This is a genomic window from Massilia consociata (assembly GCF_042432755.1).
Lineage (GTDB): Bacteria > Pseudomonadota > Gammaproteobacteria > Burkholderiales > Burkholderiaceae_D > Telluria > Telluria consociata.
In genome coordinates this window covers 1-56,064 of sequence record NZ_JBHLWP010000010.1, presented here as the reverse complement: position 1 = coordinate 56,064, position 56,064 = coordinate 1, and the positions used below count along the sequence as shown (strand labels likewise).

Annotated in this window: 53 protein-coding genes and 1 pseudogene (1 of these 54 only partly in view); 17 read left to right on the top strand and 37 right to left on the bottom strand. The window is 64.1% G+C overall.

Annotated features, from left to right (window positions below):
• Positions 1-455, bottom strand: partial view of a hypothetical protein gene (locus ACFFJK_RS10395; protein WP_379679056.1) — the 5' portion only. 46 nt of this gene lie to the left of the window's left edge; only the first 455 of its 501 coding nucleotides appear in the window; the start codon lies at positions 453-455; its stop codon lies off the left edge, out of view.
• Positions 456-476: 21 nt separating this feature from the next.
• Positions 477-944 (bottom strand): hypothetical protein, encoded by a 468-nt coding sequence (locus ACFFJK_RS10390; RefSeq protein ID WP_379679055.1) that lies wholly within the window; start codon positions 942-944, stop codon positions 477-479.
• A gap of 48 nt (positions 945-992) precedes the next feature.
• Between ACFFJK_RS10390 and ACFFJK_RS10385 the strand changes: the two genes are divergently transcribed.
• From ACFFJK_RS10385 to ACFFJK_RS10375, 3 genes are read left to right on the top strand one after another with little or no spacing between them, the layout of a single operon-like run.
• Positions 993-2,282, top strand: a complete 1,290-nt coding sequence (locus ACFFJK_RS10385) for an SDR family oxidoreductase (RefSeq protein ID WP_379679054.1) — start codon at positions 993-995, stop codon at positions 2,280-2,282.
• Positions 2,283-2,747, top strand: a complete 465-nt coding sequence (locus ACFFJK_RS10380; protein WP_379679053.1) for a DUF2269 family protein — start codon at positions 2,283-2,285, stop codon at positions 2,745-2,747. It abuts the gene before it with no gap.
• A gap of 34 nt (positions 2,748-2,781) precedes the next feature.
• Positions 2,782-3,801, top strand: coding sequence for a zinc-dependent alcohol dehydrogenase family protein (locus ACFFJK_RS10375; RefSeq protein ID WP_379679052.1), 1,020 nt, complete (start codon positions 2,782-2,784; stop codon positions 3,799-3,801).
• A 14-nt stretch (positions 3,802-3,815) separates the two neighbouring features.
• Here ACFFJK_RS10375 and ACFFJK_RS10370 read toward each other — a convergent pair whose 3' ends face one another.
• From ACFFJK_RS10370 to ACFFJK_RS10350, 5 genes are all read right to left on the bottom strand, one after another.
• The gene (locus ACFFJK_RS10370; protein WP_379679051.1) at positions 3,816-4,586 is read right to left on the bottom strand and encodes a glutaminyl-peptide cyclotransferase; all 771 of its coding nucleotides are present in this window, start codon (positions 4,584-4,586) and stop codon (positions 3,816-3,818) included.
• Positions 4,587-4,702: 116 nt separating this feature from the next.
• The gene (locus tag ACFFJK_RS10365; RefSeq protein WP_379679050.1) at positions 4,703-5,386 is read right to left on the bottom strand and encodes an SOS response-associated peptidase; all 684 of its coding nucleotides are present in this window, start codon (positions 5,384-5,386) and stop codon (positions 4,703-4,705) included.
• An 80-nt stretch (positions 5,387-5,466) separates the two neighbouring features.
• On the bottom strand, positions 5,467-5,946 hold the full coding sequence (locus tag ACFFJK_RS10360) for a DUF6644 family protein (RefSeq protein WP_379679049.1): 480 nt from the start codon (positions 5,944-5,946) through the stop codon (positions 5,467-5,469).
• Positions 5,946-6,296: a DUF6152 family protein gene (locus ACFFJK_RS10355; RefSeq protein ID WP_379679048.1), complete on the bottom strand. Its 351-nt coding sequence runs from the start codon at positions 6,294-6,296 to the stop codon at positions 5,946-5,948. The genes ACFFJK_RS10360 and ACFFJK_RS10355 overlap by 1 nt, the downstream gene beginning before the upstream one ends.
• Positions 6,297-6,356: 60 nt before the next feature.
• The gene (locus tag ACFFJK_RS10350) at positions 6,357-6,935 is read right to left on the bottom strand and encodes a histidine phosphatase family protein (RefSeq protein ID WP_379679047.1); all 579 of its coding nucleotides are present in this window, start codon (positions 6,933-6,935) and stop codon (positions 6,357-6,359) included.
• Positions 6,936-7,047: 112 nt separating this feature from the next.
• On the opposite strand from ACFFJK_RS10350, the gene ACFFJK_RS10345 reads away from it, so the two are divergent.
• On the top strand, positions 7,048-7,536 hold the full coding sequence (locus ACFFJK_RS10345) for a GNAT family N-acetyltransferase (RefSeq protein ID WP_379679046.1): 489 nt from the start codon (positions 7,048-7,050) through the stop codon (positions 7,534-7,536).
• A gap of 78 nt (positions 7,537-7,614) precedes the next feature.
• Here ACFFJK_RS10345 and nfsB read toward each other — a convergent pair whose 3' ends face one another.
• Together nfsB and ACFFJK_RS10335 are read right to left on the bottom strand one after the other, a co-directional pair.
• Positions 7,615-8,268, bottom strand: coding sequence for an oxygen-insensitive NAD(P)H nitroreductase (gene nfsB, locus ACFFJK_RS10340; RefSeq protein ID WP_379679045.1), 654 nt, complete (start codon positions 8,266-8,268; stop codon positions 7,615-7,617).
• A 17-nt stretch (positions 8,269-8,285) separates the two neighbouring features.
• A complete protein-coding gene (locus ACFFJK_RS10335; protein ID WP_379679044.1) occupies positions 8,286-9,293 on the bottom strand; it encodes a zinc-binding alcohol dehydrogenase family protein in 1,008 nt (335 codons plus the stop codon).
• 100 nt (positions 9,294-9,393) lie between these two features.
• Here ACFFJK_RS10335 and ACFFJK_RS10330 point away from each other — a divergent pair, with 100 nt between their 5' ends.
• Positions 9,394-10,296 carry a LysR family transcriptional regulator gene (locus ACFFJK_RS10330; protein ID WP_379679043.1) on the top strand — a complete coding sequence of 301 codons (903 nt, stop codon included), beginning with the start codon at positions 9,394-9,396 and terminating at the stop codon, positions 10,294-10,296.
• Between the two features lie 10 nt (positions 10,297-10,306).
• On the opposite strand, the gene ACFFJK_RS10325 is transcribed toward ACFFJK_RS10330, so the two are convergent.
• Positions 10,307-11,365, bottom strand: coding sequence for an NAD(P)H-dependent flavin oxidoreductase (locus ACFFJK_RS10325; RefSeq protein ID WP_379679042.1), 1,059 nt, complete (start codon positions 11,363-11,365; stop codon positions 10,307-10,309).
• A gap of 51 nt (positions 11,366-11,416) precedes the next feature.
• Positions 11,417-12,034, bottom strand: a complete 618-nt coding sequence (locus ACFFJK_RS10320) for a LysE/ArgO family amino acid transporter (RefSeq protein WP_379679041.1) — start codon at positions 12,032-12,034, stop codon at positions 11,417-11,419.
• 105 nt (positions 12,035-12,139) lie between these two features.
• On the opposite strand from ACFFJK_RS10320, the gene ACFFJK_RS10315 reads away from it, so the two are divergent.
• Positions 12,140-13,033, top strand: a complete 894-nt coding sequence (locus ACFFJK_RS10315; protein WP_379679040.1) for a LysR family transcriptional regulator ArgP — start codon at positions 12,140-12,142, stop codon at positions 13,031-13,033.
• Here ACFFJK_RS10315 and ACFFJK_RS10310 read toward each other — a convergent pair.
• The gene (locus ACFFJK_RS10310; protein ID WP_379679039.1) at positions 13,025-13,480 is read right to left on the bottom strand and encodes a hypothetical protein; all 456 of its coding nucleotides are present in this window, start codon (positions 13,478-13,480) and stop codon (positions 13,025-13,027) included. The two genes, ACFFJK_RS10315 and ACFFJK_RS10310, sit on opposite strands and share 9 nt — an antisense overlap.
• Before the next feature lie 137 nt (positions 13,481-13,617).
• On the bottom strand, positions 13,618-15,891 hold the full coding sequence (locus ACFFJK_RS10305; RefSeq protein WP_379679038.1) for a PhoX family protein: 2,274 nt from the start codon (positions 15,889-15,891) through the stop codon (positions 13,618-13,620).
• Positions 15,892-16,049: 158 nt separating this feature from the next.
• Here ACFFJK_RS10305 and ACFFJK_RS10300 point away from each other — a divergent pair, with 158 nt between their 5' ends.
• Positions 16,050-18,770 (top strand): PAS domain-containing hybrid sensor histidine kinase/response regulator, encoded by a 2,721-nt coding sequence (locus ACFFJK_RS10300; RefSeq protein WP_379679037.1) that lies wholly within the window; start codon positions 16,050-16,052, stop codon positions 18,768-18,770.
• Between the two features lie 15 nt (positions 18,771-18,785).
• On the opposite strand, the gene ACFFJK_RS10295 is transcribed toward ACFFJK_RS10300, so the two are convergent.
• Positions 18,786-19,133: a YnfA family protein gene (locus ACFFJK_RS10295; RefSeq protein WP_379679036.1), complete on the bottom strand. Its 348-nt coding sequence runs from the start codon at positions 19,131-19,133 to the stop codon at positions 18,786-18,788.
• A 131-nt stretch (positions 19,134-19,264) separates the two neighbouring features.
• Between ACFFJK_RS10295 and ACFFJK_RS10290 the strand changes: the two genes are divergently transcribed.
• Entirely contained in the window at positions 19,265-19,741 is a 477-nt protein-coding gene (locus ACFFJK_RS10290) for a DUF2750 domain-containing protein (RefSeq protein WP_379679035.1), read from the top strand.
• 24 nt (positions 19,742-19,765) lie between these two features.
• Here the strand turns inward: ACFFJK_RS10290 and tssG are convergent, their stop codons facing one another.
• From tssG to tssE, 3 genes are read right to left on the bottom strand one after another with little or no spacing between them, the layout of a single operon-like run.
• Entirely contained in the window at positions 19,766-20,857 is a 1,092-nt protein-coding gene (gene tssG, locus ACFFJK_RS10285) for a type VI secretion system baseplate subunit TssG (RefSeq protein WP_379679034.1), read from the bottom strand.
• On the bottom strand, positions 20,821-22,665 hold the full coding sequence (tssF, locus tag ACFFJK_RS10280; protein ID WP_379679033.1) for a type VI secretion system baseplate subunit TssF: 1,845 nt from the start codon (positions 22,663-22,665) through the stop codon (positions 20,821-20,823). Before tssF ends, tssG begins: the two co-directional genes overlap by 37 nt.
• A 1-nt stretch (position 22,666) precedes the next feature.
• Positions 22,667-23,167 (bottom strand): type VI secretion system baseplate subunit TssE, encoded by a 501-nt coding sequence (tssE, locus tag ACFFJK_RS10275; RefSeq protein WP_379679032.1) that lies wholly within the window; start codon positions 23,165-23,167, stop codon positions 22,667-22,669.
• A 161-nt stretch (positions 23,168-23,328) separates the two neighbouring features.
• Here tssE and tssK point away from each other — a divergent pair, with 161 nt between their 5' ends.
• From tssK to ACFFJK_RS10245, 6 genes are read left to right on the top strand one after another with little or no spacing between them, the layout of a single operon-like run.
• Entirely contained in the window at positions 23,329-24,669 is a 1,341-nt protein-coding gene (tssK, locus tag ACFFJK_RS10270) for a type VI secretion system baseplate subunit TssK (protein WP_379679031.1), read from the top strand.
• On the top strand, positions 24,666-27,491 hold the full coding sequence (locus ACFFJK_RS10265) for a type VI secretion system Vgr family protein (RefSeq protein WP_379679030.1): 2,826 nt from the start codon (positions 24,666-24,668) through the stop codon (positions 27,489-27,491). Before tssK ends, ACFFJK_RS10265 begins: the two co-directional genes overlap by 4 nt.
• Before the next feature lie 31 nt (positions 27,492-27,522).
• Complete coding sequence (locus ACFFJK_RS10260) at positions 27,523-29,082, top strand: hypothetical protein (protein ID WP_379679029.1); 1,560 nt, start codon at positions 27,523-27,525, stop codon at positions 29,080-29,082.
• A gap of 28 nt (positions 29,083-29,110) precedes the next feature.
• On the top strand, positions 29,111-30,211 hold the full coding sequence (locus tag ACFFJK_RS10255) for a hypothetical protein (protein WP_379679028.1): 1,101 nt from the start codon (positions 29,111-29,113) through the stop codon (positions 30,209-30,211).
• 41 nt (positions 30,212-30,252) lie between these two features.
• Positions 30,253-30,516: a PAAR domain-containing protein gene (locus ACFFJK_RS10250; RefSeq protein WP_379679027.1), complete on the top strand. Its 264-nt coding sequence runs from the start codon at positions 30,253-30,255 to the stop codon at positions 30,514-30,516.
• Positions 30,517-30,525: 9 nt separating this feature from the next.
• Positions 30,526-31,914 carry a hypothetical protein gene (locus ACFFJK_RS10245; protein WP_379679026.1) on the top strand — a complete coding sequence of 463 codons (1,389 nt, stop codon included), beginning with the start codon at positions 30,526-30,528 and terminating at the stop codon, positions 31,912-31,914.
• A 12-nt stretch (positions 31,915-31,926) separates the two neighbouring features.
• Here the strand turns inward: ACFFJK_RS10245 and ACFFJK_RS10240 are convergent, their stop codons facing one another.
• Both ACFFJK_RS10240 and ACFFJK_RS10235 read right to left on the bottom strand, forming a co-directional pair.
• Entirely contained in the window at positions 31,927-33,234 is a 1,308-nt protein-coding gene (locus ACFFJK_RS10240) for a phenylacetate--CoA ligase family protein (RefSeq protein ID WP_379679025.1), read from the bottom strand.
• 4 nt (positions 33,235-33,238) lie between these two features.
• Positions 33,239-34,318 (bottom strand): NAD/NADP octopine/nopaline dehydrogenase family protein, encoded by a 1,080-nt coding sequence (locus ACFFJK_RS10235; RefSeq protein WP_379679182.1) that lies wholly within the window; start codon positions 34,316-34,318, stop codon positions 33,239-33,241.
• Positions 34,319-34,774: 456 nt separating this feature from the next.
• Here ACFFJK_RS10235 and ACFFJK_RS10230 point away from each other — a divergent pair, with 456 nt between their 5' ends.
• Positions 34,775-34,975 carry a hypothetical protein gene (locus ACFFJK_RS10230; protein ID WP_379679185.1) on the top strand — a complete coding sequence of 67 codons (201 nt, stop codon included), beginning with the start codon at positions 34,775-34,777 and terminating at the stop codon, positions 34,973-34,975.
• A gap of 149 nt (positions 34,976-35,124) precedes the next feature.
• On the opposite strand, the gene ACFFJK_RS10225 is transcribed toward ACFFJK_RS10230, so the two are convergent.
• From ACFFJK_RS10225 to ACFFJK_RS10185, 9 genes are all read right to left on the bottom strand, one after another.
• Complete coding sequence (locus ACFFJK_RS10225; protein ID WP_379679024.1) at positions 35,125-36,228, bottom strand: hypothetical protein; 1,104 nt, start codon at positions 36,226-36,228, stop codon at positions 35,125-35,127.
• Positions 36,194-37,141 carry a thiopeptide-type bacteriocin biosynthesis protein gene (locus tag ACFFJK_RS10220; protein WP_379679023.1) on the bottom strand — a complete coding sequence of 316 codons (948 nt, stop codon included), beginning with the start codon at positions 37,139-37,141 and terminating at the stop codon, positions 36,194-36,196. Before ACFFJK_RS10220 ends, ACFFJK_RS10225 begins: the two co-directional genes overlap by 35 nt.
• Before the next feature lie 3 nt (positions 37,142-37,144).
• Positions 37,145-39,550, bottom strand: a complete 2,406-nt coding sequence (locus tag ACFFJK_RS10215; RefSeq protein ID WP_379679022.1) for an ABC transporter permease — start codon at positions 39,548-39,550, stop codon at positions 37,145-37,147.
• Between the two features lie 25 nt (positions 39,551-39,575).
• Positions 39,576-40,271, bottom strand: a complete 696-nt coding sequence (locus tag ACFFJK_RS10210) for an ABC transporter ATP-binding protein (RefSeq protein WP_379679021.1) — start codon at positions 40,269-40,271, stop codon at positions 39,576-39,578.
• Positions 40,272-40,309: 38 nt separating this feature from the next.
• Positions 40,310-41,554, bottom strand: coding sequence for an efflux RND transporter periplasmic adaptor subunit (locus ACFFJK_RS10205; protein WP_379679020.1), 1,245 nt, complete (start codon positions 41,552-41,554; stop codon positions 40,310-40,312).
• A 77-nt stretch (positions 41,555-41,631) separates the two neighbouring features.
• Complete coding sequence (locus ACFFJK_RS10200) at positions 41,632-42,144, bottom strand: hypothetical protein (protein WP_379679019.1); 513 nt, start codon at positions 42,142-42,144, stop codon at positions 41,632-41,634.
• A 20-nt stretch (positions 42,145-42,164) separates the two neighbouring features.
• Positions 42,165-42,389, bottom strand: a complete 225-nt coding sequence (locus tag ACFFJK_RS10195; protein WP_379679018.1) for a response regulator transcription factor — start codon at positions 42,387-42,389, stop codon at positions 42,165-42,167.
• A gap of 45 nt (positions 42,390-42,434) precedes the next feature.
• Positions 42,435-43,001: an acyl-homoserine-lactone synthase gene (locus ACFFJK_RS10190; RefSeq protein WP_379679017.1), complete on the bottom strand. Its 567-nt coding sequence runs from the start codon at positions 42,999-43,001 to the stop codon at positions 42,435-42,437.
• A gap of 141 nt (positions 43,002-43,142) precedes the next feature.
• Positions 43,143-43,523, bottom strand: coding sequence for a DUF4902 domain-containing protein (locus tag ACFFJK_RS10185; RefSeq protein ID WP_379679016.1), 381 nt, complete (start codon positions 43,521-43,523; stop codon positions 43,143-43,145).
• A gap of 165 nt (positions 43,524-43,688) precedes the next feature.
• Between ACFFJK_RS10185 and ACFFJK_RS10180 the strand changes: the two genes are divergently transcribed.
• Entirely contained in the window at positions 43,689-44,414 is a 726-nt protein-coding gene (locus tag ACFFJK_RS10180) for a LuxR family transcriptional regulator (RefSeq protein ID WP_379679181.1), read from the top strand.
• Here ACFFJK_RS10180 and ACFFJK_RS10175 read toward each other — a convergent pair.
• The 8 genes from ACFFJK_RS10175 to ACFFJK_RS10140 form a co-directional block, all read right to left on the bottom strand.
• On the bottom strand, positions 44,386-45,546 hold the full coding sequence (locus ACFFJK_RS10175) for a quinone oxidoreductase family protein (protein ID WP_379679015.1): 1,161 nt from the start codon (positions 45,544-45,546) through the stop codon (positions 44,386-44,388). The genes ACFFJK_RS10180 and ACFFJK_RS10175 overlap by 29 nt on opposite strands.
• Positions 45,543-46,934, bottom strand: coding sequence for an MATE family efflux transporter (locus tag ACFFJK_RS10170; protein WP_379679014.1), 1,392 nt, complete (start codon positions 46,932-46,934; stop codon positions 45,543-45,545). The genes ACFFJK_RS10175 and ACFFJK_RS10170 overlap by 4 nt, the downstream gene beginning before the upstream one ends.
• A complete protein-coding gene (locus tag ACFFJK_RS10165; protein ID WP_379679013.1) occupies positions 46,931-49,411 on the bottom strand; it encodes a lantibiotic dehydratase in 2,481 nt (826 codons plus the stop codon). Before ACFFJK_RS10165 ends, ACFFJK_RS10170 begins: the two co-directional genes overlap by 4 nt.
• A complete protein-coding gene (locus tag ACFFJK_RS10160) occupies positions 49,408-50,649 on the bottom strand; it encodes a hypothetical protein (RefSeq protein WP_379679012.1) in 1,242 nt (413 codons plus the stop codon). The genes ACFFJK_RS10165 and ACFFJK_RS10160 overlap by 4 nt, the downstream gene beginning before the upstream one ends.
• A 2-nt stretch (positions 50,650-50,651) precedes the next feature.
• Positions 50,652-52,277, bottom strand: a complete 1,626-nt coding sequence (locus ACFFJK_RS10155; RefSeq protein ID WP_379679011.1) for a YcaO-like family protein — start codon at positions 52,275-52,277, stop codon at positions 50,652-50,654.
• A gap of 65 nt (positions 52,278-52,342) precedes the next feature.
• Positions 52,343-53,938 carry a hypothetical protein gene (locus tag ACFFJK_RS10150; protein WP_379679010.1) on the bottom strand — a complete coding sequence of 532 codons (1,596 nt, stop codon included), beginning with the start codon at positions 53,936-53,938 and terminating at the stop codon, positions 52,343-52,345.
• Positions 53,939-54,038: 100 nt separating this feature from the next.
• On the bottom strand, positions 54,039-54,200 hold the full coding sequence (locus tag ACFFJK_RS10145) for a thiopeptide-type bacteriocin (protein ID WP_379679009.1): 162 nt from the start codon (positions 54,198-54,200) through the stop codon (positions 54,039-54,041).
• Between the two features lie 287 nt (positions 54,201-54,487).
• Positions 54,488-54,652, bottom strand: coding sequence for a thiopeptide-type bacteriocin (locus ACFFJK_RS10140; RefSeq protein WP_379679008.1), 165 nt, complete (start codon positions 54,650-54,652; stop codon positions 54,488-54,490).
• A 495-nt stretch (positions 54,653-55,147) separates the two neighbouring features.
• Between ACFFJK_RS10140 and ACFFJK_RS10135 the strand changes: the two genes are divergently transcribed.
• Entirely contained in the window at positions 55,148-55,681 is a 534-nt protein-coding gene (locus tag ACFFJK_RS10135) for a hypothetical protein (RefSeq protein WP_379679007.1), read from the top strand.
• A 252-nt stretch (positions 55,682-55,933) separates the two neighbouring features.
• Here the strand turns inward: ACFFJK_RS10135 and ACFFJK_RS10130 are convergent.
• Positions 55,934-56,064: pseudogene (locus ACFFJK_RS10130) on the bottom strand (IS481 family transposase); the annotation flags it as partial.

Below are 56,064 nucleotides of genomic sequence, written 5' to 3'. Positions count from 1 at the left end.
GCCCATCCCAGTGCCCCCAGCGCCATCGCAGTCAAGACCCAGCTCGCCCAGCCGTGGTCGACCGGCGCCAGCCTGGTCGGCAAGTCGTGCCAGCCCAGCAGCGCCTGCCCACCCAGGGTAAACAGCACCCCCAGGTTCATGAACAGGAACAGGTGCAGCAGCCGCTCGCTGGCCGGCAACGCACGCACGTCGCCTTCGACCACGACGTCGCGCGCCGAGATCGCGGTCTCGGCAGCGAACAAGGCCACGATCCACCACGCGAAAGCGCCGTGCCACTCGAACCAGGCGAGCGAGGCGAACAGCGCGGCGAACACGAATTCGCGCGCGCTGTGCAGCCCCTCTTCGCCCGCGCAACCCGGCCGCGAAGGCAGTTTCGCCAGCCATTCGTGATTCACGAACACGTCCAGGGCGCCGATGATCCCGTGCGCAATCAGCGCATACACATAGGGCGGCACGTTTTTCCCTTCTGCTCTAGACTACCTGCGACGGATTAGCGCGGCGCCCGCTGCCAGTCCCAATGCGAAACCGGCGTACACGACCGCCAGCGACGGCTTGGACAGGTGTTTTTCGTAGCCGGGGTGGAAACGCTTGGGCGTGAGCTTGTAGTCGGCAAAGCAGGCAAAGGCCGCGGTCGCTGCCGAAGCGGTCAGGTAGCCCACCGGCGTCTTGCGGTCGAGATACTTGCCCATGAAGCGCTCGAACAGCACCGACCAGAAGGTGGCGCTGGCGTGGTGGATCAGGTAGCCCGGCACGGTGTAGCGCATCGAGGGGCCCGAATGACGGGCTGCCTTGTCGCCGTAGATCCAGTGGCTGATGGCATTGGTCGGTGCGTAGGCGCTGCCAACTTCTTTCTTGCCCAGGGCTGCGAGCGCTACCGTCGACAACAGGCTGGAAGCGGTGCCGGAGACGAGGCCGCGCTGTAGTGCCGTATTCCAGTTTTCCATAGGATCCTCTTCGGTTGGTGAGTCATACATGAGTGAAAGGAAGCATGGATGCGGATTTTGCTGACAGGCGCCAGCGGTTTCATCGGGCAACACCTGCTGCAGGCGCTGCTGGCCGAAGGCCACCACGTCGTGTGCGCGGTGCGCAAGGCCCGGACCAGTAACGATCCTCGCCTGAGCTACATCCATGCCGATTTTGCCAACGATACCGAACAATCCGTCTGGCTGGCGCGCCTTTCCGGCATCGACGTGGTGATCAACACGGTCGGCATTTTCCGCGAGTCGGGCAGCCAGACCTTCGAGCGCCTGCATACGCAGGCGCCGCGCGCCCTGTTCGCGGCCTGCGCCGAATCGCACGAGGTGCAAATGGTGGTCCAGCTCTCGGCGCTGGGGGCCGACCGCGATGCCGACACCCGCTACCACCTGTCGAAGAAGGCAGCCGACGACTTCCTGGCGTCGCTGCCGGTGCGCGCCTACATCGTGCAGCCTTCGCTCGTGTATGGCAGCGAGGGCGCCAGCGCGCGCGCGTTCCGCACGCTGGCCAGCATGCCGCTGACGGTGCGCTTCGGCAGCGCGCCGCAGCTGGTGCAGCCGATCCACGTCGACGACCTGGTGGCGGCGATCGTCGGCCTGCTCAAGCACCGCTTGCCCTTGATGCCGGGCGAAGGGACCGCGCTGCGCGTGCCGCTCGTGGGGCCGCAGGCGATGCCGTTCACGGACTACCTGCAAGCGCTGCGCACGGCGATGGGCATGGGACGCCAGCGCGTGCTGCCGCTGCCCGGGCTGCTGGCCCGGATGGCGGCCAAGGCCGGGCGCCTGCTGCCGGGCGGCCTGCTCGACGAGGACGCGCTGCGCATGCTGGACCGGGGCAATGCCGCCGACGTGGCGATGACCACGCAGCTGATCGGCCATCCGCCGCGGCCCGTGTCCGACTTCATCGGGCAGCCCGGCGCCGAGCGCACCCGCGCCAAGCTGGGCTGGCTGCTGCCGGTGCTGCGCTACAGCATCGCCGCCGTGTGGATCATCACCGCGATCGTCTCGTATGGCCTGTACCCGGTACAGGCGAGCTACGAGCTGCTGGCGCGCACCGGCATCCCGGAGAGCCTGCAGCCGCTCATGCTGTACGGCGCCGCGACCTTCGACCTGGTCCTTGGCCTGGGCATCCTGCTGCTGGCGCGGCGCCGCTGGCTGTGGCTGGCCCAGCTCGGCCTGATCGGCTTCTACACGGTGGTGATCGCAATCAAGCTGCCGGAATTCCTGCTGCACCCCTACGGTCCGCTGACCAAGAACCTGCCCATGCTCGCCGCCATCTGGCTGCTCTACGAACTGGAGGAAGATTGAATGGAATACGTCGTCGTCAAATGGCTGCACATCCTGTCGTCGACCTTGTTGTTCGGCACCGGCATCGGCTCGGCCTGGTACATGCTGTTCGCGAACTTGAGCAAGGATGTGCGCGCGATCGCGGTGGTGGCGAAAAACGTGGTCATCGCCGACTGGCTGTTCACCGCGACCACCGCCATCCTGCAGCCGGCCACGGGCTTCTACCTGATCCACCTGGCTGGCTATCCGATGCACAGCAAGTGGATCATGTGGTCGATCGCCCTGTACGTGCTGGCCGGCGCCTGCTGGCTGCCGGTGGTGTGGCTGCAGATCCGCATGCGCGACATCGCCCAGCAGGCGGCGCGCAACGGCACCGAACTCACGCCGCAATACTGGCGCTACTTCAAGATCTGGGTCGCGCTCGGCGTGCCGGCATTCATCGCCTTCGTGGCGATCTTCTGGCTGATGGTGGCCAAGCCGATGTGACCATTTACACGAACTCTCAACGAAGGAGAAACCCATGCGGGCTTACCAGATTCTTCCCGGCGCGAACATCGACGCCCTGCAGTGCATCGACTACCCGGACCGCGAACTCGCCCCGTTCGAGGTGCGCATCCGCGTGCACGCCGTCTCGCTCAACTACCGCGACCTGATGGTCGCCAGCGGCAACTACCTCGTCACCGTGGACGACCCGATCATCCCGTGCTCGGACGGCGCCGGCGAAGTGCTGGCCGTGGGGCCGGGCGTGACACGGGTGCAGGTGGGCGACCGCGTAGCCGGTTCGTTCTTCCCGCACTGGATCGACGGCATGACCTCGGCCGACAAGATCCGCCACGCGCTCGGCGGCGACATCGACGGCATGCTGGCCGAAGAGGTCGTGCTGCACGAGGAGGCGCTGGCGAAGATCCCGGCGTCCCTGAGCTTCGTGGAAGCATCGACCATGCCCTGCGCCGGCGTCACCGCGTGGAACGCGATTTTCGTGTCCAGCAACCAGGTCAAGCCGGGCGACACCGTGCTGCTGCTCGGGACCGGCGGCGTCTCGGTGCTCGGCATGCAGATCGCCAAGGCGGCTGGCCTGCGCACCATCATCACCTCGTCCAGCGACGACAAGCTGCAGCGCGCCCGCGACCTGGGCGCGCATCACACGATCAACTACCAGACGGTGCCCGAATGGCACGAGGAAGTGCTGGCCCTCACCCAGGGCAGGGGCGCGAACGTGGTGCTGGAAGTGGGCGGCAAGGGGACCGTGAACCGCTCGGTGTCGGCGGCGTCGATGGGCGGGACGATCGCCATCATCGGCGGCGTCAGCGGCTTCGGCGGCGAGGTGAACCCGGCCTCGCTGCTGGCCAGCGCCAAGCGCATGGTCGGCATCTTCGTCGGCAGCCGCGGCATGCTGGAAGACGTGATGCGCTTTGCCGAGGTGACGGGCCTGAAACCGGTGATCGACCGCGTGTTCCCGTTCGGCCAGGCGCAGGAAGCCTACCGCTACATGGAATCGGGTTCGCACTTCGGCAAGGTGGTCATCGACGTGACCAAATAGGAAGCGCGGCGCGCCTAGCGCTTGCGCGGCACCAGCTCGATCTCGAACACCTTCGGCCACAGCTTGCCGGTGACGAACAGGCGCCGGCGCTTGCTGTCCCAGGCGATGCCGTTCAACACGGCGTCCGGGTCGGCGGTGCCGCGTTGCGCCGGCGGCAGCAGGCCCTGCAAGTCGATCACGCCCTTGACCTTGCCGTCTTGCGGGTCGATGCGGACGATGACGTCGGTGCCCCAGACATTGGCGAACAGTTCGCCGTCGACCATCTCGAGTTCGTTCAGCTGCGGGACCGGCCTGCCTTCATGGGTGACCTGGACCCGTCGTACTTCCTTGTAGGTCTTGGGATCGAGGATGCGGATGAAGGCGCTGCCGTCGCTCATGTAAAGCTGCCTGGCGTCGCTCGCCAGGCCCCAGCCTTCGCCCTTGTAGGTGAACTTCTGCTTCAGTTTGAAAGTCTTCATGTCGAACACGTAGCCCACCTGCGAGGTCCAGGTGAGGGCCACGATGTCGTTCCCGACCGGGGTCGAGCCTTCGCCGAAGACCTCGGGCGGCAGGTCCGCCTTTTGCACCACCCGGCCGCTGCCGAGGTCCACCTTGCGCAGCGTCGACTCGCCGTTGCGGCCCGTGGTCTCGTACAGGTGACCATCGCGGAAGAACAGCCCCTGCGTAAAGGCCTTCGGGTCGTGCGGGTAGGTATTCTTGACCACGAAACCGTAGACCGGCACGGCCGCCTGGGCGGCGCCGGCAAAGGAGAAGGCAAGGACGAGGGGTGCAAAGGATTTCAGCATGATGCCGAAACTCTAGCACGATCCGTAGGGTGGGCAGGTTTCCTGCCCACCCGTCCAAATCACGGTGTCGCAGCCCGTACGTCTGTTCGCATCGCAGCGATTCCCGTCCACCTCTACTAGAACAGCGACAGGTTCGGCGACGGCTCCTGCTTCTTCGCCACCGTCTGCGGCGCCGCCCATGCTTTCATCCGTTCGGCCGGATAGTGCCTGAGAAAACTGCGCGCCACGTCCATGTCGCGGCAAGCCACCCAGTCGGCCACCTCCTCGTGCGGCAGGATCACCAATGAACGCTTTTCGTCGTCCGGCTTGTGCATGCGCCGCATCAGGGGGTGCGTGTCGGCGTTGATGGTGATCTGGGTGAACGCGGTCTGGATTGCACCATCGGCTTCCGTCCACTCGCGCCACAGGCCGGCGACAAAGAAGGGGCGGTCATCCATCATGCCGATCGCGTGGCGCACCGCGCGGCCGCTTTCGTAGCAGGGCTCATAGAACCAGGTCATCGGCACCGCGCACAGCTGCAGGCGGCGCCAGGCGGGCGCGAACGAGCGCCGCTCGCCGATCGACTCGGCGCGCGCATTCATGGTATCGAACACCTTGACGCCGGGCGGGATGTGCCGGCGCGGCACCATCCCATAGCTGGCCAGGCACACGTCCATGCCGCCGTCGCGGCCGGCGCGCACGATGGGGGCCGGATAATCCTTCCAGACTTCGTCCGGCCAGCGCCAGTCGGCGGGCAGCTCGCTGAAGGCGCCGAGCGTGCCGAATTGTTCACGGGTGGGGGTGTGGTAGTTGACGCACATGTTCGGACCGGTACGGATGGAAAAGGGACACCCCAGCATAGTGCGGCCTGCAGCCCCTGGCAACAAGGGCTGGATGTGCCTCAAAAATAGGCCAGCATGCGGCCGCAGGCAATCACGGCGATCCACAGGCCGAGCGAGAGCAGCGCATGCAGCCTGGCCAGCGCCGGTGCCTGCTGCGACCAGGCGGCGGCCGAGCGGTAGGGCCCGGCATGGAAGGCCAGCGCATTCAGGCCGGCCGCCAGGATCAGGCCGAGCTTGAGCAGGAATACCCGGTTGGCCAGCAGCGACTGCGGGTCGGCGATGAACAGCAGCAGCCCGGTCGGCACCACCAGCAGCATGCTGCCGGCCGACCACGGCAGCAGGTGGCGCGCCAGCGCCTGGACCGGCAGCTGGCGTCCGAAGCCGAGCACGCGCAGGTCGAACATCGCCACCGCACCCACCAGCACGGCGAAGCCGACGATGTGGACGGTCTCCACGACCGGGTACAGCCAGGCACCTTCGCGCAGCGCCTGCGCGAGCGGCAAGGACGCGGCCCATTCTGCCGCGTCGCGTACCTGCATCAGCGCAGCTCCGTGGTCTTGTCCTTGATCGTGATGCGTTCGGCGCGCAGCTCATCGTTCTTGCTGCGGTGTGGATAACCAAGCACGGTGGCTTGGCCGCCGACCGCGAGGTTTTCCTTCGGCAGGCCGCGGTTCTCCATGCGACCGGGCGGCGCCAGAACCACCAGCCAGGTCTTGTCGGTGGTCTTGAGCCGGATGTAGCCATGCGGCTGCATGTAGCCGGACTCCTCGATGGTGCCGGTCAGGTTGACGGGCTTGTCGGCGTCGTATTCGCTCCAGCCGTGGTGGGCGAAAGCGGTGGTGGCCACCAGGGCGGCCAGTACCGGGGCGAGCAAGAACGAGCGTTTCATGGGCACACTCCTTAGTGAAAACAACACAATCGATTGTACGTCGGGCCGGCAGCAGGCGGGTCAGTTTGGGCCGCCATGCGCGCGCAGGCGGCCCACCACTTCCAGCCCGGCATCGGTGCGGCGCGTCACCACGATCCCGCCCTGGTCCACGTATTCGTTCACCAGGGCCCGGATGTTGACGTCGTGCGTGACCAGCACGAGGTTATCCTGGCCGTTCCAGGCCGCGATGCGCGCCTGCGCCGCACGCCGCTTGGCTTTGGCCGCCGTGTCGCTGTCCCTGAACAGGGAATCGAGCGCCGGTTCTTCCTCGACCCGGCCAAAGGCGAGGCGGGCGGTGTCGACGCAGCGGCACCAGCGGCTCGACCATACCGGACCGATCGGAATACTGTGCTCGCGCAAGGCCGCGCCGATGGCGCGGGCGTCGCGCCTGCCCGCATCGGACAGGTTGCGCTGGGTGCTGCACACGCCGAGCTTGAAATGGGGCGGGTCGCCGATACCGGGATGGGTCGCGGCATGCCGGATCAGCAGCACGTATCCCCCCGCGCGCAGCCGTTCCCACAAGGCATCCTCCTGCTCGGCCGCGACAAGACCGCCGCTTGCGCAGGTGGCAATGACTGCCAGAAAGCGTCGTCGAAGCATGGCACCCGTCTCCAGGAATCGGTGTCCGATTATCCCGCCCCGTGCGTCGGATGAGCGCACGGCTGCCGGTTTTGCTAAGCTGGCAAGCAGCACCCGACCATCTGCCACCACCATGCCGAACCAGCGACGGGCCGAGCCGGCCGACCTTGCCGCATTATGGGACTTGCGCACGCGCGCCGTGCGCACGACCTGCGCTTCGCATTACGCGAAAGACATCATCGATGCCTGGTGCGCCGCCCCGCCGCCGGAAAAACTCCCCGGGCTGCTCGCAGCAGGCGGTGCCCTGGTGGCCGAAGAGGACGGGCGGATGCTCGGCTTTGCGATCCTGAAGCTGGATGCGGGCAAGGACGAGGGCGAGGTCGATGCCGTGTTCGTCGATCCATCGCACCAGGGGCGCGGCATCGCCATGCGGCTCTTGTCTGCGCTGGAAGCGATGGCGGTGGAGCAGGGCATGCGCCGCCTGTTCCTGTCGGCCTCGCTCAACGCGGTGCCGTTCTACCAGCGCGCGGGCTTCGTTGCCGTGCGCAAGGAGATGTACCCGCACCGCAGCGGCATCGGGCTGGAGTCGGTCTTCATGGAGAAGATGCTGGCAGGGGCCTGAGGTGCCCCGCACCGCCAGGCCCGGCGCACACGACAGGCCCCACCGTTGACGCAGCAAGCGCCAGGTGGGGCTGACGCATCAGACGAAAGTGAACGTGACCTCTTCCGGCAGGCGCGACTTCGGCAGGCCGGCATTGAAATCCGCACCCGAGCGGTAGCCGAAGCTGGCCAGCACCACGCTGGCCAGGCCTTGCTCGTGCAGGCCGAATTCCTCGTCGAGGATCTTCTGGTCGAAGCCTTCCATCGGAGTGGCGTCGATGCCGAGCGTGGCCGCGCCCAGCAGTGCGGTGCCGAGTGCCAGGTAGACCTGCTTTTCCAGCCATTGCGGCATGTCGCGGCTGCCGTAGCGGTGCTGGCGCACGTAGCCGCGGCGGCCCGCGTCCTGGCCGGCCCGGGCGGCATCGTCGCGGAAGCGCTCGTCGCGCGCTTCCTGCGCCAGCAGGCGCTCCAGGTGGGCATCGTCCATGTCGATGCGCGAGCAGAACACGATCACGTGCGAGGCGTCGACGATCTTCGACTGGTTGTACACATAGCCGCCCTGCGCCGCCTTGGCGATACGCGCCTTGCCCTCCGGCGTGCTGGCGACGATGAAGTGCCAGGGCTGCGAATTGACCGACGAGGGGCTGTGGCGCAGCAGGCTGTAGACCTGCTGCATCAAGGCTTCGGGAATGCGGCGTTCGCTGTCGTAGGCCTTGGCGGTATGGCGCTGGCGGGCGGCGGTAAGAATATCCATTGTTTTCCTATCCTTGTTTAAAAATCTTCGAGCACGATCTTGCCGACGGCGCGTCCGCTTTCGATGAAGGCGTGCGCGCGGCGCAGGTTCTCGGCACAGATGCGGCCATAGTGCTCGCCCAGCGTGGTACGCAAGCGGCCGTCGTCGACCATCGCGGCCACGCGGTTCAGCAGCTCGTGCTGCTTGATCATGTCCGGGGTGCCGAACATCGAGCGCGTAAACATCAGTTCCCAGTGCAGCGAGATCGACTTGCGCTTGAGCGGCATGGCGTCCAGCACGGCCGGATCGTCGATCAGGGCGAACTGGCCCTGCGGGGCCAGCACCTCGATGATGCCGGCGTAATGCTGGTCGGTGTGCGTGAGGCTGATCACGATGTCCACCTGCGTCATGCCGATCGCTGCCAGCCCATCCTGCAGCGGCTTGCCGTGGTCGATCACGTGGTGGGCGCCCAGCTCGCGCACCCAGTTGCGGGTTTGCTCGCGTGATGCGGTGCCGATCACGGTCAGCCCCGTCAACTGGCGCGCCAATTGGACCAGGATCGAGCCGACGCCGCCGGCCGCGCCGATCACCAGCACCGATTTGTTAGCGCCGCCGCCCTCGTGCACCTGCAGGCGGTCGAACAGCAGTTCCCAGGCGGTGATCGCGGTCAGGGGCAGGGCGGCGGACTGCGCGAAATCGAGCAGGGCCGGCTTGCGGCCGACGATGCGCTCGTCCACGACCTGGAATTCGCTGTTCGAGCCGGGCCGCACCAGCGAGCCGGCATAGAACACCTCGTCGCCGGGCGCGAACAGGGTCACGTCGGGGCCGACCGCACGCACGATGCCGCTGGCATCCCAACCCAGCACGCGCGGCCCATCTACCGGCGCGCCCTTGCGGATCTTGGTGTCGACCGGGTTCACCGACACGGCGCGCACCTCGACCAGCAGGTCGTGCGGGCCGGGCTGCGGCATCGGCAGGTCGATGTCCTGCAGGGCGGCGGGGTCGCTGATGGGCAGGCCGTGCTGGGTATACACTACTGCTTTCATGTTAAATCTCCGTTAAGTTTTAGCTTGGCAGGATTGTAAATAACACTCTGGCCATGAAAAACCGGGCCGGAGCGATTTCACTTTCACAGCCAGAGAGAAAATGATCCGCCTAGACGACCTGGCGCTGTTCGTCCGTTCCGCCGCCCTCGGCAGCTTTTCGAAAGCCGCGCGCGAGGTCAACCTGCTGCCGGGGCAGGCCAGCGCCGCTATTCAGCGCCTCGAGCGCGAGCTCGACATCCGCCTGTTCGCGCGCTCCACCCGCAGCCTGCGCCTGACCGACGAGGGCCGGCGCTACCTGCCGTTCGCGCAGGACGCGCTGCAGGCGCTGCGCGACGGCCAGGAGGGCATGCGCGGCGATGCTGCGAGCCTGAGCGGCACCTTGCAGATCGCGGCGCCTTCGGACTTCGGCCGCAACCTGCTGCTGCCGTGGATCGCGGACTTTCGCCGCGCCCACCCGAAGCTCGACATCCAGCTGCTGGTATCGGACCAGGTGGCGGACGTGTTCCGCGACCCGGTCGACATCGCGCTGCGCTACGGCCAGATCGACGACGCCAGCTTCATTGCGCTGCCGGTGGCGCCGGCCAACCGCCGCGTGCTGGTCGCTTCGCCCGATTACATCGCCCGCCATGGGCGGCCGGACTCGCTCGACGCGCTGGCACGCCACAACTGCCTGCAATACCGCCTGCGCGGCCGCACCTACGACCGCTGGGCCTTTCCGCTGGAAGGCGCTACCCGGCTGGTTCCGGTAGCGGGCTGCCTGGTGAGCGACGACGCCGACGTGGTGCGGCGCTGGGCGCTGGCGGGCGAAGGCATCGCCTATAAATCCTGGCTCGACGTCAGCGCGGACGTGGCGCACGGACGGCTGGACGTGCTGCTGCCGGAGGTGCCGGGAGAACTGACGCCCTTGCACCTGGTCTGCCCGCACCGCAAGCAGTTCTCGCCTGCGGTGAAGCTGCTGCATGCGCTGATCGAGGAACGCTGCCGCCCCTTGATGCGCCCTTGAGAGTGTCTAATCAAGCTTCCTCCATCTCGGCCGCCAGGGTGGCGACCAGTTCGGCGGCCGGCATGCTGCGCGCCTGGGCGAAATGCGTGCCGCCCCAGTTGACGGAATAGTCCTGGCTGCCCGCGGCGCAGGCTGCCGCGTGCAGCGCCTTGGCGGCGTCGTAGGCGATCGGGTAGTCGGGAATCGGCGGGTGGCCGTCGGCGCCGATCTCCGTGAACAGGCGGTTGACGATGCCGCGCGCCGGCCGGCCCGAGATCACCGGCGTCAGTTCGGTGCGCAGTCCGGCGCCTTGGGCGATCAGGGCGCGGTGGTGTGGCGGCGCCGACGACTCCGGACAGGCGATGAAGGCGCTGCCCATCTGGACCGCGCTGGCGCCATGATACAGCGCGGTGCGGATCATGCGGCCGTCCATGATGCCGCCGGCGGCGACCAGCGGCAGCTTGACCTTGCCGGCCAGCTGCTCCAGCAGCGCGAGCGTGGGCAGCGCCGGGTCGGGCCGGGTGGGATCGAACATGCCACGGTGTCCGCCCGCCTCGATGCCTTGCGCGACGATCACGTCGATGCCGGCAGCTTCGATCTGCAGCGCTTCCTCGAGCGAGGTGGCGGTGGTGAACAGGACGATGCCGGCCGACTTCAAGGCGTCGATGTGCACCTGTCCCGGCAGGCCGAAATGAAAACTGACGACGGCCGGGCGCTCTTCCAGCAGGAGGTCGAACATCGCGTCGTCGGCCAGGAAGCTGCGGTAGATCTCGTGCAGCGCGCTTGGGGGCTGGGCGCCGAACCGGGCGAAATGCGGGCGCAGCCAGTCGAGCCACGCCGCTTCGCGCGCCGGGTCGGATTGCGCCGCTGCATGGGTGAACACGTTGACGTTGAAGGGGCGGCTGGTTTGTTCGCGCACGGCGGCGATGGCGCTTCTCGCCTGCTGCGGCGTGCTGGTCCCGACCGCGATCGAGCCGAGCCCGCCCGCTTCGGAGACGGCGGCGGCCAGCGCCGGTGTCGACACACCCGCCATCGGGGCCTGGATGATGGGGTGGCGGATGTTCAGCATCGTCAGCAGGTCGTGTCGCATGGTCGGCTCCGGCAGTCAAGTCAGGATACGAGTATAGCCAGAGGCGGCCAGTTACGCGCTCCGCACCAGCAGCCAGGCCAGCACCAGCATCAAGGATCCGGTGAATGCCTCGATCGCGCGCCACACGGCCGGACGGCCGAGCACGGACGCGAAGCGCCGCGCACCGAGGCCGAGGGCCGAAAACCACAGCACCGAGGCCGTCATCGCCCCCAGCGCGAAGGACGGGCGCGCGTCGCCGCCCAGGCTGCTGCCGACGGCGCCGAGCAGCACCACGGTATCGAGGTAGACGTGCGGGTTGAGCAGCGACAGCGCCAGCACGGTGGCCAGGGCGCGCCCCAGTGTCTGTACCTGCTGGTCGCCGGACAGCTCGAGGGAAGCGCCGCCGCGCAGGCTGCTCTTCCAGCAGCGCCAGCCATACCAGACGAGGAAGGCGGCGCCGCCGTAGCGCGCCGCGGCCAGCAGCAGCGGCGAGGCTTCGACCAGCGCGCCCAGCCCGGACATGCCGAGCGCGATCAAGGCCACGTCCACCACGATGCAGGCGGCCACCGTGGCCAGCACGTGTTCGCCGCGCACGCCGGTGCGGATCACGTGCGCGTTCTGCGCGCCGATGGCCATGATCAGGCTGGCGCCCAGTCCGAGGCCCTGCAGGAAAACCTGTTGAGAAAACATAAAAAAATCCTGTGCGAAAGCCGACATGCTCGCCGCTGGCGGGCCATAATTCAAATATATTTATCTTTTCTAAATCCAGTTAAGCAAAACTGAATCAGGGGCAGCATGAAGATCGATCCGCGCCGCAGCGCCGCGTTTATTGCCGCCGTCGATACCGGCAGCCTGGAACTGGCGGCGGCGCAATTGGCCCTGTCGCCTTCCGCCGTCTCGCAGCGCATTGCGGCGCTGGAGCAGGATTTCGGCACCCCGCTGCTGGTGCGCAGCCGGCCCTGCCGCCCGACCGGGCCGGGCACGCGCCTGCTGCAGTACCTGCGCCGCTCGACCTTGCTGGAATCGGAATTCCTGGCCGAGATGGGGATGGATGCCGGTCCGGCGCGGGTGGCGCTGGCAGTCAACAACGACACCCTGGCCACCTGGCTGCTGCCGGTGCTGGCACCGATCCTGCAGGAGGAAGCGCTGCTGGTCGAATTCGTGCTCGACAACCAGGGCCACACTTTTTCTCTGCTGGAACAGGGCCGGGTGGTGGCCTGCATCTCGGGAGAAGCCACGCCCATGCACGGCTGCACAGCCAGCGCACTGGGCGCGATGCGCTACCGGATGGTGGCCGCGCAGGATTTTGCCAGGCAGTGGTTCGCCGACGGCTTCCACCGCGAGACGGCGCGGCGCGCGCCGGTGGTGGTGTTCGACCGCAAGGATTCGCTGCAGTCCGCCTTCCTGTTGAAACACTTCGGTTTGCCGGAAGGCGCCTATCCCTTCCACTACGTGCCGGCCAGCGATCCGTTCGCGCAGGCGATCCGCTTCGGCATGGGCTACGGCTTGCTGCCGCTGGAGCAGTGCGAAGCGATGCTGGCCGACGGCAGCATGGTGGACCTGGCGCCGCACCTGCACGTGGACGTGCCGCTGTACTGGCACGCGTGGCGCATCCAGCCGCCGCGCCTGGAGCGCATGGGCGCGGCGCTGCTGAAGGCCGCGCGTGCGGTACTGTTGCCGCTACCTTGAGACGCGCACCAGGGTCAGCGCGGGTTTCTGGACCGGCTGCGGCCGCGGCGCACCCTCCACCGGCAGCCATTGCGCCACGCCCCAGAACAGTTCCGGGATGAGGAATAGCCAGACCAGTGGCAGGCCGCCCTGCAGCAGCGCCCAGGTCATCCAGGCCGCAAACAGGAAGCGTCCGGCGCCGTCGTAGCGGCCCAGCGCCAGGGTCGGTTCGCCCAGGCGCGTAAACGACCACAGCATGACGAGGGTCCCCATCAGGCAGGTGATCAGGACGTGCACGAGCGCGAAGGGCGGCAGCGGCTCGCCTCCCATCCAGACGTTAATGTTCGATAACTGCTCATAGAACAGCGTGAAGGTCCACGGTGTCGCGAATGCCGCAGTGAAGAAGATGTCGAACAATGCGCTGGCGCGCGTGATGCGGTAATAGGTGCTCAATGAAAGCGTCGGCATGGCGTGCTCCTGGCGGCTGAATTGCCCATCGACAATGCTGACATGGCGCGCGCATCGACTCCTTGCGATGGACGAAAAAAAGGCCGGACGCCTGCGCGCCCGGCCGAAAGAGACGGAGAAACTGGTAAAGCCGAAGATCAGGTGCCGATACGCCCTCCATCATTCTTGGTGATGACGATGGTGGCCGAGCGCGGGCGCTTGCCGGCGCCGTAGCCGGCATTTGCCGGCCACTGGCTGGTGTACTTGGCCGGATCGGCGGCGTTGGCAGCCAGGGTGGTCTCGCCCGGGTGCTGGATGTTCACGAACAGCGCCTTGCCGTCCGGCGTCTCGGCGATGCCGGTGATCTCGCTGCCCACCGGGCCGACCAGGAAGCGCTTCAGGGTATCCGCGGTGGCGGCCTTGCCGACATAGGTGTCCACGCTCAGGGTGCTGCCGTTGGCGCGCGGGTAGGTCAAGGTGACCTTCTTGCCGTCGCCGACCTGGCCCGGCACGCCGGCCAGCATCATGCAGTTGGTGACGTCGGTATAGGCGCCGTCGTCGGTCTGGAACCAGCAGATGCCGGTGGCGGTGCTGAAGGCCAGGCCGTCCGGGCTCGAGAAGTCCTGGTCGACAGTGAGGCCCGACAGGTTGACCGTGCCCGGCGCGGCATCGGCCTCGGCGCCGAACAGGTAGATGTCCCAGGTGAAGCCGGTGGCGGCGGAACCCGCGGCGCCTTCCCTGACCCGGATGATGTGGCCGTTCACGTTGCCCTGCTGCGCGGCCGTGCCCTTCATGTCGGTGTAGGCGCGCGGATTGGCGGCGTCCGGCGCGGACTGGCTCGATCCGCTCGGCTCGGCGCGGCGGTTGCTGTTGTTGGTCAGCGTGAAGTAAATCTCGCCGGTGGTCGGGTGCACCGAGCACCATTCCGGGCGGTCCATCTTGGTCGCGCCGACGGCGTCGCCGGCCAGGCGCGCATTCACCAGCACGTCGGCCTGGTCGGCAAACTTGTAGCCGGCATAGCCTGCGATGGCAGGGTTCGAAATCGACAGCTCGATCCACTGGCCGCTGCCGTCGGCATTGAATCTGGCGACATACAGCTTGCCGTTGTCGAGGTACTTGTCGCCGGTGGCGATGCGGTCCGCGGCGGTCGCGTCGGCGGCGGCCCAGACCGCGTTCGACACGTACTTGAAAATGTACTCGTTGCGCGAGTCGTCGCCCATGTACACGGCCAGCGGCTGGCCCACGACCAGCTTGCCGAAAGAGGCGCTCTCGTGCGCGAAGCGGCCCAGCGCGGTGCGCTTCTTGATGGCGCGGGTCTTGTCGTAGGCATCCATCTCGACGATGTAGCCCATGCCGTTCAATTCGTTGCGGTAGTCGTCGCTGCCATCCTGCGACGCGCCGGTCTTGCTGATGTTCCAGCGCGCGTACTTGTCGTCCGTACCGCCGGTCTCCCAGCCATGGCGCGAGGCGGCGCCCTGGCTGCGGCCGTAGCGGTTGAGCGAGACCACGCTCTTGTCGTCGCGCGCCGCATTGTCCGTACCGGCGCGGGTGAAGTAGCCGGCCCAGTTCTCTTCGCCCGACAGGTAGGTGTTCCACGGGGTCTTGCCGGTGCCGCAGTTGTTCAGCGTGCCGCGGATTTTGGTGCCGTTGCTGGAGTATTTGGTGACGACCAGCGCGTTGCCGCGCACCGGGCCCGACAGTTCGATGTCGGTCTGCTGGTGCACGCGGCGGTTGAAGCCCGAATCCTTCAGGTATTCCCACTTGGCGCCATTCCTGCGCACCTCGGCCACGGACAGGCCGTGCAAGGCCATTTCCTTGTCCACCTCGGCGGCCGGGCGGGGCAGGCTCATGGTGCCGCCATTGGCGTGCAGGAAGAACGAGGACAGCTTCTCGTCGGTGGTGGCTTCGTGGTTCACCGCCAGCAGGCCGCGATCGACGGCCGTGGTGGACGCGGCGCCGGTACTGGATAACGGGAAGAATTCCATGCCGTCGTGGTGGTCGCCGGCGCGGTTTTCGAAATCGGTGTCGGTGCCGTCGTTCTTGAACGCGGGCGTATTGGCGGTGAGCGGGTCGCCCAGCGCGTACAGGACGCTGGCCGTATAGCCGGCCGGAACGACGACGGTGTCCGCCAGGCTCTTGGAGACGGCGGTAAAGCCCAGCAGTTTTTCCGGCGGCGGCGTGGTAGCGACCGGCGGGGTGGACGGGGTCGGGGCGACCGGAGCGGTGACGGTGTCGTTGCTCGAGCCGCCGCAAGCGCTCAGGCCCAGGGCGCCCAGCATGGCGCTGGCGGCCGATGCGGCGCCGCCGCGCAGCAGGCTGCGGCGGCTCAGGCGGGCTTCGAGGACAGTGCTGAAGTGTTCGTTCGACGAAACGTTCGTATCGATGTCGTCATGGTCGACAGGGATGCGGGCGAGGTCGGTCGGCTTGTTCACGGATAATCCTGATGGTTGTTAGGAAAGTCCGTGCATGGTAGGGAGCGAAGATGACGGCCCCGTGACGTTTCCATAACAATTTCGTGACAATTCGAGCTGGCTTGCGCCACCCGGCCCGACGGTGCATATATACTGCCGCGAACGAACAAGGACACCCCATGCAGGAGACCCGCAGCCCCGCTCCGGCGCTTGACCCGGCCACCTTCGGCCGCCAACTCTTCGAAGCCAGCCCCGACTGCGTCAAGCTGCTTGACGCGCAAGGACGCATCGTCGCCATGAACCTCAACGGCTTGTGCGCGATGGAGCTCGCCAGTTTCGATGCGGTACGCGGCAGCGTGTGGAAAACCCTGTGGCCCACGGACAGCCAGGCAGGCATCGACGCCGCCCTGGAGGCTGCCCGCGCCGGCGGCGTCGGGCGCTTCCGCGGGTTCTGCCCGACCGCGTGCGGCACGCCGAAATGGTGGGAAGTCACCATCACGTCCATCGGCGAGGCCGGCGCACCGGCCACCGGACTGCTGGCGGTGTCGCGTGACGTCACCGAGCAATTGCAGGCCGAGGCCGAGCGCGAGCGCCTGCTGCGCCAGCTCAGCGCTGCCAATCAGCGCATGGAAGACGTGTTCCGGCAGGCGCCGGCTTTCATGTGCGTGCTCAACGGACCGCAACATGTCTTCGAGATGGTCAACGACCGCTATTTGCAGCTCATAGGCAACCGAAATCCGGTCGGCCTTTCCGTGCTCGACGCCTTGCCCGAAGTCGACGGACAGGGATTCATTGAACTGCTCGACAAGGTGTACCAGACCGGCGAGCCGTTCGAAGGCACCGACCTGCCGGTCATGCTCCAGCGCCACCAGGACGCGCCGCTCGAGCAGCGGTTCGTCGATCTGGTTTTCCTGGTGCTGCGCGACGGCGAAGGCAGGAGCACCGGTGTCCTGGTGCACGGCGTCGACCAGACCGAGCGCAAGCTGGCCGAACGCAAGCTGTACGAAAGCCGCGAGCGTTTCGAGAAGATCGTCAGCCAGGCCGCCACCGGCGTGGTCCAGATGGACCCAGAAGGCCGGATCACCCTCGTCAACCAGAAGTACTGCGAGATGGTAGGACGGACCGAAGCGGAACTGCTGGGTGCCAGCGTGCTCGACGTCACCGCGCCCGATTCGCTCCCGGTGACGCTGGACGCGGTACAGCGCCTTGCCGCCGGCGAGAACAGCGTCATCGTGGACAAGCATTACCTGCGCCGCGACGGCACCCGCCTGCCGGCCACCAGCAGCGTCAATGCGCTGCGCGGCCCGGACGGCGAATTCCAGGGCCTGGTCGCGATCGTGGTCGACACTACCGACAGCAAGCGCGCGGCAGAGAAGCTGCGCGCCAGCGAGGAGCGCTACCGCACCCTGTTCGAGTCGGTGGACCAGGGTTTCTGCATCCTCGAGATGATCTTCGACGCGCAGGAGCGGCCGGTCGACTACCGCTTCCTCGAGATGAACCCGATGTTCGAGCAGCACACCGGCTTGCGCAACGCCGTGGGCCGCACCGCGAAGGAGCTGATCCCCACGCTCGACAGCTTCTGGTTCGAGACCTATGGCCGCGTGGCGCGCAGCGGCGAGCCGGTGCGCTTCGAGAACGAGGCGCCGGCGATGCAGCGCTGGTTCGACGTGTATGCCACCCGCCTCGGCGGGCCGGGCAGCCGGCGCGTGGCCCTGCTGTTCAGCGACATCACCCGGCGCAAGGAATCCGAAGCCACGCTGCGCAAGCTGGCCAGCGACCTGGCCGAGGCGGACCGGCGCAAGACCGAATTCCTGGCCACGCTGGCGCACGAGCTGCGCAACCCGCTGGCGCCGATCCGCAGCGGCCTGGGTGTCATGCGCCTGAAGGGCGACAGCCCCGCCGTGGTGGCGCGCGTGCGCGAGATGATGGAGCGCCAGGTGGGCCACATGGTGCACCTGATCGACGACCTGCTCGACATTGCCCGCATCAGCGGCGGCAAGCTCGAGCTCAAGAAGGAGCGCGCCGACCTGAAGGACGTGCTGGCCAACGCCGTCGAGACCAGCCTGCCGCTGATCGAGGCCGGGCGGCACGCGTTGACGGTAGACCTGCCGGACGGGCCGGTGCCGGCCGACATCGACGTGACCCGCATTGCCCAGGTCGTGGCCAACCTGCTCAACAACGCCGCCAAGTACACGCCGCCGGGCGGGCGTATCGGCCTGTCGCTGCGTGCCGAAGACCGCGAGGCGAGCATTGCCGTCTCCGACAACGGCATCGGCATCCCGCAGGAAGCCCTGGCGTCCGTGTTCGAGATGTTCAGCCAGGTCGGCCAGCACATCGACCGTGCCCAGGGCGGCCTCGGGATCGGCCTGTCGCTGGTGCGGCGCCTGGTGGAGATGCACGGCGGCGCCGTCGCGGCCGCCAGCAACGGGGCGGACACGGGCAGCACCTTCACGGTGCGCCTGCCGCTGGCAGCCACTGCGCACGATGCCGGTGCGCTCATGCTCGCCACCGCGTCCACGGTGGGCAGCGCTGCCGACGGCACCCGGATCCTGGTCGTGGACGACAACGTCGATGCCGCCGTGACGCTATCGATGATCCTGGAAGCGTCGGGCTATACGACCGAGGTGGCGCACGGCGGCCGCGAGGCGGTGGGGCGGGCCAGGGACTTCCGGCCGCGCGTGGCCTTCCTCGACATCGGCATGCCCGGCATGGACGGCTACGAGACCGCCAGGGCGATGCGCGCCGTGCCCGGCCTGGAAGACACCACCCTGGTCGCCCTGACCGGATGGGGCGCCGAGAGCGACCGCCGCAAGTCGACCGAGGCCGGCTTCGACCATCATCTGACGAAACCGGTGCAGCTGTCGGTGGTGCAGGACCTGCTGGCGAAGCTGGCCGCGTAGCGCAGGCCCGGCGATTCAAGCCTGGCGGTGGCCGAAGGCGATGCACGCGGCGCCGCCAAGGGCCAGCGCCACGCCCAGATAGTCGCTCCACACCGGCTTGATGCCGTCCACCACGTACAGCCAGGCCAGCGCGGTGGCGATGTACACCGCGCCGTAGCTCGCGTACACGCGGCCGCTGGCGGCCGGGTGCAGCGTGAGCAGCCAGACGAAGGCGGCCAGGCTCAGGACGGCCGGCACCAGCAGCCAGATCGGGCCTTTTCCGGTCAGCCACAGCAGCGGCAGGTAGCAGCCGAGCAACTCGGCGATGGCGGTAAGAAAGAACAGGCCGCCCATGCGGCTGAAGGAAAACAGGTCGAAGCTCATTGGCGGTAGCGCATGGCGTGTGGCGTGTGGCAAGTGGCGGGCCAGCTTGTGGAAAAGCGCTATCTTATCAACAGGACGTGCCGGCCTGCGCTGGGTCATCCGGCTTGACGGCTTTGCGCCACCGATTCGCGATGTGGCGTATCCTCGCAAGGACGGCACTGGCGCCGGACATGGACGCGGTTGACGCCGCGGTGGACACCTTGAGCGAGCAAACCCTTTCTGCAATCAAACTCGGCGCGCAGCAATTGGCGGACGTCGTCACCCTGAGTGCGCCGCAGCGCTACACGCATTTCGTGCGGCAGATCGCCGAGACCGGCGAAGTGTGGGGCCTGTACCGCGACGGCTGGGCGCTGGCGAAAACCGATGACGGCACCCTGGTCTTCGCCATGTGGCCGGCCAGCGAATTCGCCGACCTGTGCGCCGAGTACGAGTGGGACGGCTACGAGCCGCAAGCCTTCCCGCTGGACGACCTGATGAACGATCTGCTTCCCCAGCTGGAAGAAGACGGCGTGCTGCCGGGCATTTTTTATACGCCCGGTGACCGCGGACTGACACCGACGGTCTACATGCTGCGGGTCGATATCGAGCGCGAACTGCAGCGCCAGTAAGCGTCCCCGGCACGCACCAGGCGCCTACAAGCCATTCAGTTCATAGCGCACGTCGCGCCGGTCTTCCGTCTGCAAGCCTTCGACCAGGTAGGCATCCCATCCCAGCCGGCCTTCGTCGCCGCCCAGGCGGACGTTGTGCACACCCGCCGCCAGCAGCACCAGCTCCACTTCGTACTCGAGCGCGACCCCGGTGAACATCGACAGCATGCTCCTCAGTGCGCGCGCCGCCTGCCCGCCGGGCAGGAAGTCGTTAAAGCCGGCACGCTCGAGCGGCCCGACCACCAGCCGCAGCCGCAGGTCGCGCTGCCAGACGCGCTCGCCGGCAATCGCTCCACGGCCCAGTACGGCATTGTCGCTGCCGAGCACGGTCTGCTGCGCGGGCGGCACCGCGTACCAGCAGCCGATGAACTGCTCGGCAACGACCTTCTGGCCGAAGTACTCGGACAGCACGCGCGCCAGCTGCACGCTGGACGCCGGACGGTGCCGGATCGAGGAAGCGAAATAGGCGAGCGACTCGTCCAGCACCGCGCCGTTCGCGCTGCCGGCCAGGCGCCTGCGCAGCGACTTGTCGCCCAGGCCCGCCAGGCTCAGCAGCAGAGGAAGAAAACCGTCCTGGCCATCGAGTTGGTATTGCAGCGCCAGCCGGTACTTGCGCCAGGCTTCATAGAACAGGGCCAGCGAACGGTTCGAGAAGGCATCGAGGAAGGCGCGTGCGCCCTCGTCCTCGACGTCTCCCTTTTGCTGTGCCTGGTGCTCGGCGATGCGCTCGGTGTAGTGGAAAGGCAGCACGCCATGTCCGCCCAGCAGGCCCATGAAGGACGGGGTCAAGCGCACGTATTTCAGGGTATTGTCGCGCAGCGCCGCTTGCAGGGCCGGCGCCGTGCGCTCGAGCTCGCGCGGCTCGGTGTGGATGGCTTCCAGCTGGCTGGCAGGAAAGCCGAGCGAGACCGAATTCTGGAAGCGCAGGAAGTTCGCCACCAGGCTTTTACTTGGCATGCCGCGGCGCCGCGCCCACAGTTCGAGCATGCGCACCGCCTGGAAATACTCGAAGCGGTACGGCTCCCGGAACAGGCGCTCGATTACAGCAGGCTCAAATCGCCGCTGCGGGGCGTGCATGTCAATAATTCTTCTCCGGTTTTGTGCGACACGACCACCAGCTGGGTGAAGCTGTTGGCATGCACGTACAGGGCAAGGAAGCGCTCGACGATCTGGGCAAAGGCATGGATGCCGCTGCCGACGAAGGCTTCTTCGTCGATGCTCAGGCGCACCTGGACACCGCGCACCAGGCAAGCGAACGGATTGCCGGCCAGCCAGGCGGTGGTGGGACGCTGGGCGATGGCCCGGATGCCGCCGATCTGGCGCTGCGAAGAAGGCGAACGCGGCAAGTCGTACAGCGCCAGCATTTCACGGAAGGCCTCGACGCCCCCCTCGGCCAGCGACAGGTGGTTGAGCGCCAGGTGCGAAATCAGGCGCCAGTGCGCCTTGTTGCCGCTGGCGAAGCGGCAGGAGCGCGTCGGCTTGCGCAGGAAGGCGATCGCGCGCACGCTCGAGCCGCCTTCCAGGAACAGGTCGCCCCCAGGCTGGCCATAGGAAAGCAGTGCGGGCAGGTCGCGGTTGGTGCAGGTGAGCTCGATGTTCAGCGTGTCGGTTTCCACTTCCGCCGGGTCGAAATCGATATCCACGATCGTCACCTGGGTTTCGAAGCCGGGACTTTTATCGACCAGCGACTCGTCGCGCCGCACCGCATAGTAGTGGCCGGCATCTTCCGGCGTCTGTGCATGGCGCAAGGAATAAAAGGGGCGGAACTGCACCAGGGTCTCGCCCTGCGGCGTCTGGCGCATCAGGGTGAGCGAATCGATGGCATAGACCTCGTAGGCAAAGGCGCGGCGCGCGTCGGCCACCACCGCATAACTGGCGGTGGTGTGCGTCATGCGGATCGGCTCGCCGCGCTGGCGGAACAGGTTGACCACCGGGGTACAGCCCAACAACACATTGTTGGTGGACAAGGTGCCGAGCATGCGCGCCAGGTTCGAATCCGAGCGCAGGCCGGCCAAAGCCAGGTGCAGCGTGAGCGTGCGCGCGTCCGGGGGTGCCGCTGCCGCGAGCGCAGCCAGGTCGATGTCGAAAAAATTGAATTTCTCGGGAAAACAAAAATACTCGGTCAGCAGGCGGTAGGCCGCATGCGAGCGTGCCGGAAAATCGATGACTGCCTCGTCCTCGTCGAAGCCGACCGCGCGCACCGGAATGGCCGGCAGCGCATGCCAGCGGCCATTGCCGCCGGCCTCGACATATGCGGCGACGCTGCGCATGAACAGCGCGTCGCGCAGGGCGGCGCAAAACGACGGTTCGCCGTCGATGAAGACCCGCAGCAGCGGCAGCGCGAGCTGTGCCAGCGTGCCTTGTTCTGCCGTGCAGGCAAGCGTCAAACTGATGCTGGACGAGGCCGTACCCGGCAATTGCACGGCCTCGGGCGCGTCGATGATCGCGGAAAAATTCGCCGCGGTGATCGCCAGCGGCGCCACGCTCACCGGGTACACGGTGCGGAAGGAGCAGGCGGCGCCGCGCACCGGCCGGGTATTGAGCTGGGTGCCGCGCGCGACGACGCTGGCGCCGGCCCCCTGCGTGGCTGCGCCACCCGCATCCATCCGCGCGATCGAGCACGAGGGGAAGGGACGCAGGTAATGCGGGTACAGCACCTCGAACAGGGCCTCGGTGAATTCCGGGTAATCGTCGTCGAGGCGCTTGGCGATGCGCGCGTTGAGCAGCGCGAACGATTCGATCATGCGCTCGGTATGCGGGTCCTCGCATACTTCGCCGCTGATCAGGAGCCGGCCGGCAATCCGCGGATAGCGCTCGGCGAATTCACGCAGGTTGCGGCGCAGGTAGCCGAGTTCGCTTTCGTAATAGGGCAGCAGCTGTTCCACGTCAGGCCCCCGCCGGCAGTGCGCGCGGCGCCTTGCCGGCCTTGCTGATGCTGTACTGCAGCGTCGACGGGGTCAGCACGGCATCGAAATTGACCGGTTCCTGCGACACGCTGGCCACCAGCACGGCGGTGATCGAGAAATTCAGGCGGTTGACGGAATCATCCCGCAGATCGAGCCGGGCGCGGATGTTGCGCAGGCGCGGTTCATGGCAGGCCACGGTCTTTTCGATGCAGTCGCAGATGTAGGCGCGGTCGGAAGGGCTCGACAGGGAACGGTCGGCAAAATCGATGAGGCCGTAATTGACCATCGAGCCGGCGCACTCCGGATAGGCTTTCAATGCACCGTCCTGGATGACCGAGCGCGTGTTGAGCAAGGCCTCGAGGTCGCGCGCGACCGTGTCCTTCAGTTCCTCGATCGTCATCCGCTGCACGGGGGCATTGCCCGGTCCGCGCGTCGGCAGCCCGAGCAGGCGGTCGAACAGGCCTGGCGTATATCCCTTCATCACGGTCCCCTTGCCACTGTCGCTTTCATGAACACGAAACGCGATGTTGCCACGCCGGCTGATGCCAACGTTTGATCAACTTCACATGGGAAACCCTTGCCAGTTGTTATGTTTCTTTGAGCGGCGTTCCACCACATTCGATCAAAGGGGAAGGCAGAGACATGACCAGCAAGGTTCTCTGGGGCGAAGGCCTGTTATTGCGTCCACAGCATTTCCAGCGGCAAGACCACTACCACGAACAGTGTCTCCACAAGGGCATCAAGGCGGTCCACCCGTATGCCTGGGGTGTGGAAGCCTTGCAGGTCGACCGTGATGCGCTGGCCAACAGCGTCCTGCGGCTGCTTGCGCTGTCGGTGCGCTTCCAGGACGGAGATTGGGTCGACGCGCCCGAGGTCGACGCGCTGCCCGACACCGTGGACCTGAGCCTGCTGCCGCCGTCGCAGCAGACGGTGACCTATTCCGTCGCGCTGCCGGGCATGAAGCCGTTCAGCGGCAACTTCACGCCCCCCGGCCAGGCCTCGAATACCGCCCGCTTCGTGCAGGCGAACCAGGACACGCCGGACCTGTATACCCAGGCCGCGCCGGTGCAACTGGCCTACCTGAGGAAATCGGTGCGCCTGGTGTCGGAATCCGAGCCGCGCGACTCCTACATCCATTTTCCGCTGCTGCGGCTGCGGCGCGCGGCGACCGGCGGCTTCGAGCTCGACGAGTCCTTCGTGCCGCCGACCCTGTCGGTCGGCGCGGCGCCGGTGCTGTTCCAGCAGCTGCGCCGGCTGCTCGACGCGCTGCAGGCCAAGGTCGGCGCCCTGTACGGCCACCAGCGCGAGCCGAGCCGCAACGTGGTCGAGTTCCGCTCGGGCGACATGTCCTCGTTCTGGCTGCTGCACACGGCCAGTTCGGCCTACGCCACCCTGACGCACCATTTCAACCATCCGGCCCTGCACCCGGAACGGCTCTACGAACAACTGCTCGACGTGGCGGGCGGCCTGATGACGTTTTCCAAGAGCTGGACCCTGGCCGACCTACCGCCTTATCAACACGACGCCCCCGGGCCCGCCTTTGCCAAGCTGCACACCATCATCCGCGAGCTGCTCGATACCGTCATCTCCTCCAAGTATTTCGCCATCGCCCTGAACGAAGTGCGGCCCTCGTACCACATCGGCATGCTCGACTCGGGCAAGATCGACGAAAAAACCACGTTCTACATTGCCGTCTCGGCGGCGATCCCGGCGCTGGAACTGGTGGACGTGGTGCCGCTGCGCTTCAAGGTCGGCGCGCCCGACGACGTGGAAAAATTCGTGCTGTCGGCGCTGCCCGGCGTGCGGCTGACCTATGCGCCGCAACTGCCGGCAGCGGTGCCGGTCCGCCCCGAAACCTGCTACTTCATCCTCGAAGCCAAGGGATCGATGTACGAGCGCATGCTCAAGGCCCAATCGATCTCGATCTATGTCCCGGCCGGCATGAAGGAGCTGCGGCTGGAACTGCTGGCAGTCGCCGCATGAAGGCGGCGCCGGACTTTGCCGCCCTGGGTGTATTCGGCACGGGCCTGGACCAGCACGCACGGCTCATCACGCTGGCCAGCGCCCAGGAAAGCGGCTTGCCCGAATCACTGGCGGTGGAACGGTTTTCCGGGGCAGAAGCCGTCAACGAACTGTTCCTGTTCGAGGTCGACGCGCTGAGCACCTCCACCGACCTCGATGTGTCCCTGTTCATCGGCGAAGAACTCACCATCGGGCTGCTCCAGCCGGACGGCGGCCGGCGCGCCTGGCACGGCCTGTGCACGGCCGCCTCCTGGCGCGGCGCGGACGGCGGTGTGGCACGCTACCGGCTGCGGCTCGAGCCGGCGCTGTCCATGCTGGCGCTGCGGCGCGACAGCTACATTTTCCAGGACAAGAACGTCCGCGAGATCGTCTGTGAATTACTTGCGGATTATCCACAGGTGCGCTTCGACTTCGACCTCACCCAGGAGCTGGTGCCACGCCCGGTCTGCACCCAGTACCGCGAAAGCGACCTGGATTTCCTGGTCCGCCTGCTGGCCTCGGAAGGGCTGAACTGGCGTTTCGAACACGACGGGGCCGACGACGGTGGGGGAAGTGCGCATGGACAGGCACGGCATCGTTTGCTCGTGTTCGACAGCAGGGCGGCGGCCCCGGGCATGCCGGGCGGTGACATCCTGCGTTTTCACGGCGTGCGCGCCACGGAAGAAGACGATGCGATCGATGGCTTCCGTGCGCGCCGCAGCGTGCAGGCGAATGCGGTGGCGATCAGCAGCTGGGATCCGGCCCAGCTGCTGGCGCCGGCGGCCGAACAGGCAACCCACCTGGACGCGGGCGCGCTGCCGCTGCTGCAGGTGCATGACGGCAGCGGGGAACGGATCGCGACCGGTCGTGGTGCCGCGCACGGCCACAGCGAGCTGATGCTGCAGGCGCTCGAGCTGGAGAACAAGATGTTCGAGGGGACGGGCGCGGTGCGCCGGCTGGCGGCAGGCCACGCTTTTTACCTGAGCCGGCATGACCGCTATCCCGACGGAGCAAACCTCTTCAAGGTGTTGTGGGTACGGCATGAAGCCCGCAACAATTTCCATACCGGGATTGCAGCAACCGTCGCGGCGCAGGTCGAAAACGGTACTTACCGCAACACCTTTGCCTGCGTGCGTGAGGTGGTACCGCTCGTTCCCCGCTTGAGCGTGGCGCCGCACCAAGCCACGGCGCCAGGCCCGCAGTGCGCCCTGGTGGTGGGCCTGGCCGACGCGGTCGCTACCACCAACCGCGATCACCAGGTACGCATCCAGTTCCCGTGGCAGCGCGGCCCCCGGCCCAACGCGGGCGGCACGGCGCACAACACGGACCCGCAAGGCTGCGCACCGGGCAACGATGCCTCCGGCACCTGGGTGCGTGTGGCGGAGGCCCTCGCCGGACCGAACTGGGGCACGGTGTTCACGCCGCGCATCGGTACCGAAGTGCTGGTCGACTTTATCGAAGGCGACATCGACCGCCCCGTGATCGTGGCCCAGCTGTACAACGGTACCGACGTGCCGCCGTTTTCTGCCGGCGTGGATTCCGGCATCAACCATGCGGGCGTGCTGTCGGGGATCCATACACGCAATGCCGACGGCAGCGGCTACAACCAGTGGCAGGTCGACGACACGACCGGGCAGTTGCGCATGCGCCTGGCCACCAGCCTCGCTGCCACGCAGCTCAATCTCGGCTACCTGATCCACCAGGAGCCCGGCACCGCCCAGCGCGGCACCTACCGCGGCAGTGGTTTTGAATTGCGCACCGATGCCTGGACGGTTATTCGCGGCGGCGAAGGCGTGCTGCTGTCCACGCGGGCCCGGCCGGCGCTCGGGAGCAGCGTCAGCTCGACCCAGATGGATGCGGCGGAAACGGTGGCGCAGTTCAAAGAGGCGCAGGACCTGGCATCCCGGCTGGGGGATGCGGCAGCCCGGCAGCAGGCGCTGTTCAGCAAGGACGCCGCACAGGCACAGACGGATTTCATCGAACGGATCGATCCGCAAGAAAAGGGAAGGTATGACGGGCCGGTCAATGGGCAAGCGGCCCATAAAACCAGGCCGGGGTCACGAGACCTGGATACCTCGCAGCCTGTGGAAAAGTTCGATTCACCGATCGTGCTGATGGATTCGGCGGCCAGCATCAACTGGGCCACGCCAGCGTCCACCGTGCTGTTTGCAGGCAAGCACCTGCACTGGACCACGCAGTCGGATCTGCACATGACGGCGGGACATACCTTCTCGTCCGTCTCCGGCGGTGCGACCAGTTTCTTTACGCATGCAGGCGGCATCCAGGCGATCGCGGCCAATGGACCGGTGTCGCTGCAGGCGCATACGGATGGGCTGGAGATTCTGGCGGACCAGGAAGTCACGGTGGTCTCGGTGAACGACTGCATCGAGATCCAGGCCAAGGAAAAGATCGTGCTGCAGGCGGGGGAATCGTCGATCACCTTGGAGGGTGGGGATATCACGCTTGCGTGTCCGGGGACGTTTTCGGTGAAGGGGGGGCAGCACCTGTTCGACAAAGGTGGCCGCCAGACTGCGAATTTGCAGGACTTGCCGAGCGACCTGACCGAGAAAGCATCCGACTGGATTTCCTTGAACTATATGGACGCAATAGTCGGCGAAGGCATTCCAGACGTCGAGTACGAGATCCACTTCGACAAAGGGCCGGTGTTGACCGGGACACTGGATCAGAACGGAAAAGCGCGTCATGAGAATGTCGACAACAAGCCGGTGAAAAAGGTGATCTACAAACCGCGCCAGCCCAAGGAAGAAAAACCGCACGATCCTTTACAAGCGCTGCTTGGTTGACTGCAGTACCCACCTGCGTCGTTAGAAAATCATGCCCGACATTAACCCGACACAAATGCGCGATGCACTTGCATGGACCACGAATGAGCAAGCACCGGAGGAAGTAAGTTCCAATCCTTGGGAATGGTTCTGGCAAGCCGTCCAGGGCGACTTCAACGAAAACCGCTCGACCGGGCAGATTGTCGTCGATGCTGCAGTATCGATGATTCCTCTGGTCGATCAGATTTGCGACGTACGCGACCTGATTGCCAACTGCAAGAAGCTCAGGCAAGACCCCTCTGACACCTGGGCGTGGGTGGCCCTTGCTCTAACGCTGATTGGGCTGATTCCTTTCCTGGGCTCCTTCGTAAAAGGTGTCCTCAAAATATTCTTTGCTTTTGTTCGCCGTGCTGGTGGGAACGCGATTGCAGAAGCGGTGGACAAGGCCATCACATGGGTTGTAGCGCTTCTGCGCCGCGAAGCGTTTCAGAAATATTTGCGTCAGCACAACATCGACGAGGTATTTACCTGGCTCGCTAACGAGATCAGGAAAGTCAAATCCAAGACCAATCCGGCAGAGCTGATCAAGGCTTTTGACTCCGCCATCGGGACGCTGCGCCAACTCGCCGGCAAGGTTTCCCACCTTCCTGTGGTTGGGCCTCGAGCAGCTCATGCCTTGGAACATGTAATGTGGGTGCGCTCGCGGGCGACCGAAGGGATTGCAAAAGTCAATCTGACCATCGACGCGATATTCGATGCGGTGATTTTGCGCTTGCTGGGAGAAACGGCATTAAGTAGGAAAGCAATTGTTAATCTAAACAATGTGCACTATCGCGGCGCTTTACCCGAAGCCACCGCAGTGACATTGATGCGACGACCACGTCCGTGTCCTAGTTGGCTTAATGAAGGAAATAAGCTTCGCTGGCGTGCGGCATTGCCACGTGATTTCAACGACATGGTGTCAGCTAAAGTTGCCGAAGGATGGCCGCCATTAACTGAGCAAGGTATTAAATCGTTTCATAAACTTGCGGCAGGCAAAATTGCGGGGCCAGCGCGTCTTATTCGCGTCTTGTCTCCGAATAGTCGCGCAATGAGCGATTGCTGGATCAGCGAAAAGGTATTCAACGAAATTCAAAATTCGGCCGATCCGCGTGCAACCTGGAGAAAGTATCTTGCCGTTTGGCCTGATTGGAACGTAAATGGACAATTCGTTGTATATGATATAAAGCCGGGCGAGACGCTGAAAGTATGGCGCGGTCCAGCGTCCGGTCAAGTCAAAGATACGCTTCCAGATAGGCACCTGGAGGGCGGATGGGAACAGATTGTATTCAACGTTAGTAGGACAGACTCGCGCAACGACACTATGCGTTATTACAAGCTCGGCGGAAAAAGCAACGACAAACTTACGAATTCGATTACTCAAGATGCTTTCGACAAGCTACCAAAATCTGAAAAGGCTCAGTATTTGGGAATTCGAGAGAAAGTAACGCACCCAAATATAAAGGGACCTTTTGAGACTGGTTGGGGCTATACCGACTTCGACGGAGTGGGCTTCGCCGAAAAAATTGGACTGCCGGCATTACCGGGGCAATTTACGTCCATGAATCTATAAAAATTACCAAACAAAGATTTTCAAACATATGAAACCCAAATTCGAACTGACGCCTTGGCAAAAAAAGCAAGCGGCTTTGCTTTACCTGTTCGCTTCTGATGAGTATCTCTATGGGCTTTTGAAGCGCGTACAAGAACTTCAGAATTTTGCTGACAGTTTACTTGACCAAAGCCGCACCGAAGGAAGGGATCTTTTTCTCAAAAGTGCGCTCTGGGGTGAGCGCGATACCAGTGAAAACTGGTCGAATCATGCTTGGTCTTTCCTAGCAGATTTTGGCCTATCAGTAGTTCGAGATATCGCTGATCGAGCCTCAGGAATTTACCACGTCACCGGTGCATATCAATGTTACCGCGGGATGTCAGAGTATTCGTTACTTTGGACTACTCCTGCCGAACAGGAAATATTTGATACGATGTTCGCATCGGTTTCGAAATACGCTTCATATATCGATGACACGATGAATACATCGGATTGTGCAGGAAGATGGAATGATTTTGGCCTATGTGTAACTTGGGAGAAGTATAAAGAAACATTCAAGAATCTACCTAAGTTCCGAGTCCGTGAAGATCTCATCTGTAAAAGCGATGATATTCCACCCAAAACTGGTGTCTACTTCTCAAGTGACTTCCCAGACGGCACACTGCAGTTCGCATGGAACGGCAACGAGTACGGGAAGCTCAGGGAGTGTGCGATTTTTAACGACCTGGGCCAGAAGGCACTTGCAGCCGTCGGTCGATCGAAACTATGGCTGGATGAAGATGCAATGCTTGCGTTTGTTCAAAAAAACGCAAAAGCCCCCGAATTATTGGAAGACTCTTTTTACGAGGACGCCTTCACTCCAAAGCTAGCACCAAGTTTCGTTGCGCGTAATGCTTTTACGTCAGCCCCATCAAAATGGTATTACGTAGAACTCATCGATGGCGAGTTCGAGCAGATCGATACTGAGGCCAATCGTGTGGAACTTGAAGAACAACGAGTCGAGGCGTATAAGCCATGTGAGGCCAGCGGTTTCTATTTTACCCCGGCATCTTCAAATTCACGCCGATACTTCACACGAGGGGAAATCTTTCCAGCGGTAAGTTCAGTGTATGGAAATACCATATGGCAGTGGGATGAAAATCAGCAATAAATAAGGCGTATTCGCGATACCAACGCGTTCTTGGAGAACTCATGGCAGGTCCATTAATCACGCTCGGCGATACAACATCACACGGAGGCACCGTCATCGAAGCCTCCCCGCACAGCGATACAGGCGGCAAAGCAATCGCCCGGATGGGCGACAAAACGGTGTGCCCCAAACACGGGCCGAGCCCGATCGTCAGCGGCGACGCGACCCTGATCATCGACGGCAAGCCGGCAGCGCGCCACGGCGACAAGACCGCCTGCGGCGCTACCCTGGTCGCCGGGCAGCAAGCAACGATCGACAATCTCTAGACGACAGCCATGACCGCCATTTCAACCGCGCCAGCACGCCAACCTGCCGACTGGCTCAAGCTCGGCGCCATCGTCGTGACAACCTTCGTTGTCTGCTGGGCAGCCATGATCGGCTACTGGCATGCGGTCGATCATCGTCCTGATACGCTCGACCTCGCATTGACACTGCTCCTTCCCTTGAGCCTGTTGCTCGCCTTCTGGGCTGTACATAAGACGCTTGCCGCCCGGGCAGCAGTTCCGGCTGCCGGCACATCGACGCCCGCCTCCTCCTTGCCCGCAGCCGAGATACCGGCCGCGCCTGTGCTGGCGGTCATTGCCACGGCCCTTCGTTCTCCCCACGGCAGCTCGGCGCAAGAACTCGCCGAAGCCATTGCCGAGAACGAAGCGCGCGCGGACCTGGACAAGGAGCTTGTGGACGACAACGGATTTCCGGTCATGACCGCGCGCTGCGATGATGCACGCGACGAAGCATTGCAGGATGAAATTGCCGAATGGCTGGCCGCCCGGGGAGTGCCCGTCATCCTGCGCGATGAACAATGGCGCGCGCTCACCCTGGCAACTGGCGTGGCGAGCGAACTGGCCAGCCTGGCCACCGACTTCATGCCATCCGAAGGAAAGCCGCCGATGCTTCAGTTGCGGGTGCTGCTGCCCGATGACTGGCCGCTGGATGTGCGCCGTGCGGCGACGATGTGGCTCGGGCATACCGTCGGCCAGTACGGCTGGCCGGAAGCGGCCATCGCTACGCCGGAGGTAACGGAACAACTTCCGACCCCGGCAGCCATGCTGATGCAATTGGTGCCCGCCGCATCGACGGGCACTGCGCCCCTGGTGGCGATCGTGATCTCCTGTGCGTCCCTGATCGGACAGGAAAGCGTGGACCGGCTGGCGGCGAGTGCATCGCTGTTCAGCTCTTCCGGGTCGCGTGGCCAGATTCCAGGTGAAGGGGCTGCCGGATTGCTGCTGACCGACCTGCAGCAGGCGCAAGCGCACAACAGCGACTTCGCTTTGCTGGGCCCGCTCTCGGAGCGCCGCCGCGACAGCGCTGCCGATGATGCCCGGCGAATTGATTCGGCGCTGCTGCTGGCGCTGGCGGAGCAGGTCGGCAAAGCCGGCAAGGTCGAGCTGGCGGAGATCGGCATGGTGGTCGCCGACACCGCGCACCGGCCCAACCGCGCGCTCGAGTTGATGGGACTGGGGGCGCCGGCAATTCCGCAGGTGGATGCGGCCGACGACATCATCCGCATCGGCCTCGGCAGCGGAAGCTGCGGCGCCGTGCCGTTCGTGACGGTGCTGGCGCTGGGCCGGCACTTTGCGCGCGAACGCAACGCGCCGGTCCTGTGCGTCAGCAACGAAGACCCGTACCTGCGCAGCGTCGCACTGGTACGGCCCGCCGCATGACGCATAAAAGTCCTAGGCGTTGAGCGAATTGACCACCAGCTTGCGCTTGCCGTTCGGCGCCAGCGGGATGTCCTGCTCTTCCTGCAACGAGATGTCGAAGAAGCCGCCCCAGCGGCGCTGCTGGGCGTCGAGCACGAAGGCGCGCTGCTCGTCGTTCAGGGATCCATGGCGCGGCACCACCGCCAGGGTGATCTCGCCGGCGCGTTGCTGGCGCACCTGGTACAGCCGGACGAAATCCCAGGTCACCTCGTCGATGACGATCGACAATCCGGGGATACGCTTGCCGCTGCGGTCGACCAGGAATTCATGTCCGCGGCCGTCGATCATCGCGCAGCGGCCGTCCGCGCCGATCAGGCCATAATCGTTGGTACGGTAACGGATCAGGGGCATCACGTCGTTCCACAGTGAGGTACCGACGATCTCGGGGCGGTCGCCATCCATGCGGTTCTCGTTGTAACCGTACAGCGGCTGGAACTGGTAGTCGGAGGTCCCCGATTCGTCCACGGTCAGGAAGGCCAGGTTCGTTCTCTCCGACAGGCCGTAATTCAGCGACACTGGGGCGCGGAACAGCCGGCGGATCGATGCCAGCTGCGCCGGGGTTCCCGGTTCCGATGCCAGCAGCACGGCTTTGACTTGCACGTCGAGTTCGCCAGCCTGGAGCAGTTCGGCCAGCGCCGTCACGGAACTCGGGTAGCCGTGTACGAATTCCGGACGGAAGCGATTGATCGCATCGCGGATCGCGGCCTTGTGCTGTTCGTGGATGTGGTACGGCGACAGCATCAAGCGGTTGCCGACCACCCGCGCGGGCTCTTCGTGCGCCAGGCGGCGCGCGTCGGCGCCGATGCGCAGGATGCGGGCCTTATCGAAGGAAAAGCCGAGCTTGCCCCATTCGTGCGTAAAAAAGGCTTTTTCGATGTCGGCCAGGCGCTTGGTGCGCCACAAGCCAATGCCCTGGCCCGACGAGCCGCCGCTGGTCGCATACATCAGTTTATCGGGATCGAGCCGGCTGTCGAGGAAGTCGCGCTGCTGCGACATCACGTCTTCCTTGGACAGGTAAGGGAAGGCGGCCAGCACTTCCTGCAGCGGTTCCTGCGCCGCTTCGGCGCTACTGAGTTTTACGGTGCGGCGGTAATAGGGCACGTGTTCGAGCGCGTGCACCAGGATGTGCCGCAGGCGGCGATTCGCTTCCTCCGCAATCACTGCCTTGTCCTTACTGAGGAAGTCGCACACGCGGAAAAAATCGGGGTGGTACAGCACGCGGCTCGGGATAAAGCGGCGCCAAGCGTAATACGGCTTGGCTAGCAAATCGTGCAGGGACACGACATCACCCGTTCAGGACGCGAATGAACTCATCCCGCGAAAGCTTGCCCAGGCCAAGGCTCTCCAGGGTGCGCGCTTCGGCTGCGAAATCACGGTCGAGCAAGCCGCTGGCGATGACGATGAGGGCATCTGCCATCGGCGTCGGCACGCCCATCAGGCGACCGATGGATGACAGCAGTGCCAGACCCATCGGCACGTCTTCGGTAATGAACCGCGTTTGCAGGGAAGCAGGCCCTTTCGGGCCGCCCTCGGCGGCGTAACGGCGGAACACCGAGATCGACGGTTGCGACAGGTCTTCCTCGTTACGGAACTTGCATTCGTCAAAATAAGGCGAGGGCTTGCCGCCGGTTGCGGCAATCACGGCATTCTTTTCCGCATCCAGTTTGTACAGCAGGTTCAAGACGGACGGGGTGAACGCTTCACGGTACATCCAGAATTCGCCCTGCGCATATTCGATGCGGCTGGCCGACAGCAGCGAGCCGATCGTGTGCACGATCAGGTTCGGGTTATGCATCGCGGACTCGAGCACATTGGTGCGCGTCGCCACATAGGTGGGGAACAGGCGGGCAGCGCGTTCGAGTCCTTCCTCGGTGCGCGCGCGCGGCAGGAAAGCCAGCGCATTGCGCGTGTTGCGGAACAGGACATTCACGACACCCGGCTCGGTGATGCGCGCGTCATAGGGCAGGCTTTCCCCTTCCGCCAGCAGGAAACCTTCCTTCTCCTGATAGGGAAGGAAGTAGCACGAACCCATGTAGCCAGGCGCCAGCAGCACCAGTTGGTGCGCTTTCAGGTAAGGGCCGATCAGTGCGGCGATCTCGGCGTGGCATTGCGTTTGCGTGGTGATGATGACTGCGTCCGGCTCGACCGCAAAGGCTTCGGTCACGTCACGCGTTGCGAGCGCCAGCGATGCGGTGCTGGTTTCGCCACCTTTGGGATTGCTGACCAGCGTGATCGTGCGCGTTTCGCGCACGGTATCGAAATTTTCGTCGTGCAGGGAATGTGACGTCTTCAACAGGACGACCCGGTGCCCATCCTGCGCCAGGATGGCACCAAGCGCGCATCCAGCATTGCCTGCCCCAACCATTAACACGTTCATGCTTTTCTCCGTTCAGCCCAATGGCACGACATCACGTGTCAGTGCGGTCCGCATACGCGGCGGCTCAGTTTGTAAGTTGCATCAGGACAGGTACAGGACGTTCTCGACGCCTACCAAAAGAAGAAAAGACCACTTTTTTTTCCGTGATACCTTGATGCCAAAATAGAAGACAAGCAAGATCAGTCTGCTCATCAATGCAATTACGATAAGATTGTTTAAAAGAGAAGTCAATCGAATTCCGGTTGGCGCGACGCCGCGTGCATACCAACACGCGGGCCGACCATGCCTTTGGTACGAGGGTTCAATTGCCCGGCTTCACACTAGAGGAACGCGGTCGTTTTCTTGCTGTTGCCGTCATGAGGTGGGCGCCGCGCAGGGCAGAAGTGGCTGGGACGCGACGATGTACAGGACCGTTCGCACCGCGCTCACACGCTGCGTACAACCGTGAGCCAGGCCCAGGAAGCCATTCTCCTGGCTCTGCGCCAGTCGCTCTACCTGCCGCTCGACGACCTGCTGTTCATTACCAAGCAGTACATCAATCCGGCCATCAAGGACTACGAACCCGGCTTTATCTACATCGATATCAAGTATCTGCAGAAGATGCCGGACGAGACCTCGCGACGTGACCTGTTCGTCGCTATTTGAAGCTGTCCAACCACCAAATTCCGCAACGCGCCGTCGGCAGCAAAACGCCCATTCTGGCACTTAAGGAATGGCAACAGAAGCGGCCAGAAATATTCGTCAAGCGCGTTTATGATCGAACGGGACTCGACACTTAGCCGCTCCAGAAAACGTCACATCCGCGCCGCCGCCATGTTCGCGGACAGCATGGCCTTGCGGATGCGATGCATCCAAGGCAAATGTTCGCGCTGAAGCCGGTCAATCGAAAAATTGCAGTATTGACGGCTCAGTGGGGAGACATCGAGCCCCGGCAGGTTGCGGTAAACAATGTTGAGCAGCCAGCGATAGCCCGAGAACTCCCAGCTCAACTGGCGCAGGCTGTCGTCGTCCTGGTAGAAAAGGCGCTGGTGAAAATGACTCAACTGGCTGCGCGGCGCGACAGCATCCTTGGGATAGGGCGAGCGCTGATGGATGAGTTCCTGCTGCGCCAACGCACCGAACTGCAGATAACAGTCGACGAGCAAGCCGGCCAGTTGCGCTGCCGAGGAATGCGGCACCGCCAATTCGGTTTCCAGCTCGCCGACGCATTCGAGGTAGCGCACCTGCGCCTGCGTGTAACGCGCTTCGAACTGTTCCGTCACGCGTGCCTGCTGCTCAGGTTCCAGCGTGTAGTACCAGAACCGGAAGTTCGCGTTGTAGGACAGAAAGCCGTTGTACTCGACCACGTCCGGATTGTCCGAGGGACCGGGCGGGAGTGTACAGCCCAGCAGGATTAGCAAGCGGTACAGAAAACGCTCGTGATCGTCCCCCTCGCACCACTGCTGGATCAGCCATGGACGCAGGCGAATTTCGGCTTCGAAAATGCTCCAGCGCTGCTCGAGGTTCTCGAACTTGCGTGCCCAGGTGTCGGTGTCGATCTCGCTGCTGGTGCAGGTATTGTTCGCTTCGACACGGCTGGTGTCGACCTGCTCGCCTTCGATCCGGCTCAGGGCCGCCTGAATTGCGACATATTCTCCGGCGTCGTACGCCGGCGATGGGTGGCTGGCCAGGAAATCAGCGGCCATCGCCAGGATCTCGTCGCGCCAGCCCGGCTCGTAACACGGCGCGCCGGTATCGAAGGTCAGCAGGTAATGGCGGCCGTTTTGCCATCCACGCGCGACTGTCCAGCGATAGAAATAACGTTCGGCCAGATGGCGCTGGAGCCGCGCACAGAACACGCTGTAGAACTGGCGGCCATTTCCGTTATAGTTGATTCGAATTTGTAGCAGTTTTTTCATTTTTATTTTCCAGATTTGAGCTGTCAGGCAGACAGTGATTCTCCAGATATAAGGCTGTCAGGCGGACAGTGCGCTCCCGGCGCGGCCCGATCCCGATCCTGTTGAAGGACATGTGCAGCAAGGCGTCGAATATGCGCGGGATATCCTCGACATGCCGCGCGCTCAAGTCATGCGCAAGCAGGTGCAGCCGGGCCTGCAGGGAAGGCAGGTATTCCTGAAAATAGCTGCGGTCGTAGAACTGCTGGCGCGCCAACAGCAGGCCCGCCGGCAGGGCGCGCGGGTCGCATTGGAGGAAGCGCTCGACATACGCTGCGATTTCGCCATCCGACGCCACGCCATGGACAGTGCGCAGATAGCTGCTGCGCAATCCAAGCTGGCGCAGCACTGTCAGATGCACCAGGCAATACCCAAGCATGATGGTCTGGCAGGCGCTGTCCGGCTGTTCGTGCAGGATCCGGATGACCATGTTGCTGTCCCAGGCGAAGTAGGTCTCGCACAGCGACAGCCCGGCCGGGCCGCCATAGCGCTCAGGTTCCGGTTGATAATCGATATAGTGCATGGAGCCGCTCTCGCACCAATACCAGTCCGGCTCCGCCTCCCGGTAGGAGTGGTAAGCCGCGTAAAAGCGCGTCGGGTCCAGCGTGCCCTCGACCGGATGAAGGCGCAGGTACTGTCGTACCCGCTCCTCGATCCGTTCGCGCCACTCGGGCACGTGGAAGCGCAGGCGGACGTGCGGACCGCCGACCCAGTAGCGGATGAAGAAGCAGTTGTTCCGCACCGGCAGTTCCAAGCCCCCGAGGCACTCGCGGACGAAGTGGCTCAAGCGCGCGAAATCGTGGATAAAGACATGCAGCGATATCCAGCCCGGCTGGCGCGCTGGGGCCTGAGCCATGAAGACAGCGGGCTTCGTCATCGTTCAGGTCCGCAGGAGCACGGCCGGGCGCAGGGACAGCGCCAGCTGCAGGTTGCGTCCGATCGAAAGCAAGGACACCAGCGCCACCAGCGCCACCGCCGCCACCACGCCCCAAATCCACAACAGGGAGGCATCGGCGTAGGAAGCCAGGTAGCGTTCAATCACGAGCAGTGCGGGAGGCAGTCCGAGCAGCAGACTGCAACCGAGCACGATCAGGAACTCGCGACCGACCAGCCGGATGACCGCCGCCCGCCCAGCCCCATGCAGGCGGCGGATCACGATTTCGCGCGCACTGCGCCGCACAGAATAGGCGGACAACACGTATACGCCGAGCGCCGCGATCAGCAGGACAATGCCGGCCGCGATGCCCAGCAGCTCGGCGTTACGCCGGTCCTCTTCGTAGTGCGCCTGCAGGAATGTCTCCGCGCGCGCCATCTTCAGGGTATCGTTCGGAAAGTACTGCGTCCACAGCTGCGTCAGCGCCGCGCGTACCGGCGCCTGATCGCCCTCTGTACGGACGGTCAGCACCGGCGTCAATGGCGCCAGGCGGTAACACACTGGTTGCGGCGGCTCCTGCGGCGTCTGGAAGCGGATGTCCGCGACCACGCCGATGACCTGCTGCCTGCCGCCCTGGGCTTCGACGAAGCGTCCCACGGCCGCCTCCGGGCTGCCGAAACCAAGCGCACGCACGGCGCTGGCGCTGAGCACTACTCCGGTCCCGGAGGCCGCGTCGCGCGAACGGTCGAACACCCGGCCTGCCAACAGGCGGGCGCCGTACACGGTCAGGAACTCGGTGTCGATCCCCTTCCATTCGATGGTCGTCATGGTCCCACCTTCGCGCCTGGCCGAATCTTTCTGCTGCACGTTGCGCCGTCCCACCGCTTCCATGCTGAGGGCAACCCCGCTTACGCCCGGCAGGCGCCGCACCGCTTCGACCATCGAGGCCAGCTGCGGACCGAGCGGCGTGAAGGCGGGAGCCGTGTCGAGCACCAGCAAGTGCGAAGGATCGAAGCCCGGATCGACCCGGCTGGCCTCCCAGGTATGCCAAGCGATCGCCAGCGTCAGACTGGCCATGCCCACGGCGCTGCCGAGCTGCACGACTGTGAGGACACGGCGCACCCACAGGCCCTGGCGGCTTTCCTGGTCGCCGCGACCGGCGACTGCGGTGTGTGCGCGCAGCCGCGCCGCGATCCACGCTGGATGCAGGCCTGCCAGCACGCCGACCAGCAGTGACAGACCCAGGGCGCCCCCTACCAGCGGCAGCGACAACATCGACCCGAGGTCGCGGTCGACCAGCACGCCGAGCCGCGGCACCAGTAGCCATGCCAGGACCAGTCCGGCGGCCGCGGCCAAGAGCGAGGCCAGCAAGGACTCGGCGACAAACTGTCCCGCAACCCGGCTTACGCTGGCACCAAGCACCTTGCGCATGCCGATCTCGCGCTGGCGCCGCAGCGTACGAATAGTTGTCAGATTCACGTAGTTCAAGGTCGCCAGCACGAGGATCAGCACGCCCACCACCGCCAGCCCCAGCAGGCCAGCCCGGTTACCGTGCGGACCAGTGCCCCCCACCAGGTCCGGATCGAGGTAAGCGTCGCGCAGCGGCACCAGGCCCACGTCCATCAGTTTCTTGCCTCCCAACTGTGCCAGAAAGTCCGGGGGCAACTGCGCGTGCAGCGGCGAGCGGTCGGATGCTCCCTGCAAAGCCGCCGTCAGCTGCTCCAGGTTGGCGCCAGGTTCCACCATCAGGTAGACCCGTCCGAAGATCCGTCCCCAATTCTGCAGGGCGTCATCGCGATCCTGTGCGTTCCACAAGGTCGACTTCGGGCCGGCCAAGGCTGCGAAGGGTGTCGTGCTGGCGGAAGGCTGGTCTTCGACCACGGCGCCCACCATGTAGCTCATCGCGCCCATGCGCAGAGTCCGACCCTGCACCTGTTCAGTGCCGAACAGCTTGCGCGCCGTATCGCGCGTCAGCACCAGCGCCTCCGGGCGTGCCAGGGCGGCCGCCACGTCGCCGCTCAGCGCGCGCAGGTCGAACATCTGCACGAAAGCAGGATCCACCAGCGTCACCGTCAGGTCCGAGGCGATGTTCTCGATCACGGCCGTCGCCTGGATCGGTGCGAACATCGATGCCGTTACCTTCTGACCGCTGGCTTGCGACGCCGTACGCAGTGCCTGGGTCGTGGTGTCCGACCACTCTTCCGGCACGCCGGGGAAGTGGAAACGCGACTTGACCAGGAAAATCCGCTCCGCCTGACTCACGTGAGTGTCATAACTGAACGAATAACGCACGTACGCCAACAGCGCGATACAGACGGCGAATCCGAGCGCCAGTCCACACAAGGTCCCGCCCGACCATTTCCCATCCTGCCGCAGGATGCGCCAACCTACTCGAAAATCCGACCACCGCATGGGCTTCTCCGCATAGTCATGTCAATCAAACCACTGCGCGCAGGGGTTCCTGCCGCGCGTCCTGGCACACCTGTCCGTCCAGCATGTTCACCACGCGCCCGGCCTGCGCGGCGTGCGCTGGCGAGTGCGTGACCATCACGATGGTGGTGCCGTCCTCGTTAATCTCGCGCAGCATCGCCATCACCTCGTCGCCATGCGCCGTGTCGAGGTTGCCCGTCGGTTCGTCGGCCAGCAGCACGCGCGGCCGAGCAACCAGCGCGCGGGCAATCGCCACCCGCTGTTGCTGGCCGCCGGACAGTTGCGAGGGAAAGTGCTCAGCACGATGGCTGACGTTCAGGCGCTCGAGCACCTCCGTGACACGCTGCTTGCGCTCGGCCGCCGGCACATCGGTGTATTCCAGTGCCAGGCTGACGTTCTCGGCCACGCTCAGTTCCTCAATCAGGTTGAAGTTCTGGAAAATGAAGCCGATCCTGCCGCGCCGTACTTCATTCAGCTTCGCTTCGCTCAGGCCAGTGACATTTGCCCCTTCGAACCAGTATTCCCCCGCATGCGGTGTATCAAGCAAGCCGATGATCGACAGCAGGCTCGACTTGCCGCAGCCGGAAGGACCTGTAATCGCCACGTATTCGCCAGGCTCGATTTCCAGGTTGAGGCCGTTCAGTGCACGGGTCTGGATCTGCCCCGTTTGGTGCAGCTTGCTGATGTTTTTCAGATGGATCATGATGTTTTCCTGTTAAGATTCGCGGATGCGCGATGCCGCTATTTCGAGAGTTCCAGCTGCTGGCTCTTGTCGAATTTCGCGTAGGACGAGACGATCACGCGCTCGCCCGGTGCCAGGCCCGACAGCACCTCTACCTGGGCGTCGCTGCGCCGGCCGATGCGGATCGCGCGCCGTTCGGCATGGCGTCCATCGGCGCTCAGCACGAACACCCAGGTGCCGCCGGAATCGTTCAGGTAACCACCGTTCGGTAACACCAGCGCGGGCGTGGCGGCCCCCAGGGCGAGCTGGCAGTCGACCGCCTGTCCGGCACGCAGCATCGTCGGGTTGTCAGTGTCGAACTGCAGTTCGGCGCCGAAGCGGCCGTCGGTCACCTGCGGATTGGTGCTGACCACCTTTACCGCATAAGTCTGGCCGTCGATCTGGACCTGGCCGCGCTGGCCGACCGCCACCCGGTCCAGGTAGAACTGATCGATGTTGCCGACCAGCTTGAATTTGCCCGGATCGTCAATGCGACCGACTCGGCTCGACTGCTTGACCGATTCGCCGACCTGCAGCGAGAAGTTGGTCAAGCGCCCCGTCAGCGGCGCGCGCACCACCAGGGCATCGATATTGGTTCCGACCAGTGCTACACCGCGGTTGAGGTTGTCGATCGTGCGCTTCATCTGCTCCAGGGCGGTGCGCTTGATTGCCAGTTCAGTCTCGCCGCTGACCTGTTCGTCGTGCAGCAGCTGGCGCTTGCGCTCGACCTTGTCGCGTTCTTCCTGTCCCGCAGCCTGAGACACGAACCCGCGCTGCTGCAGGCCGTCGGTACGGGTATAGGACTTCTCGAGCTGGCCCAGCTCGAACCGTATTTCCTTGATTCGGCGCTGCTGCTCGCTTTGTGCGCTGGCGTAACTCACCCGCAGGTTGATCAGGTTGGATAACTGCTGCGCGACCTCGGACTGTCGCGCCAGCAGATCCAGCTGGCGCTGCGGATTGGACAGGCGAAACAGCTGCTGCCCCTTGACGACCATCGCACCATCCTTGACGAATACCTCTTCCACGCGGCCGGACTCGACTGCGTCGAGCAGCACGGACACGGCCGGTTCGGCAGTGCTGCGCACCACCACCTGGTCGAGGAATACCCCGCGCGTCGCGGTCGCCACCTGCAGATCGGCAGCCGACACCTGCAATCCCGACGGTAGGAAGTGCCAGGCACCGGCGCCCGCCAAGGCAACCACCGCGGTCGCCAGCAGCGCACTCGCCCAGCGCCGGCCCGGACGTTGCGGGATTACCTGGTCCATGCCGGCGCCGTTCACGGCTCGCCCGGCCATGGGGCTGGCGGCACCCATCGCTTCGTGCGCCTTTGGATGTGACGCCGTCATTTCAAGAACGAGATCTGGCCCGCCCCAACCCGCACCTGCAGCGACATACCCTCGCCCGGCTGCTGCAGGTCCACCTGGGCACCCACCAGCCAGGTGCGGCGCACGCCCGGCACCCCTGTCACATCACCCACCTTGACTGCGGCACGCAACGCCGACAGGCGCGCCAGCATATCGCCGGCCAAGTCCACCTGTCCGGCGGTCATGTGCAGGCTCAGGTTGCCGACCCATGCGGGGTTAAGCCGTAAGACGCCGTTGGCATCGTTACTGCAACCGGGATCGTCCCGCTGGACCTTCCATTCGCCGCCGCTCCCGCGCAGCGCCAGCCTTGGGCTGCATTTCCCTGGAACGGAGGGACGCTGCTCGACGACCGCCGTCTCCACCTGATCGTCCAGAACGACCACGATATGTCCATTGTCCAATTCAAAGTTTTTTTCCACATTTGCTCCATTAGCCAGCGTGAATACGAGGGCACTCGCGACGATCATTAAAATCCTTTGCAATCTGCTCATAGTGACTCCATTACGCTTTATCAAGAAACGCCGTTCGCTTCCCTTGCCAACATATTGCCCTGCGCGACTAACAAGCTCAGCTCGACCCGATTTCTCAGACCGGCCTTTTTCAACAAGCAGGTAATATGGTCGCGAACCGTGAACGGACTGATTCCCAATTCCCGTGCGATATATTTGTTCTGCATTCCCCGCGAAAGCAATTGCAATATTTCGCTCTCACGTCGGGTGATATGCTGACTATTCATTTTTTAATCCCAGGAATAAAAAAGCGTGTCAAAAGAGCGTGCGGATCAGGCGGTAGCGGCTTCGATGTCGATCCAGCAGGCAAAAATGGGATGGCCGTTGATGATCACTGGCGGCCCGGCGCGCCGCGCAGGGATTCCGGCGCGGCGCAACAGTCGCTCGATACCGACCGGCGAGACCGTGATCAAACGCTTGGCGCCGTGTGCGGCAGCGCATGCGATCGAAGCGCGCAGCAGTTCGATGGACAGCGGCGATGAGCACTGGGCCAGCGGGGACATGGTCCGGTCGTTGAAGTCAACCGCGGCGAAGCGCGACAGCTCCCAGACGTCGGGGCTGCACGGGATGGGGGCGCCGTGGAGCAATTGGGGGAAGACGTCGCCCAACAAATAAGGACAAACGGTGGGCAGCAGGCGCGCGCAGCCGCTCACGCGGTCCTGTTCGTCCCGGGCGACGACGTACACGGTGTCGTCGCGGTCGAATTGATCGTATTCCAGGCCGGCCTCGGTTTTCAAATCCCAACCCAGGATTTCGACGAATACTTTATGGCGATACGCGGCGACACCCTTGTACAGGGTTGCTGAAAGCGTTGAAGCGGTTCCTGATACGAAGTTCATTTTTGCCCCCCAAAAAGACTTTGCTTTGTCGTGGGAGCATTGGACCTGAAATCAAGAAATCCGATAACTGTAAAACTTGTCAGTCGGTGTACATGAGGGCCCGCCGATGCCGGGCCCGGGTACATTAAACGCGGAAGTTATTCATGTTGAATAGCGGCGATTAAGGTACTGCAGGGTCTCGTTCTTCCATTCCATCGCGTCGACCCATTCCGATAATATGCGGTCAGCATATTGTTGACTGAGGTCTACGCCAATGTTATCTTGAAGTATCACATTACTACGCGGCTCTCCTAGACGCTTTAGGGAGAGCTGGTTGTTGGAGGTCTGGATTTGCCAATCCCAGCCTATGGTGATTGTCGGTACGTCGGTGCTGACCCATTCGGTATAACCGGTCATGGTGCTGGCGACCGCACCCGACTGGATGCACTCGGGAGTATCCTCGTCCATGCCGGATATGAGGTGGACGAGACGGACGAGCGTTAGATCAGGAATGCACAGGCGAATCTGGCCGTCTTGGAACATGATGGGACTCTTTAGGTGCAACGGAATGCGCCGGAAACAGGATTGAATACAGTTGAAGTAAACAAGAATACTACGGCGGTGAGCTGGTTTTGTCACCGCACGCCGTGTGACAGGGATGTCGCCATTCCGTCGGCCCGCTGCAAAGCTTCGAAAGACTTGGACCCCATGATGTCGGCAGACTCGAATAGTTGGCAAGAAACCTGGATGGACGCTCTGCTGGACGCGCAGACGGAAACGGACATTTTCAGGATCATGTGCACGGCGGCCCGCGAACTCGGATTCGACCACTGTGCCTACGGCCTGCGTACCGCCCTGCCGCTGTCGAACCCCAAAACCCATTTGCTGAATAATTATTCGAGCTCCTGGCAACAGCGTTACGCCGAGCAAAATTACCTGGTGGTCGACCCCACGGTTGCGCACGCCATGAGTTCGATTGCGCCCCTGGTCTGGAACGATCAGGTCTTCATGAACTGCGGCGCGTTCTGGGAGGACGCGCGTGCGCATGGATTGAATGTCGGCTGGGCGCAGGCTTCCTATGATTCCAAAGGCAATGCCGGCCTGCTGACCCTCGCGCGCTCGCACGATTCGCTGACCCCCGCAGAACTGCGCGATCATGGCTACAAGATGGCGTGGCTGGCCCAGGCCAGCCACGCGAGGCTGTCGTGCCTGATCCTTGCCAGCCAGGCGGCCGACACCCAAGCCTCCCTCACCACGCGCGAGATCGAAATCCTGCGTTGGACCGCCGACGGCAAGACTTCGGGCGAGGTGAGCCAGATCCTGCAGATCTCCGAGCGTACCGTGAACTTTCATGTTCAGAACAGCATGGACAAGTTGGGTGTGTCGAACAAGACCGCTGCGGTCATCAAAGCTGCAATGCTGCGGCTATTGTAGTCTCCGTCGCCATCGTTGCTGCCCGTTTCCCATACCGGAACACCACCTTGCCGCGCCGGTTCGATGACATGAAGCTGCGTTCGACGAAGGTGGCGAACGTCCCCTCGGACAGCACTGCATCGAGCTCGATCTGGAGCCGGCCCTCGCGATAGTCGCGCAAGGCCACAGCCAGGTCGTCGGTGATCCCCAGGTTGTTGCCCACCAGGCTGATGCTCTTGCGGATCAGGAGGCCGAACATCTCGTCGAGCGGCAGGCCGCGGTACAGGAATGCGTCGTCCGCCTGGGCGAACTGGGCATAGACACCACAGGTGATATAGGTCCCGAAGCGATTGACAAATGGGATCAGCTTGCGAAGGTAGATGTCCATGAACGGATCGATCACGATATCGAAGCCGCGCATGCCCTGCGTCTCCAGGTAGGCGCGCAATGCCGGCACGTGATCGCCCTGCCTGTCCAGCACGCAGCAATGCTGCACGCCCAGGCTGCGCAGATAAGGAACCGCGGTCGGCGAACTGGTCAGCGCATGCACCGTCGCGCCGCGGTTGCGCAGCGCCTTGATCGCGAACAGCGAAGTATTCGAGGTCGCGGCCGTGACCAGCACGTGATCGCCCGGGCCGGCCCGCAGCCGGCGCACCATGCCATAAGCGGTCTGTGCGCCGACGCTGAAGGCCGCCGCTTCGGTCAGCTCCATCTCGTCGGGCACGCGCTGCAGCTTGGCAGCATGGATGACCTGCAATTCCGCCGAGGCTCGCTGCGTGGTCAGTCCAAGGGGGGCGCTGCCGGCCTCTACCGTACCATTGCCGCAGACGCGGTCCCCCGGCTTCAGGCTGGTCACGGCGCAACCCACCTGCAGTACGGTACCGCCGAGCTCCGAACCGAGCACCAGGTAGCCGCGCGCGTTCGGATCGGCCGCCACTTTCACCACCCGGGCCTTCTCCCGATAGTTGAACGAGAAGGCCTCGACCTGCAGCAGGACACTGTGCGCATGCGCATCGGAGTCGGGATCGAAGTCCGGCGCCGGGATGTCGATGACGCCGAAATGTGCCGCAACCCCATGGAGGTCGAGCTGGCAGTACTGTTCGGTCCTGACCGCAGAGACGCTGGCGGGAGCGATGACGACACAGGATCTCATGCTGGCACCCCCACCAGGACCGGGGCGCTCCAATCATCCCTGAGCTGCTTTTCCTTGCGCAGGTAATACAGGGCGCAGCCGATGAAGGTCAGCAGATGGCCGCTGGCTTCGGCATAGGCCGCCAAGCGGATGTCGTCGCCGATCAGGAAACGGACGCCTGCGACCGGCAGCAGGTTGCAGATGTACATCGACCAGATCGTGAGCAACAAGGTACCGCGGCTGTCGCCGACGCCAATCACTGCAAAGATGAAGGGGAACGACGCCATCACCAAGCTCCAGGGCAGGGCCGTGATCTGAATATAGGCCAGCGCACGTGCGGCCATCACCGGGTCGGGGACGAATGTGCCGATCAGGGCCGGTGCGGCCAGCATGAACGGCACCATCACCACCAGGGAGCCGATGAACACCCATTTGGTCATCCAGCGCACGCCGATGGCGATCTGGTCGATGTTGCGGTTGCCGGCATTTTGCGCCGCGAACGGGATGATGGCGGCGACGACGCCCATCAGGATGGTCTGGAAGAATCCGGTCAGGTACTGCGAGATGGTGACCGCCTCCAGGGTTCCAGCCTCGAAATAGGACAGGATTACGAACAGGAAGAAGAATGAAAGGCTGAGGGAAAATCCGTTCAGGGTCTCGGCACCGGCCATGCGCAGCATGGCCCCCCATTCCGAGAACAGGCGGCTCGGCAGGAAGACGACGCCAAGCTGGAACGGGAAGGTGTTGCGGCGTACCAGTTCGATCCCTAGCACCACCAGGCCGATCACGCGCGACGCGATCAGCGCCAGGGCGGTGGCCTGCAACACGTCATAGCCAGCGCGCTCGGCCAGCACGATCATCAAGGGCGTGAGAACGAAGCTGGCGCCCAGGCCCGCCAGTTTGTAGCGCCAGATCACCGAAATGGCTCCGGCCATCTTGGCCAGCATGCCGCCATACAAGTGAACGATGACCACCACATAACCAATCCAGAATACCCCAAGGTATTGCTCGGTCTGGAACCTGACCGTCGGGCCCACGTCGAACGTCGACAACAGTGCCCGGCCGATCACGTCGCCGAACAGGGCAATCAGCACGCCAACCACCACCGCGATGCCGAACCCGAAGTTGATCAGGTAGCGCGCCAACGCATGGTCCTTGCGGCCGAACGCTTGGTTGGCATAGATGTACACGGCCGACAGCAAGCCGCCGAAACCGGCTTCGAGGATGCTCACGACGGTGGCGGACAGGCGGAAAGTGGCGGGCAGCTCGACGCTCGCGGTGAGCGCCATGAGCCAGCCCAGGCCGATGAACATGCCGAGATAGTCGAGGATCGAAAACGCCATCATCGGCAGCGAGAACCGCAGCAGCGCCTTACGCGCGTCTTGGGAAGTAAAGTCAACGTTACTCATGTGTTTCTCCGGAAGGATTCGGTGGAAGCATGCTCGAACAGGATTTCGCTGGCGTAGCGCCGCGCGCCGTCCGATGCGAACGCGTGCTGCTGGTCAGGCAACATCTCCTCGAGCGACAGCACGTCGAAATCGGTGCTGAACACCCGGCCGATCATGCGGATCATGAGCGGCGAGGAGAAGTCGATGAACAGCGGCTTCTTCATGTTGGATATGTCGCGCTCGAGCGGCTTGTCCGTATGGCGCCGTACGAAGGCCTGTTGAGGCAGGCCGTGGGCGCGCCGCCAATCGTCGAGCCGGCGGAAAAACTGAAGCGTGCTTTCACTGGCACGGCGCTGTGGCAATTGTTCCCGGGGAATCCACCACTGTGCACGCGACAGCACCAGATCGCGGTAGCGGATGCGCGGAATCCTGACCATCTCGTCCAGGCCGGCGTCCGCAAGCATCTTGTGCAGGGCGAAGCGGAAGGCGAAATATGACGGCTCGTCGGCCATGTTCAGGCGCAGCAGCAGTTCGAGGATGCGCGGGTATAGTTCCTTGACGAACAGGCCGGTGTGGCGCAGCGGCGCCGGGCGGCCGCTGCGCCCGTCCAGCAGGCGCGGATAGGCAGCCGCCGTCGGCCAGTCGACCCGCAGGTCGGCCAGCAGCACGTCGTCCGGCGCCTGCTCGGCCGCGGGTTGGAGCCAGACCCGGCGCGCGCAGATGCGGGGGCGGCGGCCCGTGTTGAAGCCGCACGTGTCGTGGAAATCGTAGGCGTGCTCCAGATACCCCTCGTACGCGGCGCGGCATTCTTCGAGCACCGCGGGATCCTCGGTGAACGTGAAGAAGCGCGAGTAGCAGCGCAGGAAACCGCTGTCGATGTTATTCAGGATAAAAGTCCCGTCCTGGACGTGCCCGTAGGCGGCAAACGCCATGCTCCGCGCGCCCTCCGCCGGTGGCGCCGCCGCCAGCTCGATCTCGTCCTCGCCGCGCCGGGCCCAGATCTCGTCGAACAGGTCGATCACCGGACGCATCTGGGACGATTTGCTCGGGTCGTCGGTCGTCGCGGCCAGCTCACGCTGCACGAGCTCGTGGAACGCGAACACACTCAGCGGCTCACGCCCGGCCATCGCCGCACGCACGCGCTGCAGCAGCTGGTCGCTGAACCCCGTGTTGAAGTTGGGGCCCAGGTAGTGCGCGATGAATTCGTGCAGCTGCGTGGCGAAGCGGGCGATCGGCTCCTGCCGCAGCGGCGACAGGGCCGGGATGAAGCTGTCGTGATAGAGCATCCCGGTTGCTTTCACCAGCGGGCAGTCGAGATGCTCGGCCAGCGCATGGAAACCCTGGTGGATCTGGTCCTGCAGCGCCGGCCAGCCCGCCGGCTCCGTCCGCCCCAGCGCCGCAAAAGCGCCGGCGATGCCACGCAATGGCGCCAACGCGGGCAGCACCGCAGCGTCGCGCGCGGCCAAGTCCTCGGCAAGGGCCAGGAAGTCGGCCAGCATGTCGCGTCGCTGGTCGTCCAGGCGCGGCGCGTAATGGAGCACGCCGGCGCCCACCAGCCTGGCCAGCAGGGCGGGTTTGTCGACTTGCTGGCCGAGGCGCGCCTCCAGCGTGCTCCAGTCGAGCCAGTCGGAGCTGTCGGCCGCCGCGTACAAGCTGCGATCGCGCAGCACGCTCTTGGCGAAGCCGGTGCGGTAAGGATAGACCTCGGCACGGTCGGTGAAGAGGTACGCGTAGTCGGTGCCGTCAACGACGTGGGCGTTGCTCGTCAGCCGGTACCGCCAGTGCCGATGGTGCTTGAGCACGAACCGTTCGAACAGCTTGAGGATCGCACTGCGGTCCAGGCCGAAGCAATCGGCCAGGCCGCCGCTGGACACCAGCGTGTCGCCCCCCTCTCCGCCGCTGCGCAAGGGCACGAAGCCCACTGAGGTGAAACTCGAAAACGGGCTGACTTTGACGATCGCACGGGTCAGGTAGCGGATGATGGTTTCTTCGTCGTTCAGCGCCTTCTTGTCCGTCACAGCGATGCCGTCGGCATACGCGCGTGCCGCGTCCAGCACCTGGCCGCGCGTAAAGCCAAGCGCCGTCAGGAAGTTGGGGGCGCGGGCCAGGACGCGCGCCGCGCGCCTGCCATCCTCCAGGGTTTGGGCAAACAAGGACTCGAAAGCGCGTTCACGCTCGACCAGCGCCGCCGCCGCACGATGCCAGTCGTACAGGTCCGGATACCGTGCCAGCAGGCTGGCGTGGCGCGCCAGCATATCGCCCAGGTCGGCGCCTTTGAAGATACGGCGTTTCAGGTCGATCAGCTCGCGATAGCGGACTTCATCCGTGCTCGCCAAGCGGAACAGGGTATCGCAGACGTCCGCTTGCATGTCTGCCAGCCGGCGCCGGAGCGCCACGATCGCCACTGCCGCCGCTTCCACTTCCTGTGAGGCGGTGAGCGCCGCCAGCGCGTCGAGCGGGACATTGTTGATGCGTGCAACGAGGTAAGGAACGATCATAGCAAGGTCACCAGCGGTTCCTGGCTGCGATTCTTCCCGATCAGCAGTCCATAATAAGTTCGCAACCCGGCGGCGCGGTTTTGCAGCAGGCGATCGACGCCGACCTGCTGGTAGCTTCGGAACGGCCGGGCAAACCAGCCGTCCCCCGTCAGGCTGCGGATCATGGCCTGGCTGAGGTAGCCCAGCGCGCAGTTCAGCTCCAGGAAGGCGGGCGCGGAACAGGCATAGGCGAGCTCGTCGACGCACAGAAAGACCATCGCCGGCACCGTGCGGAAACTGAAATCCGGATAGCTGTACAAGGTGTCGAACACATCGACCGGGTCGTCCAGGCTGATGCATTGCAGAGCGCCGCCCACGTGGCGGTAGATGCCCGGACTGACGCCTTCGCCGGCGCGCAGGCACAGGGTTGGCGTCAGCCTCATCGCCGGCACCGACGGGAACATGGTCTCCAACTGGCCCATCGCGGCGTCGAGCGCGTCCCGCAGGGCACCCAGCTGCGTAGCGTTGCAGCGGGCCGCGACCGGGTACAGGCCCCGGTGATAGCGTCCGCTGTTACGCGCCCGTGCAAAGCGGCGATGCTCTTCGAACACGCCATCCGGGCAGCGTTCGTCGCCGGCGTCGCCGTAGATGTCCACGCAGAAGCCTGCCGCACTCTGGCGCACGCCGGCAGCGATGCCGCAGCGGCGCGCCAACTCCATGAACTCCGACAGGAAATGGCCGAGTTCGAGCGTGTAGAGGGACTTGCGGAACAAGTTGTACAGCGCGTCGTATCGTTCGAAGTCGGCCTGGACCAGTAGCGTGTAGCGTGCACCCGGCGCGGCTTCGGCCGGAAATGCCGCCATGCCGTGCAGCCGCAGCGCGTCCAGGTCGATCCGGAAACCGCGTCCCGGTTCGGCGTCGTAGAGCGAGAACTGCAGCGGATAGTAAGCACGCGGCGACGGGTAGCTGGCGTGGGTGCCAAACGGCCCGCGCGGCGTGACGGTCACCGGGCTGTGCACCTGCATCAGCAGGCCGATCAGGCGCTCGCTGAGGGTGCCCGCCGGCGCATGGCCGGCGGCGAGGCGCTGGAACAGCGGCGCCAGGTCCTGGCCGGCGCCGGCATCCGGCCCTGGGACGGCCGCCTGGTGCCGGCGCTCGAGCGCATCGAGCGGATAGCGTTGCTTGCGTTCCTGCTCGGGGTACAGGTAGCGGAAAGTAAATTCGTTGATCGCGAGGCGACCGGTTTCAGCTGTCGTCATGACTATCCCAGCGGATGAAGTTGGGGGTGCACTGGAACCGGCACGTCGCGGACCCAGGGGCGGCTTGCCGCCGCGCGGGCCAGGCGGCCCTGCGGCAGGTGGATCGGATGGTCGCCGAACACCATGTTGATGGTGCCCGGGATGAAAGCGCGTACGCTGGAGAGTCCAAACGGGCGCATCATCGGCACCGTGTTGTCGCAGACCAGGAGCGGATAGCCGAGCGCGCGCATGCGCTCCTTCAGCGCCCGGTAGGCCTCGGCCGGACGCTGCGCGGCGAACGGATAGGTGGCCAGATAATCGTCGTATCCGAGGCTCTCCTGGGCGGCAAGAAGGAAGTCGAAGTGATGCAGGTGTTCCCGGTGCGCGTAGTAGAGAAGCTGGTTGTCCTCACCAAGTACCGAATGGTCGGCCTGCGCTGCCGCCAGTGCCGCCTGGCGGCGCCGGAAGTTGCGCTCCGCCGTGCGGATCAGGGACTTGGCCTCGGCCAACGCACTGCGCAAGGCCAGCACCGGACTCGGGTGGCTGGCCGCGGTGACGAACACTGCCAGGTTGCCCGCTTCCCGTCCCAGCAGCACGGCCATCACGCTCGGCACCTCGAATTCGACCGTCACGTCGAAACAGCGCACCTCATAGCCACACAAGTCGAGCAGCATGAGGAGTTCGCGCGTGGTCTGATCGCTGATGCTGTCCAGGACGATGCGCGGCGGCGCCGACTTGCTGTACCAGGTCAGCAGCAAGGCATCGCGCTCGATCACCTCCAGCGCGGCGAACAGGGCGGCTTCGTCCCGGCAGTTGCCGAGGGCACAGCCACTGCTGTTCGTATTAAAGCCGACCGGCACGTCGGTCGGGAGCAGGTAATTGACCATCTGCACCGGGATCAGGGCCTCTTCGCCACTGTGCTCCAGAGTGCAGGGCAGCCATGGCATGCGGCGCACCTCGGTGAAATCCGGGAAGGCTGCCGCGCACACGTCCTCGCTCAAGCCCAACACATGGGCAGGCCGCAGTGCCCGGCCCGGGAAATCGCGCCAGGCGCCGTGGACGGCCGATTCCGGCAGGCTCGACGCCGCCCAGCGCTCCAGGTACTCCAGCACCGCCCCGAGCATCATCTGGCGATCGGTCGTGCCGCGCCCGATGCCCAGCAGCCGGGTGTGCCTGGAATAACAGTAGTAGCTCTCCTGGTCCGGCGAGCGATCCAGGCTGAGGTCGAGGACGGAGGCCGTGCCGAAAGCGCGCAGGATCCCGCCGGGATCGCGGATCGGGTTCCTGCAGCTCTCGTCAGGCGCTGCCAAGGCAGCCGGCGCAGCGATGGACGCCGCCGCCAACGCCTTGTGTTCGAAATGACCGTTCAGATAGAGCGAGACGTCGCCGCGCGCCAGTTCGCCAGCCGCCATCTGCGCCGCCACCGCGTGCACGGCCGCCAGCAGGCGGACCTCGAGCACGGCCGAAGCGCTCCAGCGGCGCTGGCTGGCGGGGAAAGCCGCAAACGCGTCGCCGCAACGGGACAACAGATCCAGTTCGGCGCCATCGGTGCCGTGTACCGGGATGAGCGCCAGCAGGTCCGGGCGCATCAGGACCACGATCAGCGGACCGGGAGGCGCGCCGCATTCGCCAAGGGCACCCTCATGCACGTGAACGGGCACCACCCACGGGAGACTCGGCCGTTCCAACCGCTCGCGCAGGCCGGGTGCCGCGCTCATGGCTGCATCCCGAACGGGTTCAGCGCCGCGGGCAAAACGATGTCCACGGCCGGCGCCATTCCCTTGGCACGGCGCCAGAGTGCCGCGTGCATCGCAAACAGCAGTTCGAGGCGATCGCTGCTGGCGGCGACGCCGGCATGTGGCAGGTAGAGCCGCAGGTCGCCGCAGCCGAGCACCAGGCAGCGCGCGAATTCCGCGTGGCCGGTATCGGACCCGAACCATCGGACACGTTCGCCGAAACTGGCGCTGATGCAGAACTCGAGGTAGGCCTCTTCGCGCGATTCGTCTTCCCAACCAGCGTCGCAGGGGGACAGGCGGTCGCGCTCGAGCAGGAGCGCGCGCACCTGCGCCGCCTGGCGACAGGCCTGCAGGTAGCGGCGGACGGCATGCTGTTCGTCCTCGCTGCCGCCGTCGAACCACACACCGTGTTCGGCGATCAGTTGCAGCAGCAGGCGCCGCTCGCAATCGGCACGCGAGAAGCCGGCCGCAATCAAGCGCCGGTCAGCGGGGGCCGTGGCGGGCAGTGCGGCCGAAAACAGTTTGATGTAGCTGTTGGCTTCGGTCAGCTCGCTGGGCTCACCGAGCGGGAACAAGGGCGCACCATGGCTTTCGCGGAAGGCAAGCAAGCCTGGTTTTGCACGCGGCACCGTGCCCGCCCCCAGCGCCTCGATCGCGCTCAGCCGCACGTGTGGGGCGCTGCGTACCCGGCCATGCGCATCGAGCGAATAATGCAGATAACTCCCGGCGTTGAGCGAACGAACCTGGCACAGGTCGTCGAAGTAGGCCAGCGCGGCGAAAGCTCCGGCCACCAGCTGTTGCGGCGGCGAACATGCCTCGTCGGCATCGCCCATCCGCGCGGTCTGCGGCGTGGCGACTTGCAAGCTCATGCAGGCCTGCCCTGCGGACACGATGACGTAAAGGTGGCGTGCGCCTGCCGCGCTGCGCGCGACCGCTTCGTGAACAGCCGGGTCGCTGTCGATGTCGAGGTGCAGGACGTCCTCATGGCGCTGCGTGGCTTCCGCGGCCTGCACGAAGGTCAGGCTGGCGTCGGGCCAGCGGCGCAGCTCGCAGAAAGAGCGGCGCAAGTCTTCCGCGGGCCAGCGGTTGCGTTCATGGGTATGCGTGAGCAGCACGTCGAGCTGCCTGATCCCCAGCCTGGCCAGGGTCTTGATGCAACCGGCGAGCGGATAGCCGCTGCCCACCAGCAGCACACGCCGCCCGACGAAGTGCCGGAACAGGCGGGCCGGATGATCGCCGTACTCGGCCAGGTACAACAGCGTATCGGCGACGGGCGACAGGTCGGAAGTGCCCGCATCCTGCTCCACGCAGAACGCGGCTTTCTTATTTGTGAGGAATTCGAGCAGGGACTGCAGCTTGCCGCGCTGCGCTTCCGGGAATGCTTCCAGCACCACGGCAAGCGGCGTCGCGCCGTCGTTCAGGTCCAGGAAACGGAACACCGAATCGACCATGTCCGGATGTACCCGCAGCACGTAGTGGTCGTCGCGGAAATTGATATAGATGCGGTCTTCGCCGGCCTTGACGAAGATGTCGGGTCTGATGCGATATATTTCCGTCGTCGCTGCAATGTCCATGGAAACCTGCCGTGTAATCTGATCAAGGACGTCCGCGAACGGACGTCGTGGATAAAACTTCGCGCACTCCGGGGATCGCTCCCCGGAGGCGGCTCGCTTATTACTGTACCGACGGCTGTGTCGGGACGGTGCTGCAGCTGGAGCTGGCGGAGATGGTCGACGACGCGCCCATTTCTTCCATTGCGGTCGCTTCGGTGGTTTCCAGGATTTCGAAGGTCAGGTCCAGGCCGGCTTCTTTATTATCGATGACGATGTTTTCCATTTTATTTTCCTTGGTTTAAATTAAATGCGGACGATTCCGCTTTGCCTGATATTTTCGCAACTCATCCATCTTTTCATGTCTGCTTACTAATCATATTCGGCAGTAACAAATATATTCCTCCGGATAAATTCCAGAAAGCCCGACAAATGTAGGGTTTTTCATAAAAAAAGCAGAAGCAAAAGAAAAAATCCGCTCGGCTTGCGCACGAGCGGATTTTGACCGGAGCGGCGACTACCTGAGCCAGCCTCCCCTGAGTGCTGCCGGCAGCGCCAGCAGCGGAGCAACTATTACTGTGCGACCGGCTTGGTCGGGGTGCTGGTGCTGCAGCTGGAGCTGGCAGCGATGGTCGTCGATGCGCCCATTTCTTCCATTGCGGTCGCTTCGGTGGTTTCCAGGATTTCGAAGGTCAGGTCCAGGCCAGCTTCTTTGGTATCGATGACGATGTTTTCCATTTTATTTCCCTTAGTTGAATTAGATGCGGACGATTCCGCTTTGCCTGATATTTTCGCAACTCATCCATCTTTTTGTGTCTGCCTTACTAATCATATTCGGCGGTAATAAATATATTCCTCCGACCAAATCCCTGAAAGCCCGACAAATGTAGGGTCCTGCCAAAAAGAATGGAAGCAAAAGAAAAATCCGCCCGGCTTGCGCACGAGCGGATTATGTATGGGAGAATTTTCAGGCGCTCTCACTCAAAGCCGGCGCCAGCCAGCCTTAAGTGACAAATATTGTGGAGAATTCTCCAAAATCTGCCCCGCCATTGTGGATAATTCCGGCGGCTGAGGCTCGGCGTCTCACTTCAACAGCCGCCGTTCAACAGACGATGTACCGAAAACGTTTGAATCTCGGTAATCACCAAGCTATTTTTCTTCCTTAGGGGCCCTGGCGCGAACTATTTGGCGAGGCCGTCCAGCATCGCCGAGGCAGCTCGTGTGCTGCTACTGATGACGGTGGTAGCACCCGCAACGGCGCAGCCCGTCATCCATGCCAGCGTCTACGGTAAACGTGATCCTGATAAGTTGGCGGCGATGCATGATGTGTACTGCAAGGAAAGCCTGGAAACCATTCGCAACGCCTTGGTCGGCAATTATCGGCCCGAGCATTTGTTCACGCTCAAGCAGGTGCTTGCCCGTTACGATTTTTATCAGCAATGTATCGACGAATTTGATGCGGAAAAATCGAACGTACGGTCGCTGGCTTCAAAATCGGCAAGCCGATACCGGACGAGCCGCTCCCAAAGCCAAGTACTGCGGCAAGCTGCCAGCGATCCGACGTTTAACTTACGGACTGCCATGTATCAGCTGACCGGCACCGATTCGGCTGGCAGCTGTGGCCGTCGGACGGAGCAACACCGCATTTGGCAATTTCTACCGGCGCCTTGCGGGACGAATTGGCACGCCAAAGCAGTGACGCGATGGCTACCGTCCGCAAGATCGCGATGCTGTTCTAGCAACGCGATGCGGTATGGGATGGACTAACGAGACCTGGCGCTGACCACTACGAACAGCAGTATCGCGACCGCGTCATGAAGCAGCTGCATCGTCGTGCCGCGCAGTTCGGTTTTGCCCTGCACCCTATGAATCAACGGCTAACGGGTGAGTTTCTTGCGCAGCCTCACCACGATCAACTCCTGCTCGGGCATGAGCGCCGCTTTCAGCGTCTTTGGACAATGCGAACGATCAACTGGACTACCGTGATCCTGCCATTTTCTGATAGTCTGCCGCGTGACGTTACATGTCGAGTCCCGTTTGATCGTAAACGCGTTTAACGAATAATTCTGGTCGTTTCTGCTGCCATTCCTTGAGCGCGAGGATGGGTGTTTTCGCGTCGAGTGCGCGCTGCGGAATGTGGTGGTTGTACA

Coding starts and splice junctions, on each gene's coding strand:
- ACFFJK_RS10225 (WP_379679024.1), bottom strand. CDS start 36,228: ATGAAAAAACTGCTACAAATTCGAATCAACTATAACGGAAATGGCCGC.
- ACFFJK_RS10315 (WP_379679040.1), top strand. CDS start 12,140: ATGAAGATCGATCCGCGCCGCAGCGCCGCGTTTATTGCCGCCGTCGAT.
- tssK (WP_379679031.1), top strand. CDS start 23,329: ATGACCAGCAAGGTTCTCTGGGGCGAAGGCCTGTTATTGCGTCCACAG.
- ACFFJK_RS10175 (WP_379679015.1), bottom strand. CDS start 45,546: ATGAGATCCTGTGTCGTCATCGCTCCCGCCAGCGTCTCTGCGGTCAGG.
- ACFFJK_RS10330 (WP_379679043.1), top strand. CDS start 9,394: ATGATCCGCCTAGACGACCTGGCGCTGTTCGTCCGTTCCGCCGCCCTC.
- ACFFJK_RS10150 (WP_379679010.1), bottom strand. CDS start 53,938: ATGGACATTGCAGCGACGACGGAAATATATCGCATCAGACCCGACATC.
- ACFFJK_RS10255 (WP_379679028.1), top strand. CDS start 29,111: ATGAAACCCAAATTCGAACTGACGCCTTGGCAAAAAAAGCAAGCGGCT.
- ACFFJK_RS10365 (WP_379679050.1), bottom strand. CDS start 5,386: ATGTGCGTCAACTACCACACCCCCACCCGTGAACAATTCGGCACGCTC.
- ACFFJK_RS10190 (WP_379679017.1), bottom strand. CDS start 43,001: ATGAACTTCGTATCAGGAACCGCTTCAACGCTTTCAGCAACCCTGTAC.
- ACFFJK_RS10320 (WP_379679041.1), bottom strand. CDS start 12,034: ATGTTTTCTCAACAGGTTTTCCTGCAGGGCCTCGGACTGGGCGCCAGC.
- ACFFJK_RS10295 (WP_379679036.1), bottom strand. CDS start 19,133: ATGAGCTTCGACCTGTTTTCCTTCAGCCGCATGGGCGGCCTGTTCTTT.
- ACFFJK_RS10145 (WP_379679009.1), bottom strand. CDS start 54,200: ATGGAAAACATCGTCATCGATAATAAAGAAGCCGGCCTGGACCTGACC.
- ACFFJK_RS10210 (WP_379679021.1), bottom strand. CDS start 40,271: ATGATCCATCTGAAAAACATCAGCAAGCTGCACCAAACGGGGCAGATC.
- ACFFJK_RS10170 (WP_379679014.1), bottom strand. CDS start 46,934: ATGAGTAACGTTGACTTTACTTCCCAAGACGCGCGTAAGGCGCTGCTG.
- ACFFJK_RS10290 (WP_379679035.1), top strand. CDS start 19,265: ATGTGGCGTATCCTCGCAAGGACGGCACTGGCGCCGGACATGGACGCG.
- ACFFJK_RS10160 (WP_379679012.1), bottom strand. CDS start 50,649: ATGACGACAGCTGAAACCGGTCGCCTCGCGATCAACGAATTTACTTTC.
- ACFFJK_RS10165 (WP_379679013.1), bottom strand. CDS start 49,411: ATGATCGTTCCTTACCTCGTTGCACGCATCAACAATGTCCCGCTCGAC.
- ACFFJK_RS10215 (WP_379679022.1), bottom strand. CDS start 39,550: ATGCGGTGGTCGGATTTTCGAGTAGGTTGGCGCATCCTGCGGCAGGAT.
- ACFFJK_RS10360 (WP_379679049.1), bottom strand. CDS start 5,946: ATGCAGGTACGCGACGCGGCAGAATGGGCCGCGTCCTTGCCGCTCGCG.
- ACFFJK_RS10310 (WP_379679039.1), bottom strand. CDS start 13,480: ATGCCGACGCTTTCATTGAGCACCTATTACCGCATCACGCGCGCCAGC.
- ACFFJK_RS10385 (WP_379679054.1), top strand. CDS start 993: ATGCGGATTTTGCTGACAGGCGCCAGCGGTTTCATCGGGCAACACCTG.
- tssG (WP_379679034.1), bottom strand. CDS start 20,857: ATGCACGCCCCGCAGCGGCGATTTGAGCCTGCTGTAATCGAGCGCCTG.
- ACFFJK_RS10345 (WP_379679046.1), top strand. CDS start 7,048: ATGCCGAACCAGCGACGGGCCGAGCCGGCCGACCTTGCCGCATTATGG.
- tssE (WP_379679032.1), bottom strand. CDS start 23,167: ATGAAGGGATATACGCCAGGCCTGTTCGACCGCCTGCTCGGGCTGCCG.
- ACFFJK_RS10205 (WP_379679020.1), bottom strand. CDS start 41,554: ATGGACCAGGTAATCCCGCAACGTCCGGGCCGGCGCTGGGCGAGTGCG.
- ACFFJK_RS10135 (WP_379679007.1), top strand. CDS start 55,148: ATGACGGTGGTAGCACCCGCAACGGCGCAGCCCGTCATCCATGCCAGC.
- ACFFJK_RS10250 (WP_379679027.1), top strand. CDS start 30,253: ATGGCAGGTCCATTAATCACGCTCGGCGATACAACATCACACGGAGGC.
- ACFFJK_RS10390 (WP_379679055.1), bottom strand. CDS start 944: ATGGAAAACTGGAATACGGCACTACAGCGCGGCCTCGTCTCCGGCACC.
- ACFFJK_RS10260 (WP_379679029.1), top strand. CDS start 27,523: ATGCCCGACATTAACCCGACACAAATGCGCGATGCACTTGCATGGACC.
- ACFFJK_RS10185 (WP_379679016.1), bottom strand. CDS start 43,523: ATGTTCCAAGACGGCCAGATTCGCCTGTGCATTCCTGATCTAACGCTC.
- ACFFJK_RS10380 (WP_379679053.1), top strand. CDS start 2,283: ATGGAATACGTCGTCGTCAAATGGCTGCACATCCTGTCGTCGACCTTG.
- ACFFJK_RS10355 (WP_379679048.1), bottom strand. CDS start 6,296: ATGAAACGCTCGTTCTTGCTCGCCCCGGTACTGGCCGCCCTGGTGGCC.
- ACFFJK_RS10220 (WP_379679023.1), bottom strand. CDS start 37,141: ATGACGAAGCCCGCTGTCTTCATGGCTCAGGCCCCAGCGCGCCAGCCG.
- ACFFJK_RS10235 (WP_379679182.1), bottom strand. CDS start 34,318: ATGGTTGGGGCAGGCAATGCTGGATGCGCGCTTGGTGCCATCCTGGCG.
- ACFFJK_RS10325 (WP_379679042.1), bottom strand. CDS start 11,365: ATGCGACACGACCTGCTGACGATGCTGAACATCCGCCACCCCATCATC.
- ACFFJK_RS10200 (WP_379679019.1), bottom strand. CDS start 42,144: ATGAGCAGATTGCAAAGGATTTTAATGATCGTCGCGAGTGCCCTCGTA.
- ACFFJK_RS10265 (WP_379679030.1), top strand. CDS start 24,666: ATGAAGGCGGCGCCGGACTTTGCCGCCCTGGGTGTATTCGGCACGGGC.
- ACFFJK_RS10140 (WP_379679008.1), bottom strand. CDS start 54,652: ATGGAAAACATCGTCATCGATACCAAAGAAGCTGGCCTGGACCTGACC.
- ACFFJK_RS10335 (WP_379679044.1), bottom strand. CDS start 9,293: ATGAAAGCAGTAGTGTATACCCAGCACGGCCTGCCCATCAGCGACCCC.
- ACFFJK_RS10300 (WP_379679037.1), top strand. CDS start 16,050: ATGCAGGAGACCCGCAGCCCCGCTCCGGCGCTTGACCCGGCCACCTTC.
- ACFFJK_RS10350 (WP_379679047.1), bottom strand. CDS start 6,935: ATGCTTCGACGACGCTTTCTGGCAGTCATTGCCACCTGCGCAAGCGGC.
- ACFFJK_RS10375 (WP_379679052.1), top strand. CDS start 2,782: ATGCGGGCTTACCAGATTCTTCCCGGCGCGAACATCGACGCCCTGCAG.
- ACFFJK_RS10245 (WP_379679026.1), top strand. CDS start 30,526: ATGACCGCCATTTCAACCGCGCCAGCACGCCAACCTGCCGACTGGCTC.
- ACFFJK_RS10370 (WP_379679051.1), bottom strand. CDS start 4,586: ATGCTGAAATCCTTTGCACCCCTCGTCCTTGCCTTCTCCTTTGCCGGC.
- nfsB (WP_379679045.1), bottom strand. CDS start 8,268: ATGGATATTCTTACCGCCGCCCGCCAGCGCCATACCGCCAAGGCCTAC.
- ACFFJK_RS10180 (WP_379679181.1), top strand. CDS start 43,689: ATGATGTCGGCAGACTCGAATAGTTGGCAAGAAACCTGGATGGACGCT.
- ACFFJK_RS10195 (WP_379679018.1), bottom strand. CDS start 42,389: ATGAATAGTCAGCATATCACCCGACGTGAGAGCGAAATATTGCAATTG.